This window comes from Streptomyces sp. NPDC005492 (assembly GCF_040605995.1).
GTDB lineage: Bacteria > Actinomycetota > Actinomycetes > Streptomycetales > Streptomycetaceae > Streptomyces.
Genome location: NZ_JBEXDX010000009.1, coordinates 1 through 56,828, shown reverse-complemented (window position 1 = coordinate 56,828; position 56,828 = coordinate 1). Strand labels below are relative to the sequence as shown.

At 70.6% G+C, this 56,828-nt stretch carries 49 protein-coding genes (1 of these 49 running past the window's edge); 13 read left to right on the top strand and 36 right to left on the bottom strand.

The genetic code is table 11. The annotated features are described in order from the left end of the window. From ABZT04_RS14970 to ABZT04_RS14955, 4 genes are all read right to left on the bottom strand, one after another. Positions 1 to 1,099, bottom strand: the 5' portion of a protein-coding gene (locus ABZT04_RS14970; RefSeq protein WP_356056619.1) for a lysine 2,3-aminomutase. Its footprint begins 203 nt before the window's first position; 1,099 of the gene's 1,302 nt are visible here — the first part of the coding sequence; it begins with the start codon at positions 1,097 to 1,099; its stop codon lies off the left edge, out of view. A gap of 15 nt (positions 1,100 to 1,114) precedes the next feature. After that, a complete protein-coding gene (locus ABZT04_RS14965) occupies positions 1,115 to 2,185 on the bottom strand; it encodes a hypothetical protein (protein WP_356056618.1) in 1,071 nt (356 codons plus the stop codon). A gap of 98 nt (positions 2,186 to 2,283) precedes the next feature. Next, on the bottom strand, positions 2,284 to 3,372 hold the full coding sequence (locus tag ABZT04_RS14960; protein ID WP_356056617.1) for a branched-chain amino acid aminotransferase: 1,089 nt from the start codon (positions 3,370 to 3,372) through the stop codon (positions 2,284 to 2,286). A gap of 274 nt (positions 3,373 to 3,646) precedes the next feature. After that, positions 3,647 to 4,690 (bottom strand): 3-isopropylmalate dehydrogenase, encoded by a 1,044-nt coding sequence (locus tag ABZT04_RS14955; protein ID WP_356056615.1) that lies wholly within the window; start codon positions 4,688 to 4,690, stop codon positions 3,647 to 3,649. Positions 4,691 to 4,833: 143 nt separating this feature from the next. Between ABZT04_RS14955 and ABZT04_RS14950 the strand changes: the two genes are divergently transcribed. Next, positions 4,834 to 6,387 (top strand): metallophosphoesterase family protein, encoded by a 1,554-nt coding sequence (locus ABZT04_RS14950; RefSeq protein WP_356056614.1) that lies wholly within the window; start codon positions 4,834 to 4,836, stop codon positions 6,385 to 6,387. Positions 6,388 to 6,458: 71 nt separating this feature from the next. On the opposite strand, the gene ABZT04_RS14945 is transcribed toward ABZT04_RS14950, so the two are convergent. The 4 genes from ABZT04_RS14945 to ABZT04_RS14930 all read right to left on the bottom strand — a co-directional run bounded on the left by ABZT04_RS14945 (position 6,459) and on the right by ABZT04_RS14930 (position 10,121). After that, positions 6,459 to 6,590, bottom strand: coding sequence for a hypothetical protein (locus ABZT04_RS14945; protein ID WP_089098576.1), 132 nt, complete (start codon positions 6,588 to 6,590; stop codon positions 6,459 to 6,461). A gap of 248 nt (positions 6,591 to 6,838) precedes the next feature. Continuing rightward, a complete protein-coding gene (locus tag ABZT04_RS14940) occupies positions 6,839 to 7,378 on the bottom strand; it encodes a GNAT family N-acetyltransferase (RefSeq protein ID WP_356056613.1) in 540 nt (179 codons plus the stop codon). A 124-nt stretch (positions 7,379 to 7,502) separates the two neighbouring features. Further along, positions 7,503 to 9,134 carry an L-glutamate gamma-semialdehyde dehydrogenase gene (pruA, locus tag ABZT04_RS14935; protein ID WP_356056612.1) on the bottom strand — a complete coding sequence of 544 codons (1,632 nt, stop codon included), beginning with the start codon at positions 9,132 to 9,134 and terminating at the stop codon, positions 7,503 to 7,505. Between the two features lie 60 nt (positions 9,135 to 9,194). Then, positions 9,195 to 10,121, bottom strand: a complete 927-nt coding sequence (locus ABZT04_RS14930) for a proline dehydrogenase family protein (RefSeq protein WP_356056611.1) — start codon at positions 10,119 to 10,121, stop codon at positions 9,195 to 9,197. 130 nt (positions 10,122 to 10,251) lie between these two features. On the opposite strand from ABZT04_RS14930, the gene ABZT04_RS14925 reads away from it, so the two are divergent. Together ABZT04_RS14925 and ABZT04_RS14920 are read left to right on the top strand one after the other, a co-directional pair. After that, positions 10,252 to 11,433: a helix-turn-helix domain-containing protein gene (locus ABZT04_RS14925; RefSeq protein ID WP_356056609.1), complete on the top strand. Its 1,182-nt coding sequence runs from the start codon at positions 10,252 to 10,254 to the stop codon at positions 11,431 to 11,433. Between the two features lie 34 nt (positions 11,434 to 11,467). Then, the gene (locus ABZT04_RS14920; protein WP_356056607.1) at positions 11,468 to 12,109 is read left to right on the top strand and encodes an HAD-IA family hydrolase; all 642 of its coding nucleotides are present in this window, start codon (positions 11,468 to 11,470) and stop codon (positions 12,107 to 12,109) included. Between the two features lie 140 nt (positions 12,110 to 12,249). On the opposite strand, the gene ABZT04_RS14915 is transcribed toward ABZT04_RS14920, so the two are convergent. Further along, a complete protein-coding gene (locus ABZT04_RS14915; protein WP_356056605.1) occupies positions 12,250 to 13,665 on the bottom strand; it encodes a PLP-dependent aminotransferase family protein in 1,416 nt (471 codons plus the stop codon). Between the two features lie 47 nt (positions 13,666 to 13,712). On the opposite strand from ABZT04_RS14915, the gene ABZT04_RS14910 reads away from it, so the two are divergent. Continuing rightward, positions 13,713 to 14,972: an MFS transporter gene (locus ABZT04_RS14910; protein ID WP_356056604.1), complete on the top strand. Its 1,260-nt coding sequence runs from the start codon at positions 13,713 to 13,715 to the stop codon at positions 14,970 to 14,972. Here ABZT04_RS14910 and ABZT04_RS14905 read toward each other — a convergent pair. Then, entirely contained in the window at positions 14,923 to 15,498 is a 576-nt protein-coding gene (locus ABZT04_RS14905; protein ID WP_356056603.1) for a TetR/AcrR family transcriptional regulator, read from the bottom strand. The genes ABZT04_RS14910 and ABZT04_RS14905 overlap by 50 nt on opposite strands. Positions 15,499 to 15,595: 97 nt before the next feature. Here ABZT04_RS14905 and ABZT04_RS14900 point away from each other — a divergent pair, with 97 nt between their 5' ends. Further along, complete coding sequence (locus ABZT04_RS14900) at positions 15,596 to 17,149, top strand: MFS transporter (RefSeq protein ID WP_356056602.1); 1,554 nt, start codon at positions 15,596 to 15,598, stop codon at positions 17,147 to 17,149. Between the two features lie 71 nt (positions 17,150 to 17,220). On the opposite strand, the gene serA is transcribed toward ABZT04_RS14900, so the two are convergent. The 6 genes from serA to ABZT04_RS14870 all read right to left on the bottom strand — a co-directional run bounded on the left by serA (position 17,221) and on the right by ABZT04_RS14870 (position 27,188). Beyond that, positions 17,221 to 18,810, bottom strand: coding sequence for a phosphoglycerate dehydrogenase (gene serA / locus ABZT04_RS14895; RefSeq protein ID WP_356056601.1), 1,590 nt, complete (start codon positions 18,808 to 18,810; stop codon positions 17,221 to 17,223). Between the two features lie 234 nt (positions 18,811 to 19,044). Continuing rightward, positions 19,045 to 20,043 carry a ketol-acid reductoisomerase gene (gene ilvC, locus ABZT04_RS14890; protein WP_356056600.1) on the bottom strand — a complete coding sequence of 333 codons (999 nt, stop codon included), beginning with the start codon at positions 20,041 to 20,043 and terminating at the stop codon, positions 19,045 to 19,047. Positions 20,044 to 20,185: 142 nt separating this feature from the next. Beyond that, positions 20,186 to 20,713, bottom strand: a complete 528-nt coding sequence (gene ilvN / locus ABZT04_RS14885; RefSeq protein WP_019058577.1) for an acetolactate synthase small subunit — start codon at positions 20,711 to 20,713, stop codon at positions 20,186 to 20,188. 20 nt (positions 20,714 to 20,733) lie between these two features. Beyond that, complete coding sequence (locus ABZT04_RS14880) at positions 20,734 to 22,581, bottom strand: acetolactate synthase large subunit (RefSeq protein WP_356056598.1); 1,848 nt, start codon at positions 22,579 to 22,581, stop codon at positions 20,734 to 20,736. 243 nt (positions 22,582 to 22,824) lie between these two features. After that, complete coding sequence (locus ABZT04_RS14875; protein ID WP_356056597.1) at positions 22,825 to 25,803, bottom strand: EAL domain-containing protein; 2,979 nt, start codon at positions 25,801 to 25,803, stop codon at positions 22,825 to 22,827. A gap of 437 nt (positions 25,804 to 26,240) precedes the next feature. Then, the gene (locus ABZT04_RS14870) at positions 26,241 to 27,188 is read right to left on the bottom strand and encodes a 2-hydroxyacid dehydrogenase (protein WP_356056596.1); all 948 of its coding nucleotides are present in this window, start codon (positions 27,186 to 27,188) and stop codon (positions 26,241 to 26,243) included. A gap of 76 nt (positions 27,189 to 27,264) precedes the next feature. On the opposite strand from ABZT04_RS14870, the gene ABZT04_RS14865 reads away from it, so the two are divergent. After that, complete coding sequence (locus ABZT04_RS14865) at positions 27,265 to 28,263, top strand: aldo/keto reductase (RefSeq protein ID WP_356056595.1); 999 nt, start codon at positions 27,265 to 27,267, stop codon at positions 28,261 to 28,263. A 139-nt stretch (positions 28,264 to 28,402) separates the two neighbouring features. Beyond that, positions 28,403 to 29,557, top strand: a complete 1,155-nt coding sequence (locus ABZT04_RS14860; protein WP_356056839.1) for a PQQ-dependent sugar dehydrogenase — start codon at positions 28,403 to 28,405, stop codon at positions 29,555 to 29,557. On the opposite strand, the gene ABZT04_RS14855 is transcribed toward ABZT04_RS14860, so the two are convergent. From ABZT04_RS14855 to ABZT04_RS14825, 7 genes are all read right to left on the bottom strand, one after another. Beyond that, complete coding sequence (locus ABZT04_RS14855) at positions 29,514 to 29,735, bottom strand: DUF6191 domain-containing protein (RefSeq protein ID WP_356056593.1); 222 nt, start codon at positions 29,733 to 29,735, stop codon at positions 29,514 to 29,516. The two genes, ABZT04_RS14860 and ABZT04_RS14855, sit on opposite strands and share 44 nt — an antisense overlap. 37 nt (positions 29,736 to 29,772) lie before the next feature. Next, a complete protein-coding gene (locus tag ABZT04_RS14850) occupies positions 29,773 to 32,835 on the bottom strand; it encodes an AAA family ATPase (RefSeq protein ID WP_356056592.1) in 3,063 nt (1,020 codons plus the stop codon). Positions 32,836 to 32,936: 101 nt separating this feature from the next. Further along, positions 32,937 to 33,122 carry a hypothetical protein gene (locus tag ABZT04_RS14845; protein ID WP_356056590.1) on the bottom strand — a complete coding sequence of 62 codons (186 nt, stop codon included), beginning with the start codon at positions 33,120 to 33,122 and terminating at the stop codon, positions 32,937 to 32,939. Positions 33,123 to 33,320: 198 nt separating this feature from the next. Next, on the bottom strand, positions 33,321 to 33,923 hold the full coding sequence (locus ABZT04_RS14840) for a hypothetical protein (RefSeq protein ID WP_356056588.1): 603 nt from the start codon (positions 33,921 to 33,923) through the stop codon (positions 33,321 to 33,323). A 35-nt stretch (positions 33,924 to 33,958) separates the two neighbouring features. Continuing rightward, complete coding sequence (locus ABZT04_RS14835) at positions 33,959 to 34,534, bottom strand: GNAT family protein (protein ID WP_355920881.1); 576 nt, start codon at positions 34,532 to 34,534, stop codon at positions 33,959 to 33,961. Further along, positions 34,512 to 36,755, bottom strand: a complete 2,244-nt coding sequence (locus ABZT04_RS14830; protein ID WP_356056587.1) for an MMPL family transporter — start codon at positions 36,753 to 36,755, stop codon at positions 34,512 to 34,514. The genes ABZT04_RS14835 and ABZT04_RS14830 overlap by 23 nt, the downstream gene beginning before the upstream one ends. A gap of 206 nt (positions 36,756 to 36,961) precedes the next feature. Next, positions 36,962 to 37,255: a hypothetical protein gene (locus ABZT04_RS14825; RefSeq protein ID WP_356056585.1), complete on the bottom strand. Its 294-nt coding sequence runs from the start codon at positions 37,253 to 37,255 to the stop codon at positions 36,962 to 36,964. Between the two features lie 117 nt (positions 37,256 to 37,372). On the opposite strand from ABZT04_RS14825, the gene ABZT04_RS14820 reads away from it, so the two are divergent. Continuing rightward, a complete protein-coding gene (locus tag ABZT04_RS14820; protein ID WP_356056584.1) occupies positions 37,373 to 38,155 on the top strand; it encodes a methyltransferase domain-containing protein in 783 nt (260 codons plus the stop codon). A gap of 80 nt (positions 38,156 to 38,235) precedes the next feature. Here the strand turns inward: ABZT04_RS14820 and gatB are convergent, their stop codons facing one another. The 9 genes from gatB to ABZT04_RS14775 form a co-directional block, all read right to left on the bottom strand. Continuing rightward, on the bottom strand, positions 38,236 to 39,750 hold the full coding sequence (gatB, locus tag ABZT04_RS14815) for an Asp-tRNA(Asn)/Glu-tRNA(Gln) amidotransferase subunit GatB (protein WP_356056582.1): 1,515 nt from the start codon (positions 39,748 to 39,750) through the stop codon (positions 38,236 to 38,238). Positions 39,751 to 39,765: 15 nt separating this feature from the next. Beyond that, complete coding sequence (locus tag ABZT04_RS14810; RefSeq protein ID WP_019068646.1) at positions 39,766 to 40,008, bottom strand: hypothetical protein; 243 nt, start codon at positions 40,006 to 40,008, stop codon at positions 39,766 to 39,768. Next, the gene (gatA, locus tag ABZT04_RS14805) at positions 40,005 to 41,507 is read right to left on the bottom strand and encodes an Asp-tRNA(Asn)/Glu-tRNA(Gln) amidotransferase subunit GatA (protein WP_356056581.1); all 1,503 of its coding nucleotides are present in this window, start codon (positions 41,505 to 41,507) and stop codon (positions 40,005 to 40,007) included. Before gatA ends, ABZT04_RS14810 begins: the two co-directional genes overlap by 4 nt. A 5-nt stretch (positions 41,508 to 41,512) precedes the next feature. Then, on the bottom strand, positions 41,513 to 41,809 hold the full coding sequence (gene gatC / locus ABZT04_RS14800; RefSeq protein WP_030231941.1) for an Asp-tRNA(Asn)/Glu-tRNA(Gln) amidotransferase subunit GatC: 297 nt from the start codon (positions 41,807 to 41,809) through the stop codon (positions 41,513 to 41,515). A gap of 99 nt (positions 41,810 to 41,908) precedes the next feature. Continuing rightward, positions 41,909 to 44,164 carry a bifunctional diguanylate cyclase/phosphodiesterase gene (locus ABZT04_RS14795; protein ID WP_356056580.1) on the bottom strand — a complete coding sequence of 752 codons (2,256 nt, stop codon included), beginning with the start codon at positions 44,162 to 44,164 and terminating at the stop codon, positions 41,909 to 41,911. A 270-nt stretch (positions 44,165 to 44,434) separates the two neighbouring features. Beyond that, positions 44,435 to 46,627 (bottom strand): NAD-dependent DNA ligase LigA, encoded by a 2,193-nt coding sequence (gene ligA, locus ABZT04_RS14790; protein WP_356056579.1) that lies wholly within the window; start codon positions 46,625 to 46,627, stop codon positions 44,435 to 44,437. 15 nt (positions 46,628 to 46,642) lie between these two features. Continuing rightward, positions 46,643 to 47,650: a methionine synthase gene (locus tag ABZT04_RS14785; RefSeq protein ID WP_356056578.1), complete on the bottom strand. Its 1,008-nt coding sequence runs from the start codon at positions 47,648 to 47,650 to the stop codon at positions 46,643 to 46,645. Positions 47,651 to 47,732: 82 nt separating this feature from the next. Next, positions 47,733 to 48,431 (bottom strand): SDR family oxidoreductase, encoded by a 699-nt coding sequence (locus tag ABZT04_RS14780; RefSeq protein WP_356056577.1) that lies wholly within the window; start codon positions 48,429 to 48,431, stop codon positions 47,733 to 47,735. A gap of 7 nt (positions 48,432 to 48,438) precedes the next feature. Continuing rightward, on the bottom strand, positions 48,439 to 48,978 hold the full coding sequence (locus ABZT04_RS14775) for a TIGR00730 family Rossman fold protein (RefSeq protein WP_356056576.1): 540 nt from the start codon (positions 48,976 to 48,978) through the stop codon (positions 48,439 to 48,441). Between the two features lie 50 nt (positions 48,979 to 49,028). Between ABZT04_RS14775 and ABZT04_RS14770 the strand changes: the two genes are divergently transcribed. Together ABZT04_RS14770 and ABZT04_RS14765 are read left to right on the top strand one after the other, a co-directional pair. Then, positions 49,029 to 49,352, top strand: coding sequence for a DUF427 domain-containing protein (locus ABZT04_RS14770; protein ID WP_356056574.1), 324 nt, complete (start codon positions 49,029 to 49,031; stop codon positions 49,350 to 49,352). A gap of 67 nt (positions 49,353 to 49,419) precedes the next feature. Next, complete coding sequence (locus tag ABZT04_RS14765) at positions 49,420 to 50,199, top strand: alpha/beta hydrolase (RefSeq protein ID WP_356056573.1); 780 nt, start codon at positions 49,420 to 49,422, stop codon at positions 50,197 to 50,199. Between the two features lie 36 nt (positions 50,200 to 50,235). Here the strand turns inward: ABZT04_RS14765 and mnmA are convergent, their stop codons facing one another. Then, positions 50,236 to 51,366, bottom strand: a complete 1,131-nt coding sequence (mnmA, locus tag ABZT04_RS14760; RefSeq protein WP_356056572.1) for a tRNA 2-thiouridine(34) synthase MnmA — start codon at positions 51,364 to 51,366, stop codon at positions 50,236 to 50,238. A 60-nt stretch (positions 51,367 to 51,426) separates the two neighbouring features. Between mnmA and ABZT04_RS14755 the strand changes: the two genes are divergently transcribed. Both ABZT04_RS14755 and ABZT04_RS14750 read left to right on the top strand, forming a co-directional pair. Continuing rightward, positions 51,427 to 52,134 carry an N-acetylmuramoyl-L-alanine amidase gene (locus ABZT04_RS14755; RefSeq protein WP_356056571.1) on the top strand — a complete coding sequence of 236 codons (708 nt, stop codon included), beginning with the start codon at positions 51,427 to 51,429 and terminating at the stop codon, positions 52,132 to 52,134. Between the two features lie 214 nt (positions 52,135 to 52,348). Then, a complete protein-coding gene (locus tag ABZT04_RS14750; RefSeq protein ID WP_356056570.1) occupies positions 52,349 to 54,064 on the top strand; it encodes a multicopper oxidase domain-containing protein in 1,716 nt (571 codons plus the stop codon). A 103-nt stretch (positions 54,065 to 54,167) separates the two neighbouring features. Here the strand turns inward: ABZT04_RS14750 and ABZT04_RS14745 are convergent, their stop codons facing one another. From ABZT04_RS14745 to ABZT04_RS14735, 3 genes are all read right to left on the bottom strand, one after another. Further along, positions 54,168 to 55,331, bottom strand: a complete 1,164-nt coding sequence (locus ABZT04_RS14745; RefSeq protein WP_356056568.1) for a cysteine desulfurase family protein — start codon at positions 55,329 to 55,331, stop codon at positions 54,168 to 54,170. Positions 55,332 to 55,417: 86 nt separating this feature from the next. After that, complete coding sequence (locus ABZT04_RS14740; protein WP_356056567.1) at positions 55,418 to 55,699, bottom strand: DUF4190 domain-containing protein; 282 nt, start codon at positions 55,697 to 55,699, stop codon at positions 55,418 to 55,420. Between the two features lie 44 nt (positions 55,700 to 55,743). Then, entirely contained in the window at positions 55,744 to 55,911 is a 168-nt protein-coding gene (locus ABZT04_RS14735) for a hypothetical protein (protein ID WP_356056566.1), read from the bottom strand. 151 nt (positions 55,912 to 56,062) lie between these two features. Here ABZT04_RS14735 and ABZT04_RS14730 point away from each other — a divergent pair, with 151 nt between their 5' ends. Continuing rightward, entirely contained in the window at positions 56,063 to 56,686 is a 624-nt protein-coding gene (locus tag ABZT04_RS14730) for a TetR family transcriptional regulator (RefSeq protein WP_356056565.1), read from the top strand. The last annotated feature ends 142 nt before the right edge of the window (positions 56,687 to 56,828 follow it).

Sequence of the window (56,828 nt, the reverse complement as noted above, 5' to 3'; positions counted from 1 at the left end):
CCGACATGACCGGGCCGCGGACCGTGCGGGCGAGGCCGGAGACGCGGGCGTAGGCGTCGCGGAAGATGCGGTGGCCTCGGGCCAGCGGGACGCCGAAGTAGCCCTGGGGGCCGGTGTCGCGCTCCACGAACTGGTAGTACGGGACCGCGCCGAGCGTGGTCGTCTCGTCCCACAACTCGGCCCAGGCCTCGGCGTTGTCGTTGATGCCGGCCACCAGGGGACCCTGGCAGCGGATGACGGCGCCCGTGTCCCGCACCCGGCGCATCGCCTCGCGGACGACGGGCGGGCGCAGTTCCTGCGGGTGGGTGAAGTGGGCCATCAGGGCGAGATGGCGCCCGCTCGCCACCACCTTCTCGAAGAGGCGCAGCAGGTCGTCGGCGTCCCGGTCGGTGGTGAAGCGGTAGGGCCAGAAGGCGAGCGACTTGGTGCCGAGGCGGATCGAGCGGACCGTGTCGATCTCCAGGAGCGGGTCGACGTAGCGGCTCAGTACGTCGGTGCTCATGACCAGCGGGTCGCCGCCCGTGATCAGGGCGCTGGTGACCTCGGGGTGGGCGCGGAGGTAGGCGGACGTGGTGGCGATGTCGTCGGTGGCGATGCGGAGTTCGGACTCGCCGACGAACTGGGGCCAGCGGAAGCAGTAGGTGCAGTAGGCGTGGCAGGTCTGGCCCTGGCGCGGGAAGATCAGCAGCGTCTCGGGGTACTTGTGCTGGAGTCCTTCGAGGCGTTCGCCCTCGTGCGTGGGCACGTTGGCGTCGAGCTGGCCCGAGGGGTGCGGGTTGAGCCGCATCCGGATGTCGTGGGCCGCGCGCAACACGTCGGACTTGGGCGCCTGTTGGGAAAGCAGGTCCGCCATCTGCTTGAGGTCGGGCTCGGGCAACATCCCCGCGTGCGGGAACGTGAGCCGGAAGATCGGGTCGTCCGGCACCGCCGACCAGTCGATCAACTCGTCGACCACGTAGGCGTTCGTACGGAAGGGCAGGACCGAGGAGACCGCCCTGAGGGCGAGCCGGGCGTCGGCCGACAGGGACACGCGCTGGAGCAGACCGTCCAGGTCACGGGGCGTGAAGGCGCGGAAACGGGGGTGGTGCGCTGAACTCATATGTGCCGGGGCCCTCTATTCCGTGACCAGGACCGTAGGCGGCCGTAGTTCCACGAAAGCCGCCGCCTGCGCATCGTACTTCTCCGTGAAGTGGTGGATGAGCCGCACGTGCAGCTCGCTGCGGTCGTCCACCACGATGACCTCGTGCGCCTCGCTACGGCTCAGGGCCCCGCTGTGAGCGGAGAGTTGGTCGAGGCGGCGGCGGGCCAGGTAGGTGACGAGGTCGGGGGCCTCGACGTAGAGGCGGTCGTCCACGTAGACGAAGCGGCAGGTGAACTCCCGTCTCCCGTCGGCCGCGTCGACCAGGGTCACCGGCAGATGGGTGAAGCGGTCCATCGGTTTGCCCTGCTGCCACAGCTCGTCGAAGCGCTGCTCGACGAAGGTGCCGAGCGGGGAGCGGACGGCGACCTCCAACTGGACGCCCTCGCCGGAGAGCCGGCCGACCGTGAGGAAGGACACCAGACAGCGCTCGTCCCAGCGATAGAGGGTGACACCGGGGGAGGTCGAGCACAGCCGTACCTCCAGCAGGCTCCGGGAGTGCTCGTTGAGCCGCTGTGCGAACCGGTCGAGGGTGCGCAGGTTGCGCATGATGTCGCGCCGGATGTCGGCGCTCTGCTCGCCGAGTTCACGGCCGCGCAGGATCACGGCGAGGGAGTCGGGGTCCAGGAGCAGGATCTGCACCCGGGCGCCGTGCGCGGTGGCCGAGCGGACCCCGCGGAAGAGGCGCTCGGAGAACTGCGGGCCGAAGAGGTTGGAGAAGGTGTCGAGCACCTTCACGTTGGACGTGGAGCCGTACACCTGCGCGGCGAACCACTCGTAGTCGAGCCGGGTGTGCTCGCGCACCCGCCCCTCCTGGGCCCGGGAGATCAGCGGGCCGATCACGAAGACGGTGATGACCACGCCCACCAGGTCGGTGCCCAGGTTGAGGGCGAGGTTCTCGCCGTAGCTGTCCATCGAGCCGGCCCGCCACAGCAGGAGTCCGGCGACGGCGGCCAGCAGCACGAGCACCGTGAGGCTCTGCGGGCGGCGCGGGGTGCGCAACGCCCGCACCAGCCACCGCAACCGCGCTATCGGCCCATCACTCACCGCGTCCCCTCCCCCGTGCCCCGCGGAATCAGTGGATACCCGCACGGGGAAGGCGATACGCGTCGAACGGACCATCGGCGCTCGGCCGCAGGTCCGGCTCAGCCCAGCGGGTGCATCCAGCCGTGCTTGTCCACGGCGTCGCCGCGCTGGATGTCGAGGAGGGCCGCGCGGAGCTTCAGGGTGACCTCGCCGGGCTCGCCGCCCGACTGGTGCCACTCGGCGCCGGTGCGCTTGACCGTGCCGACCGGGGTGATGACCGCGGCCGTACCGCAGGCGAAGACCTCGGTGAGGGTGCCGTTCTCGGCGTCGCGCTGCCACTGGTCGACGGAGACGCGGCCCTCTTCGGACTCGTAGCCGAGGTCGCCGGCCAGGGTGAGGAGGGAGTCGCGGGTGACGCCCTCCAGGATGGAGCCGGTGAGGGTGGGGGTGATGATCTTGTCGCCGTAGACGAAGTACAGGTTCATGCCGCCGAGTTCCTCGACCCACTTGCGCTCGACCGCGTCGAGGTAGCAGACCTGCGCGCAGCCCTGCTCGGCGGCCTCGGCCTGGGCGAGGAGGGAGGCGGCGTAGTTGCCGCCGGTCTTGGCGTCGCCCATGCCGCCGGGGACGGCGCGGACGTGGTCCTCGGAGACCCAGATGGAGACGGGCTTGACCCCGCCGGGGAAGTACGCGCCGGCCGGGGAGGCGATGACCAGGAAGAGGTACTCGTTGGCGGGCTTCACACCCAGGCCGACCTCGGTCGCGATCATGAACGGGCGCAGGTACAGGGACTCCTCGCCGCCGTGCGCCGGGACCCAGTCGCGGTCCTGGGCGACGAGCACGTCGCACGCCTCGATGAACGTCTCGACCGGCAGCTCCGGCATGCCGAGCCGGCGCGCGGAGGTCTGGAAGCGGCGGGCGTTCTTCTCGGGGCGGAAGGTGGCGACGGAGCCGTCGGCCTGGCGGTAGGCCTTGAGGCCCTCGAAGATCTCCTGCGCGTAGTGCAGGGTCATGTTCGCGGGGTCGAGCGAGAGCGGGCCGTACGGCACGAGCTGACCGTCGTGCCAGCCGCGGCCCTCGGTCCACTTGATCGTCACCATGTGATCGGTGAAGTGGCGGCCGAACCCGGGGTTCGCCAGAATCGCGTCGCGCTCGGCGGCGGAAAGTGGCGAGGCCGAGGGCTTGAGCTCGATCGTGGGCGTCGTCATGAGTGGTTGTCCTTCACCGGTTGTGTGTGACGGGCCGCGCTCACGCCCCTCGACTGCCAGTGGCCAGTGTTAGGACGTCCGAGCATTCCCTCATTCCGCGGCTCCGCGTTCGATTATCGCGCGCGGTGGACCGTGGACGAAAACGGCGTGAATGCGACCCAGGGATGATGGTGGCACCCGGCGGGGACGTAAGAAAAGCCGCCGGGTGCGGTTGCGACCCGGCGGCTTCGAATCACTGCGAGAGATTGCCAGAGATTTCGAGCGGTGCGGCGGGTCAGCCGGCTACTCGTACGGCGAGCGCGTCGCCGATCTCGGTGGTGCTGCGCGCGGGCTTGCCGGTGCGCTCCGCGAGGTCGGCGGAGACGGCCTCCTCGATGCGGACGGCCTCGGCGTCGTAGCCGAGGTGGCGCAGCAGGAGGGCGACGGACAGGACCGTGGCGGTGGGGTCGGCCTTGCCCTGGCCCGCGATGTCCGGCGCGGAGCCGTGCACCGGCTCGAACATCGAGGGGAACTCGCCGGACGGGTTGATGTTCCCGCTCGCGGCGACGCCGATGCCGCCGGAGACGGCCGCGGCGAGGTCGGTGATGATGTCGCCGAAGAGGTTGTCGGTGACGATCACGTCGAAGCGGGCCGGGTCGGTGACGAGGTAGATCGTCGCCGCGTCGACGTGGATGTAGTCGGTGGTGACCTCGGGGAACTCGGCCGCGACCTTGTTGAAGACGTTCGTCCACAGGTGGCCCGCGAAGGTCAGCACGTTGTTCTTGTGGACCAGCGTGAGCTTCTTGCGCGGGCGGGCCTGGGCCCGGGCGAACGCGTCACGGACGACCCGCTCGACACCGAACGCGGTGTTGACGGAGACCTCGGTGGCGACCTCGTGCTCGGTGCCCTTGCGGATGGTGCCGCCGTTACCCGTGTACGGGCCCTCGGTGCCCTCACGGACCACGACGAAGTCGATCTCCGGCTCACCGGCGAGGGGGGTGGCCACACCCGGGAGCAGCTTGCTCGGCCGCAGGTTCACGTGGTGGTCGAAGGCGAAGCGCAGCTTGAGCAGGAAGCCCCGCTCCAGGACACCGGACGGGACGCTCGGGTCACCGATCGCGCCCAGCAGGATCGCGTCGTGCGGCTTCAGCGCGGCCAGGTCGGCGTCGGTGAGGGTCTCACCGGTCGCGTGGTAGCGGCGGGCGCCGAAGTCGAACTCCTTGGTCTCCAGCTTCACGTCCTGCGGAAGGACGGCGGAGAGGACTTTGAGACCTTCGGCCACGACTTCCTGACCGATGCCGTCACCGGGGATCACTGCGAGATCGATGCTGCGAGACATGCCCGCCACCGTACTCCTCGTCCCATGGGATGACATGGGCTGTCCGAGATACGGACAGGCCGAGAGGGCGCGGCGTCGGCCGTTCGACGTACGTTCACCCTTACGCATGGCCCCCGTTGGGCTTAGCTGGGAAATTCATCGACATGGAGACACCCGACGTCGGCATCCCGGAACAGTTGGCGGTCCGGATGAGCATGGCCGAGCAGTACGAGTACCTGCGCACCAAGCTGTCCCGGCGCCGCACGCTGGTGACGGCGGGCGCGGTGGCGGGCGGGCTGCTGACCGGGTGCGCCACCGCCACGGGGACGAACGACACCAAGGGGACCACCTCCTCCCCCGTCCATGGCTCGGCCGTCACGCCCTTCGGCCGTCATCTCGCCTTCGGCGCCGACCCGAAGACCGGGATGCGGATCTCGTGGCAGGTGCCGTTCGCGGTCCGGAAGCCGTACGTCCGCGTCGGGACGAGGCCGGACGACCTGAGCCGCCGGATCACGGCCGAGGTGCGCGCCCTGCACACTCCGGGCCTGACCGGCGTACGCCCGGCCGTCGAGCAGTACTACGTCCACGCGGCCCTGGACGGCCTGCGCCCCGGCACGACGTACTACTACGGCGTCGGCCACGAGGGCTTCGACCCGGCCGCTCCGGCCCACCGCTCGACGATCGGCTCCTTCCGTACGGCGCCGGCGAGCCCGGGGAAGTTCGTGTTCACGGCCTTCGGCGACCAGGGCGTGAGCAACGCGGCCGTCGCCACCGACCGTGTCGTCCTGCGCCAGAACCCCGCCTTCCATCTGCACGCCGGTGACATCTGCTACGCGGACACCAACGGGCAGGGCAAGAAGACGGACGGCTACGACCCGACGTACTGGGACCTGTTCCTCAAGCAGAACGAGGGCGTCGCCCGGTCCGTCCCGTGGATGGTGACGACCGGCAACCACGACATGGAGGCCTGGTACTCCCCCGACGGCTACGGCGGCCAGCTCGCCCGCTGGTCCCTCCCGGACAACGGCTTCGACCCGACGCACGCGCCGGGCGTGTACTCCTTCGTCTACGGCAACGTCGGCGTCGTGGCGCTCGACGCGAACGACGTGTCGTACGAGATCACCGCCAACCTCGGCTACACGGGCGGGAAGCAGACGGCGTGGCTGGACGACAGGCTGCGTGAGCTGCGGGCGGACAAGGGGATCGAGTTCGTCGTGGTCTTCTTCCACCACTGCGCCTACTCGACCTCCACGCACGCCTCGGACGGCGGGGTGCGCGCGGAGTGGCTGCCGCTGTTCGCGAAGCACCAAGTGGACCTGGTGATCAACGGGCACAACCACGTGTACGAGCGGACCGACGCCATCCGGGACGGCTCGGTCGGCCGGGCGGTACCGATCGGCGCGTCCACCGATCCGACGAAGGACGGGATCGTCTACGTCACGGCGGGCGGCGGCGGCCGGGATCTGTACGGCTTCCCGGCGGGCGTCAAGGAGAGCTACGAGGGGCACGTCACGCGGCACGGGACGGTCGACACCGTGCAGTGGGCGAAGGGGCAGCACACCAAGGCGGAGACGGTGGAGTGGTCGCGGGTGCGCTACCGGGGCTTCTCCCTGCTCTCGGTGGAGGCGGAGAGCGGCGGCACGCCCAGGCTCACGGTGTCGGCGCTGGACGAGAACGGCAGGCGCATCGACCACTTCGAGGTGCGGCGCGGTCGGTGAGACCGCGCCGCACCCCGTGCGGGCGCGGCTCCCGGCTTCTCAGTGGTGGTGCTCAGCGGTGTTACCGCGGCTCAGTGGCCGGTCTCGCCGCCGTTGTCGCGGCGGTCGAGGGCGCGCTGGAGGGCGGCGGCGGCGTTCTTGCGCTCGGACTCGCTGGTGCGGGACACGTGGCGGACTCGGCGGCGGACGGTCGTCTCGGCCATGGAGAATCGACTCCTTCGATACATCCTGGAGTGCGGAAAGGGGTTACGAGACGCCGGAGTTGGGCGGGGAGCCACGGACCGCAGGGGTTGCCTGCACGGTGTCCGGCTCACGACCGCCATTCGCTGGGTCGAGCGAGACGTTCGGCTCCTACAAAGCTAGGACAGGACCGCGCATCTGTCTCCACAATTACTCGGACTTCCTACTATCTGAGACGGTGAAACGAGTCACGTACCTCTGACCTGCGGTTTCAGAGAACGTCCCCGTCACGCCAGTCGAAGAGGAGATCGCTGCCGAGGTCGAGGGGCCCGGCGAGCGCGGGGCGGACGTACGTGCTGTCCTCCTCCTCGGGCAGGTGGACGATCCCGTCCGGGCCGAGCGCGGAGATCTTGCCGCCCCACAGCCGCCAGCCGCGCGCGGTGTAGAGGCGGGCCCCGACGTCACTCGCGCCGAGCAGACCGACGTCGTAGGCATGATCGACGATCCGCTCCAGCTCGGCCATGACCCGCCCGCCGTGCCCCCGACGACGGACGTCGGGCCGTACGCCCACCCCCTCCACATACCCGACCCGCAGCCAGCGCCCCCGATACCGCACCCGGCGCATCACGACCGAGCCGTGCGCGAGAAGCCCGGTGTCGTCGCCGAGCAGGGCATGGACCCCACCGAGCCCGTGCTCCCAGTCCTGGTCGGTGAGGTCACCGGCGAAGGCGGCGTCCAGCAGCGCGCGGGCGGCGCGGAGGTCGGCCGGGGTGAGGTCGGCCGTGTGGGCGGTGCGCATACGGATGGTCACGGGGTCAGTATCGGAGACGGGGGCTCAGCGCGTGGCCGTCATCGCCGTGATCACCGCTCGGGACACGAAGAGGAACGTGAGGGGCCGGGCAACTGCCCGGCCCCTCATGCCACTTGACCGCTTGTCAGCCCATGTGCGGATACGTGTAGTCCGTCGGCGCCACCAGGGTCTCCTTGATGGCTCGGGTCAGGGTCCAGCGGGTCAGGTTCTGCGGGGCGCCGGCCTTGTCGTTGGTGCCGGAGGCTCGGCCGCCGCCGAAGGGCTGTTGGCCTACGACCGCGCCGGTGGACTTGTCGTTGATGTAGAAGTTGCCGGCCGCGTAGCGGAGCTTCTCCATCGTGTACGCCGCCGCCGCGCGGTCGCCCGCGATCACCGAGCCCGTCAGGGCGTAGTCGGAGACCGACTCCATCTGGGTCAGCATCTCGTCGTAGTTCTCGTCGTCGTAGACGTGCACGGCGAGGAAGGGGCCGAAGTACTCGGTGGTGAACACCTCGTTGGCCGGGTCGCTGCACTCGACGACGGTCGGGCGGACGAAGTAGCCGACCGAGTCGTCGTACGAACCGCCCGCGACGATCGTGCAGTTGGGGTCCGCCTTCGCGCGGTCGATGGCCGCCTTGTTCTTGGCGAACGCGCGCTCGTCGATGACCGCGCCGATGAAGTTGGCGAGATCGGTGACGTCACCCATCGTCAAGTAGTCGACCTCGGCCGCGAACTCCTCCTTGAAACCGGAGTTCCAGATGGAGGCCGGGATGTAGGCGCGGGAGGTGGCGCTGCACTTCTGGCCCTGGTACTCGAAGGCACCCCGGGTCAGCGCGGTCTTCAACACCGCCTTGTCGGCGCTCGGGTGGGCGACGACGAAGTCCTTGCCGCCGGTCTCGCCGACCAGGCGCGGGTAGGTGCGGTACTTCTCGATGTTGGCACCGACCGTCTTCCACAGGTGCTGGAAGGTCTTGGTGGAACCGGTGAAGTGGATGCCCGCCAGGTCGCGGTGTTCCAAGGCGACCTTCGACACCTCGATGCCGTCGCCGGTGACGAGGTTGATGACACCCTTGGGGAGACCGGCTTCCTCCAGCAACTGCATGAGGAGGACGGCCGCGTGGGTCTGGGTCGGGCTCGGCTTCCAGACGACCACGTTGCCCATGAGTGCCGGGGCCGTCGGCAGATTGCCCGCGATCGCCGTGAAGTTGAACGGCGTGATCGCGTAGACGAAGCCCTCCAGCGGGCGGTGGTCGAGCCGGTTCCAGACGCCCGGGGAGTTCGCCGGGGGCTGCTCGGCGAGCAGGTCGCGGGCGTACTTGACGTTGAAGCGCCAGAAGTCGACCAGTTCGCAGGGACAGTCGATCTCGGCCTGCTGGGCGGTCTTCGACTGGCCGAGCATGGTGGACGCGGCGAGGGTCTCGCGCCACGGGCCGGACAGCAGTTCGGCCGCGCGCAGGATGATCGCGGCGCGGTCGTCGAAAGACATCGCGCGCCAGGCGGGCGCGGCGGCGAGGGCCGCGTCGATCGCGTCCTGGGCGTCGTCCTGGGTGGCGTTGGCGTAGGTGCCGATGCGGGCCTTGTGGTTGTGCGGCTGGACGACGTCGACGCGCTCGCCGCCGCCCATCCGCTTCTCGCCACCGATGGTCATCGGCAGGTCGACCGGGTTCTCGGCCAGCTCCTTGAGCTTGGCCTCCAGACGGGCCCGCTCGGGAGAGCCGGGCGCGTAGCCGTGCACCGGCTCGTTGACGGGGGTGGGGACCTGGGTCACAGCGTCCATGGGATCCGTAACTCCTTGTACGTGAGCGGGTGTTCGGGCTTCAGGTATCCGGGTGCTCGGTCAGCCCTTGGTGAGGGTCGAGCGGGCGAAGAAGAGGAGGTTGGCCGGCTTCTCCGCGAGACGGCGCATGAAGTAGCCGTACCAGTCGGTGCCGTAGGCGGTGTAGACGCGCATGCGGTGGCCCTCGGCGGCGAGGCGCAGGTGCTCGTCGCCGCGGATGCCGTAGAGCATCTGGAACTCGTACTCGTCGGGCTTGCGGCCCGCGCGCCGGGCGAGTTCCTGGGCGATGGAGATCAGGCGCGGGTCGTGGGAGCCGATCATCGGGTAGCCCTCACCCTCCATCAGGATCCGCAGAATCCGGACGTACGCCTTGTCGATCTCGTGTTTCTGCTGGTACGCGACCTCGGCGGGCTCCTTGTAGGCGCCCTTCACCAGCCGGACGCGGCTGCCGGCCTCGGCGAGGCGGCGGGCGTCTGCCTCGGTGCGGAAGAGGTAGGCCTGGATGACACAGCCGGTCTGCGGGAAGTCCTTCCGCAGCTCCTCGTGGATCGCCAACATCGAGTCGAGGGTGGTGTGGTCCTCGGCGTCGAGTGTGACGGTCGTCCCGATGGCGGCGGCGGCCTCGACGACGGGCCGGACGTTGGCGAGGGCGAGTTCGTGACCACCGGCCAGCGCCTGGCCGAACATGGACAGCTTGATCGACATCTCGGCGCGCGTCCCCAGCTCCAGTTCCTTGAGCCGGTCGACGAGCTGGAGGTAGGCGTCGCGGGCGGCGGCGGCCTGTTCGGGGGTGGTGATGTCCTCGCCGACGACGTCCATCGTCAGTTCCAGGCCCTTGGCGGTGAGGTCCTGGACGATCGGCACGATCTCGTCGACGGTCTCGCCGGGGATGAAGCGGTCTACGACCTGCTTGGTCACCGGCGCCGCCGAGATCAGCCGACGCATCCGATCGCTGCGCGAGGCGGCGAGAATCACGGGACCCAGCACGGGGCACCTCCACAGAACCAAACAGACAGGACCACCGTGAAACCTAGGTACCCCTCCGATCGTCGACCATCGACACCTGTCACGCATCCGTGCCGCAGATCTCAGACAGATGTATGAAGACGCCGCGGGAATGCGGGAGAATGCCCGGGTGACATCCGATTCCAGAGGCGACTACCAGGAGCTCGTCGACGAGATCTCCGAGCTGCTCGGCGCCCCGGCGACGCTGGAGAGCCGTGACTTCGAGCTGATCGCCTTCGGGGCCTACGACGGTGAGGGCGACCTGGACGCGTCCGCGCTGGACCCGGTCCGCACCCGCTCGATCCTGACCCGGCGCTCGACGGCCGCCGTCCGGACCTGGTTCGAGGGGTTCGGCATCACGCGGGCGACCGGGCCGGTCCGGATCCCGCCCACCCCCGAGGCGGGCGTCTACCGGGGGCGGATCTGCCTGCCGGTCCGCCATCGGGGTGTCGTCCTCGGCTACGTCTGGCTCCTGGACGACGACCCGGGCCCCACCCCCGCGCAGTTGGACGCGGCCATGGCGGTGACGGCCCGCATCGGCGCGCTGCTCGCGGACGAGGCGCAGCACGGGGCGGATCTCAGCCGGGAGCTGCGGGCCGTGCTGACCGCCGAGCGCGGGTGGCAGGGGGACATGGCGGTGGCGGCCCTGCGGACGGCCCTCGGCACGCGCGGCGACGGGCCGTACGCGCTGGTGTGTGTCGCCCCGTGGCCCTCCGCCGATCCGGACGACGCCCCATCGGCCCGTACGGTGCCGCACGCGACCGCGCTCTGCACGGTCCCGTGGGGGACGGCGGAGCAGTGCCTGGCGGTACTGGTCCGGCTGCGCACGACGGACGTGGGGACTCCGGCGACTACGGCCGCCACCCGTCTCCTGGAGGAGCGCGCCCGGGCGGCCGGCATCGGCGCCCCGCGCACCGGCCTCACCGATCTGGCCACGGCCTGGCAGGAGGCCACGGCGGCGTGCCGCGCGGCCCTCGCGGAATCCCGCTTCGCGCCGGTGGCCGACTGGTCCCGCATCGGCCCGTACCGCCTGCTGACCTCCCTCTCCCCGGAGTCCACCCACGACCCGGCCGTGGCCCCCCTCCTCTCCCCCGCCCACCACGAACTCGCCCGCACCGCCGAGGCGTACCTCGACCGCGCGGGCCAAGCGGGGCGTACGGCGGCGGAGTTGGGCATCCACCGGCAGACGCTGTACTACCGGCTGTCCCGGGTGGAGCAGTTGACGGGGCTGGACCTGGACGACGGGGAGGACCGGTTGTTGCTGCACATGGTGTTGAAGGGGGCGCGGTTGTAGTCCGGGCGGCCGCCGGGGTGATCCACTGCCTGGCATGCCGCTGCTGATGCTCGATCTGGACAACACCCTCGTCGACCGTGACGCCGCGTTCCGGGAGGCGGCGTCGGAGTTCCTGGCAGCGCACGGCCTGCCGGAGGCGGACCTGGGTTGGCTGATGTCGGCCGACGCGAGCGGATACACACCGAGGCGGACCATCGCACGGGCGATGACCGACCGCTACGGCAGCACCGTCGCCCCCGCCATCCGGACCCTCCTCGACCATGGCGCCGCCGACCACGTCACCCTGCCCGACATCACCCGCGCGGCCCTCACCGAGGCCACCGCCGAGGGCTGGACCTCCGTGATCGTCACCAACGGCCGTGTCGCCCAACAGGAGTTGAAAATCCGGACCGTCGGCCTCGACTCCCTCGTCCACGGCTGGGTCATCTCCGAGGCGGCGGGCTACAAGAAGCCCGCACCGGAAATCTTCCACGCGGCGGCGACCGCGGTCGGGGCGTCTCTGCGGGGCGCGTGGATGATCGGGGACTCGGCACACGCCGATGTTCTCGGGGCGGCGGGGGTGGGGGCGTGCAGCGTGTGGGTGTCGGGCGGGCGGACGTGGACGGAGGGGGCGTATCGGCCTACGGGGGTCGCCTTGGACGCGGCAAGCGCTGTCCATCAGGTACTTGGCGGCTGAGGCAGGTCCGTCACGACCGCCGCGACCCAGCACGAGTTGGGAAGAATCGGCGGCTACCGAGGCGGGGCTGGCGCTTCGTCCCGGAGAGGCCGACCCGGCGGGCCCACACTCGTCGCCTCCGACGCGGCCACCGCCGTCCGTCAAGTGCCCGACGGCTTAAGCAAATCCGCCACCGCCGCTACCCCCTCCCCGATCCCACGCACCGTCACATTCCCGAAACCCAATACGAGTTGACCGGGATCGGCAGACCCCGACGCGCGGCACGTGCTCATGCCGTAGAGGCCGACCCCGCGAGCGCGCGCCTGTGTGACGACCGTCTCCTCGTCGAGGCCGGGCGCGAGGTGGGCCACCGCGTGGAAGCCTGCTGCCAGGCCCGAGAGGGTTGTGGTTGGGGCGTGTTCGGTCAGGGCGGTGATCAGGGCCGTGCGGCGGGACGCGTAGGTCGTGCGCATGCGGCGGAGGTGGCGGTCGTAGCGGCCGGACTCGATGAGGCGGGCCAGGGCCAGTTGGTCCAGGGTCGGGGAGCCACGGTCGCTCGCGTGCTTCGCCTCCGTGACGGGGGCCATGAGTGCCGGTGGGCAGAGCAGCCAGCCGATGCGGAGGGCGGGGGCCAGGGACTTGCTGACCGTGCCGATGGAGATCACGCGGTCGGCGGCGAGACCCTGGAGCGTGCCCACCGGCTCCCGGTCGTAGCGGAACTCCGCGTCGTAGTCGTCCTCGATGACATAGGCGTCCTCGCGCATCGCCCACTCGATCAGGGCCAAGCGGCGAGAGGGGGCCATCACCACTCCGGTCGGCCACTGGTGGGCCGGGGTGACGATCACCGCGTCCGCGCCGGTCGCCGCCAACCGCCGTACGTCCACGCCCTGTTCGTCGACCGGTACCGGTACCGCCGTCAGGCCGGCCGCGTCCGCCGCCGCCCGCGCGACGGCCGGGCCGCCCGGGTCCTCGTACGCCACCACCCGCGCCCCGGCACGGGACAGCGTGCCCAGCGCCAGCCCGAGACCCTGCGCGTAACCGGAGCAGATCACGGTCCGGGCGGGCTCCGCACAGGCGGCACGCACCCGGCGCAGATAACCCGCCACCACCTCACGGAGGGCCGAACTGCCGCGCGGATCACCGTAGTCGAGGTCCGCCGTCGGTATCGTCCGGGCCGCCTCGCGGGTCGCCCACAGCCAGTCGGTGAACGGGAAGGAGGCCAGGTCGGGCACGCCGTGCCGGAAGTCGGCGGTCAAGTGGGGGCGGGTGGGGGGTGGTTCGGCTTCCGGTGACTTCGGGATGTGGGCGCCGGTCGCGACCCGGGTGGCCGAGCCGACGCGGGTGACCAGATAGCCCTCGGACTGGAGTTGGGCGTAGCAGTCCTGGACCAGGCCGCGGGACAGGCCGAGTTCGCGGGCGAGTGCGCGGGAGGAGGGGAGGCGTTCGTCGGCGCGCAGCCGGCCCGTGCGGATCGCGTCCCGCAACTGCCCCTCCAACTGCGCGCACAGCCGCTCCTCGCTGTCCCGGTCGACGGACAGGAGCAGCTCGGGTGACAAACCGGCCCACTGCGGTGGCATGGAATTGGAGCTTACCGGCGGTCCGGTCGGAATCTAGTGTCGATGCCATGGCGACCCACACGGACTCCCCGAGCACCGAGCCGATGACCTCCAACTCCGGCCCCTCCGAAGCCACTTCAGGCCCTCGCCCTCCGCTCCTCTCCCGCCCCCTCCTCCTCCGCTTCGTGAGCATGGTCGGCGCGAGTCTGAGCTTCTTCCTTCTCCTCTCGGTCGTACCGGCGTACGCCGCCGAGCGGGGCGGCGGGGGCGCGGCGGGGCTCGCGACCGGTTCGCTGATGCTCGCGACGGTGCTGGGCGAGCTGGTCACGCCCCGGCTGGTGGCCCGCTTCGGGTACCGACTGACCCTGATGGCCGGGCTGTTCCTGCTCGGTGCACCGGCACTGGCGCTGACCGTCTCCGGGCAGGCCGCCTGGATCGCCGCGGTGTGCTTCGTGCGCGGGCTCGGTTTCGCGCTGTCGATCGTCGCGGGCGGCGCGCTGACCGCGTCGCTGATCCCGGACGAACGCCGGGGCGAGGGGCTGGCGTTGGTGGGTGTGGTGTCCGGCGTGCCGTCGTTGGTCGCGCTGCCGCTGGGGCTGTGGCTGGCCGGGCGCGTGGGGTACGGCCCGGTCGCGGTGGCCGGCGGCCTCGCGGCGCTGGCCGCGATCGTCTTCGTCCTCGGCCTACCGAATGGCGCGGACCGCGCGGACCGCTCCAAGCAGCCGCTGGGTGTCGTACGAGGTCTGCGAACTGGCGCCCTGCTGCGGCCTGTTGTGGTCTTCGCGGCCACCGCCACCGCCGCTGGGATCGTGGTCACCTTCCTGCCGCTGGCCGTCCCTTCGGCCTCCGCCGGAGTCGTCGCGGTGGCCCTGTTCGTACAGCCCGCCGCGTCGACCCTGACGCGCTGGCTGGCGGGCCGATACGGCGACCGGCACGGCAGCGACCGGCTCGTCCTGCCCGGCCTGCTCCTGTCGGCGCTCGGCGTCCTGGTCATCGCCCTCTCCGGCGACCCGGTCGCGGTGATCACCGGTACGGCCCTGTTCGGCGCGGGCTTCGGCATCACCCAGAACGCCACCCTGGCCCTGATGTACACCCGCGTCTCCGCCACCTCGTACGGCACGGTCAGCGCCCTCTGGAACCTGGCCTACGACGGCGGCATGGGCCTCGGCGCGGCCGGCTTCGGCCTCACGGCGGGCCTGACCGGCTACCCGTGGGCCTTCGCTCTGACCGCCCTGCTGATGCTGGGCGCGGTGGCCCCGGCCCTGCGGGACCGGCGGGTCACTGCGCCGTCCGCGCACTCTCCAGTACCTGACGGAGACCCTCGGTGAGCCGGTCCGCGTCGGGTGCGGTCTTCGGGTCGAAGGTCCACTGCATGATGAGACCCGACATCAGGATCATGTAGAACGAGCCGAGCGTGTCGGCGGTCTCGTCCGACACCTCCTCCTCCGGCACAGCCATCAGCAGCGAGACCAACCCTCGGCCGCCCTCGCGCTGCGCGAGCGACAACTGATCGCGAGCCTCCGGCAGTTGGTCTCCCATCGCCATGATCTCCCCGCTGAGCCGCCACATCGAGCCCGGCTCGCGGAGGGAGGCGACGACGTTCGACCACACCTCCCTGAACCGCTCCAGCGAGCCAGGCGCCCCGACGAGCCGGTCACCCCACTCGAAGGACATCTCGTCCACCAGGGAGACGTACGCCTGAGCCAGCAGCGCGTCCTTCGACCCGTAGTGATAGCCGATCGACGCGAGATTCGTCCCCGACTCCTTCACGATGTCGCGCGCCGTCGTACGCGCGAACCCCTTCTCCAGCAGGCAGCGCTTCGCGCCCTCCAGCAGATCCTCACGGTGTCCCATGCCCGCCACCCTACCGCCGATCCATACAGACGTCCCAGACACGTGACTTATACGTTCGTTCTAGACAAGCGTTTAAGACGTGCGTACATTCGCTCTCATGACGAACTCGACGAACCCCGCGAGCACCCCCAACTCCCGTGCCGGGCGACGGGAATGGACCGCGCTCGGCGTCCTGATGCTGCCGCTGCTGCTGGTCTCCATGGACGTCTCCGTCCTCTACTTCGCCATCCCGGCGATCAGCGCGGACCTGGAGCCCAGCGGCACCCAGCAGTTGTGGATCTTCGACATCTACGCCTTCGTCCTGGCCGGCCTGCTGATGACGATGGGCTCGATCGGTGACCGCATCGGCCGCCGCCGGCTCCTCCTGATCGGCGCCGCGGCCTTCGGCACCGCGTCCTTCATCGCCGCCTACGCGAACAGCGCCGAGACCCTGATCGCCGCTCGCGCGATCCTCGGCATCGGCGGCGCCACCCTGATGCCCTCGACCATGGCGCTGCTGCGCACGATGTTCACCGACCCAGGCCAGCGCGCGAAGGCGATCGGTCTGTGGTCCGGCGTGATGACCGCCGGTGTCGCGCTCGGCTCGGTGCTCAGCGGTGTGCTGGTCCAGTACTTCTGGTGGGGCTCGGTCTTCCTGATCAACCTGCCCGCGATGGCGCTGCTGCTGGTCCTCGGCCCGTTCCTGCTCCCCGAGTCCAAGAACCCCGCCCCCGGCCGCTTCGACTGGCAGAGCGTCCCGCTGTCCCTGGCCGCCGTACTGCCCGTGATCTACGGCCTCAAGGAGATCCCGTCCGAGGGCTGGCACGCCCAGTACGTCGTCTCGATCACCGTCGGCCTGCTCTTCGCGGCCCTCTTCGTCCACCGCCAGCGCACCGCGGCCTCCCCGATGATCGACCCCGCGCTGTTCCGCGGCCGGGGCTTCGCCCCCTCCGTCGTCCTCAACCTGGTCTCCGCCTTCGGGATGATGGGCTCGGCCTTCTTCACCACGCAGTACCTGCAGTCGGTGCTCGGCAAGAGCTCGATGGAGGCGGCCCTGTGGGCGCTGCTGCCCTCGGTGCCGATCGGCATGGCGGCCCCGCTGGCAACCACCCTCGTACAGAAGGGAGTCGACCGCGCCTACGTCGTCGCGTCCGGCTTCGCGATCGCCGCGACCGGCTACGGCATGCTCGCCCTCACCGGCACCGACTCCCTCTGGCTGGCCCTGGCCGCCGCCGGTGTCCTCGCCTCCGGGATCGTCATGGTGATGTCCCAGATCATGGACCTCGCGATGGGCAGCGCACCGGTGGAGAAGGCGGGCGTCGCCTCCTCGCTGATGGAGACCGGCGCGGAGTTCGGCGGCGCGCTCGGCATGGCGGTCCTCGGCTCCATCGGTACGGCCGTCTACCGCCACGGCATCCCGGCCTCGGCCCCCGCCCCGGCCCATGAGACCCTCGGCGGCGCCCTCGCCGTCGCCCGCCGACTGCCGGGGCACACGGGAGACGCCCTGACCGCGACCGCCCGGCAGGCCTTCACCGACGGCATGCACGGCGCGGCGATCGCGGGCGCGGTGCTGCTGCTGGGCGCGGCCTTCGCGGCGGCGCGGACCCTGCGGGGGCTACGGGTGCCGGCACCCGAGCCGGTGGCGGCACACCCGCAGGAAGCGCAGGCGTGACGTCCCAACACACAGGAACGCCGGGCGGGTTGAGGATCACCTCCTCAACCCGCCCGGCGTTCACATATGGCTCAGGCCAGGTTCACCGAACGAGCCGACGTGGCCCCGATCTCCTCGGCCACCTCGGACAGCACACCCGCGGCAACCGTGTCGTCGACGGTCAGGACAGCCAGCGCCTCGCCACCCGCGACCGAGCGGGACACCTGCATACCGGCGATGTTGATACCCGCCTCGCCGAAGACACGGCCGACCGTGCCGACCACACCGGGACGGTCCTCGTACCGCAGCACCACCATGTGGTCGGCGAGCGCGAGGTCGACGTCGTAGTCGCCGACCGCGACGATCTTCTGGAGGTTCTTGGGACCGGCCAGCGTGCCGGAGACCGCGACCTCCTCGCCGGTGCCGAGCGTGCCGCGCACGGTGACCACGTTGCGGTGGTCGGCGGACTCGGAGCTGGTCGTCAGCCGGACCTCGACACCGCGCTCCTGCGCGAACAGGGGGGCGTTGACGTACGACACGGTCTCGTCGACGACGTCCTCGAACACGCCCTTGAGCGCGGAGAGTTCGAGCACCTTGACGTCGTGCTGGGTGATCTCGCCGTAGACCTCGACGTCGAGGCGGACCGCGACCTCGCCCGCGAGGGCGGTGAAGATGCGGCCGAGCTTCTCGGCGAGCGGCAGGCCCGGCTTGACGTCCTCGGCGATGACACCGCCCTGTACGTTCACCGCGTCCGGGACCAGTTCACCGGCGAGCGCGAGGCGCACCGAGCGGGCGACCGAGACACCGGCCTTCTCCTGCGCCTCGTCGGTGGAGGCGCCGAGGTGCGGGGTGGAGACGACCTGGTCGAACTCGAAGAGCGGGGAGTCCGTGCAGGGCTCCTTCGCGTACACGTCGAGTCCGGCGCCGGCGACGCGGCCCTCCTTGAGCGCGGAGTACAGCGCCTCCTCGTCGACGATCCCGCCGCGCGCGGCGTTGACGATGCGGACGGTCGGCTTGACCTTGCGCAGCGCCTCGTCGCCGATCAGACCGACCGTCTCGGGGGTCTTGGGCAGGTGCACGGTGATGAAGTCGGAGACTTCGAGCAGCTCGTCCAGGGAGAGGACCTTGACGCCCATCTGCGCGGCTCGGGCAGGCTGGACGTAGGGGTCGTAGGCGACGACCTTCATGCCGAACGCGGACATGCGCTGGGCGACCAGCGCGCCGATGCGGCCGAGGCCGACGACGCCGAGGGTCTTCTCGGCCAGTTCGACGCCGGTGTACTTGCTGCGCTTCCACTCGCCGTTCTTCAGCGCGGCGTTGGCCTGCGGGATGTGGCGTGCGGTCGCCAGCAGCAGACCGCAGGCCAGCTCGGCGGCGGTGACGATGTTCGAGGTGGGAGCGTTGACGACCATCACGCCGGCCTTGGTGGCGGCGGAGACGTCCACGTTGTCCAGGCCGACGCCGGCTCGTGCGACGACCTTCAGCTTCCGTGCGGCGGCGACCGCCTCGGCGTCGACCTTGGTGGCCGAGCGGATCAGGATCGCGTCCACGTCGGCGATCGCGGGGAGCAGTTCGGCTCGGTCGGCGCCGTTGCAGTGCCGGATCTCGAAGTCCGGGCCGAGGGCGTCCACGGTCGCGGGCGACAGCTCTTCAGCGATGAGTACGACAGGTTTCGAGCTCACGTGAGTCCTCACAAGTCCATTGCGTGCGGACGGCCGTCCCGACGGCCGCAGGCGGTGGAGGGTACTGGCCGCGTTGGAGACGCACGACGCTGTGGGCCTGACGCGTATGTAGTACGGCAGTGTAGTGGCGCGCCGACAGTCGTCTTACGCCTCTGCGGAAGGATCACCCATCCGTGGCTGGACGGGTTGGACAAAGGGGCCGGAGCGCGCGCTCCGGCCCCTCGGCCTCAGGCCTTACGCCTCTTCGTCCACCCAGCTCATCAGCTTGCGGAGCTGCTTGCCGGTGGTCTCCAGCAGGGACTCGGCGTCCTTCTGCTTGTACTCGTTGTACTTCTTCAGGCCGCCGTGGTACTCGGCCATCCACTCACGGGCGAAGGTGCCGTCCTGGATCTCGGCGAGGACCTGCTTCATCGTGGCCTTGGTGTCGTCCGTGATGATCCGCGGGCCGGTGACGTAGTCGCCCCACTCGGCGGTCTCGGAGACCGACCAGCGCATCTTCTCCAGGCCGCCCTCGTACATGAGGTCGACGATCAGCTTCAGCTCGTGCAGGCACTCGAAGTACGCGATCTCGGGCTGGTAACCGGCCTCGGTCAGCGTCTCGAAACCGGCCTTGACCAGCGCGGCCGTACCACCGCACAGCACGGCCTGCTCACCGAACAGGTCGGTCTCGGTCTCCTCGGTGAAGGTCGTCTTGATGACGCCGGCGCGGGTGCCGCCGATGCCCTTGGCGTACGACAGCGCGAGCGCGAAGCCGTTGCCGGTCGCGTCCTGCTCGACGGCCGCGATACACGGAACGCCGCGGCCCTCCTCGTACTGGCGGCGCACCAGGTGGCCCGGGCCCTTGGGGGCGACCATGCAGACGTCGATGCCGGCCGGCGGCTTGATGAAGTCGAAGCGGATGTTCAGGCCGTGGCCGAAGAACAGCGCGTCGCCGTCGTTGAGGTTGTCCTTGATGGACTCCTCGTAGACCTGGGCCTGGATCGGGTCCGGCACCAGGATCATGATGACGTCGGCCTCGGCGGCGGCCTCGGACGGCGTCACCACGCGCAGGCCCTGCTCCTCGGCCTTCGCCTTGGACTTGGAGCCCTCGTGCAGACCGACACGGACGTCGACACCCGAGTCACGGAGCGACAGCGCGTGGGCGTGGCCCTGGCTGCCGTAGCCGATGACCGCGACCTTGCGGCCCTGGATGATGGACAGGTCGGCGTCGGCGTCGTAGAACAGCTCGGCCACTTTGGGTTCTCTCCTTGGTGTGCAGGTGTTGCGTCCCACCGTATGACGGCGGCGGGAGGGGAAGTTTCCGGGTCTCGGAATGCGGGCGGCCGACGGCTGCCGGCCGCCCGCATTCCGGTCGTAGACGAATCTTCTACGAGGCTTACGCGGACCGGTCAAGCGCGCGCAGCGAGCGGTCGGTGATGGAGCGGGCGCCGCGGCCGATCGCGATCGTGCCGGACTGGACCAGCTCCTTGATGCCGTACGGCTCCAGCATCTTGAGCATGGCGGACAGCTTGTCGCTGGAGCCGGTGGCCTCGACGGTGACGGCCTCCGGGGAGACGTCGACGGTCTTGGCGCGGAAGAGCTGGACGATCTCGACGATCTGGGAGCGTGTCTCGTTGTCGGCGCGCACCTTCACCAGAACGAGTTCGCGCTGAACGGCGGAACCCGCCTCCAGTTCGACGATCTTGAGCACGTTGACGAGCTTGTTGAGCTGCTTGGTGACCTGTTCGAGGGGGAGTGCCTCGATCACGTTCACCACGATCGTGATGCGGGAGATGTCGGGGTGCTCGGTGACGCCGACGGCGAGGGAGTCGATGTTGAAGCCGCGCCGGGAGAACAGGGCGGTGATCCGGGCGAGGACACCGGGCTTGTTCTCGACCAGGACCGAGAGCGTGTGCTTGGACATTTCTCTTTCGTCTCTCTCGCTCAGTCGTCTTCGTTGTCGCCGAAGTCGGGGCGGACGTCCCGGGCGAACATGACCTCGTCGTTCGAGGTGCCGGCGGCGACCATCGGCCACACCATGGCGTCCTCGTGGACGATGAAGTCGATCACGACGGGGCGGTCGTTGATCGAGTTGGCCTCTTCGATGACCTTGTCGAGGTCGTCGGGGGACTCGCAGCGGATCGCGTAACAGCCCATCGCCTCCGACAGCTTGACGAAGTCGGGGATGCGCGTGCCGGCGCTCGGCTGCTTGCCGTCCGCCTCCGGGCCGCTGTGCAGCACGGTGTTGGAGTAGCGCTGGTTGTAGAACAGGGTCTGCCACTGGCGGACCATGCCGAGGGCGCCGTTGTTGATGATGGCGACCTTGATCGGGATGTTGTTCAGGGCGCAGGTGGTGAGTTCCTGATTGGTCATCTGGAAGCAGCCGTCGCCGTCGATCGCCCAGACCGTGCGGTCCGGGGCGCCGGCCTTGGCGCCCATCGCGGCCGGGACCGCGTAGCCCATCGTCCCGGCGCCGCCGGAGTTGAGCCAGGTGGCCGGCTTCTCGTACTGGATGTAGTGCGCGGCCCACATCTGGTGCTGGCCGACGCCCGCCGCGAAGATCGTTCCCTCCGGGGCGAGTTGGCCGACGCGCTCGATGACCTGCTGCGGGGAGAGCGAGCCGTTGTCGGGCTGCTCGTAGCCGAGCGGGTAGGTCTCGCGCCAGCGGTTGAGGTCCTTCCACCAGGCGCGGTAGTCGCCGGTGTGGCCCTCGCTGTGCTCCTTCTGCACCGCCTGCACCAGGTCGGCGATGACCTCGCGGGCGTCCCCGACGATCGGCACGTCGGCGGCGCGGTTCTTGCCGATCTCCGCGGGGTCGATGTCGGCGTGGACGATCTTGGCGTACGGCGCGAAGCTGTCCAGCTTCCCGGTGACGCGGTCGTCGAAGCGGGCGCCGAGGGCGACGATCAGGTCGGCCTTCTGCAGCGCGGTGACGGCGGTGACCGCACCGTGCATGCCCGGCATCCCCACGTGCAGCTCGTGACTGTCGGGGAATGCGCCGAGCGCCATCAGGGTGGTGGTGACGGGCGCTCCGGTGAGTTCTGCGAGGACCTTCAGCTCGGCGGTGGCCTGTGCCTTGATGACACCGCCGCCGACGTAGAGGACGGGCCGCTTCGCGGCGGTGATCAGCTTGGCGGCCTCGCGGATCTGCTTGGCGTGCGGCTTGGTCACCGGGCGGTAGCCGGGCAGGTCCATGACCGGCGGCCAGGAGAAGGTGGTCTTCGCCTGGAGGGCGTCCTTCGCGATGTCCACGAGGACCGGGCCGGGGCGGCCGGTGGAGGCGATGTGGAACGCCTGCGCGATGGTCCGCGGGATGTCCTCGGCGTTGGTGACCAGGAAGTTGTGCTTGGTGACCGGCATCGTGATGCCGACGATGTCCGCCTCCTGGAAGGCGTCCGTGCCGATCGCCTTGGAGGCCACCTGCCCGGTGATCGCCACGAGCGGCACCGAGTCCATGTGGGCGTCCGCGATCGGGGTCACCAGGTTGGTGGCGCCGGGGCCGGAGGTCGCCATGCAGACGCCGACCCGGCCGGTGGCCTGCGCGTATCCGGTGGCCGCGTGGCCGGCGCCCTGCTCGTGCCGGACCAGGACGTGGCGGACCCGCGTGGAGTCCATCAGGGGGTCGTACGCGGGAAGGATCGCACCGCCGGGGATGCCGAATACGGTGTCGGCCCCGACCTCCTCGAGCGAGCGGATGAGGGACTGCGCACCCGTGACGTGCTCGGGGGCGGACTGCTGTCCTCCGGATCGGGGCCGCGGTTGCGGATGGGCCCCGGTGGCCTGCTCGGTCATCGTCAGTCTCTTCTCGATGCTGAGGGTTTTTGCGAGGTTTGTGCGGGGTTTAGCTGCTGCACGACTGGTGCCTGTGCAACAAAAAACCCCTCGTGCCGTGAGGCAAGCGAGGGGAGCGCGCCGGGTGCGGTCGCTGGGAGTTCCGGGTCCGTCCGGACGTCACCAGCTTCAGCCGACGCGCTTTCCAAGTACGAGAATTCGGGTGCGCATGGCATTGACCCTCCCCCCGGCACGCACCGACTGTCAAGTGGGTGGGACGGGAGTCTCATTATGTGAGCGGAGGGCCGTTCCCCCACCGAGAACCGCGGGCACACCACTGGTGTACACCCCGGAGCCACTACCCGCGAACGCGGGCTCGGCCGGCCCGTGCGGCACCGGATAGTGGCCGCGCGAGAGGGCCCGGCGCAGCCGGTACTCGTCCAGCGGTCCGGAGAAGGCCATGCCCTGCCCGTGCGTGCAGCCCATCGCGCGCAGGGCGACCACCTGTTCCGGCAGGTCCACCCCGTCGGCCACGGACTGCAGCCCCAGGTCTCCGGCGATCCGCAGCAGCCCACTGGTGATCTTGTGCAGTCGCGCGGACTCGACGACGCCCTCGACCAGACCGCGGTCCAGTTTCAGTACGTCCACGGGCAGCCGCCGCAGCGCCGTGATGGCCGCGTAACCGCTCCCGAATCCGTCGAGAGCGATCCGGACCCCGAGTCGCCGCAGCGCGGTCAGGCGCCGCTCCAACTCGTCCAGGGAGACCCGTGGGTCGGTGTCCGACAGCTCGATCACCAGCGAACCGGAGGGCAGCCCGTGCCGGGTCAGTAGGGCCTCGATCGAGCCGAGCGGCATCGAGCGGTCCAGCAGTCGCCGGGCGCTCATCCGGACGCCCACGGGCACGGCGAGCCCGGTGGCGGTCCGCTCGGCGGCCTGCTCCACGGCCTCCTCGAGCATCCAGCGCCCCAGCTCGGCGGTCTTGTCGCTGTCCTCGGCCACCCGCAGGAACTCGGCCGGCGTGAACAGCACCCCTTGTGAGGACCGCCAGCGCGCCTGCGTGGACACCGACGCGATCCGGCCGTCCGTCAGCGACACCACGGGCTGGTGCAGCAGCGCGAACTCGCCGTCGTGCAGCGCGGCCCGCAGCCGGGTGGCCAGCTCCGCCTTCCGTACGACGTCCTGCTGCATCTGGGGCGCGTACAGCTCGACCCGGCCCTTGCCTGCGCCCTTGGCGCGGTACATGGCGAGGTCGGCGTTGCGCAGCAACTCCCCCGCGCCGAGGCCCGGTTCGGCGAAGGCGACGCCGATGGAGGCGGCGACGCGGACATCGTTGCCGTCGATGAGGTACGGCTGGGACAGGGTGAGGCGCAGGCGGTCGGCGAGTTCCATGATGTGCCGCTCGCGGGCGGAGCGGTCCCGGGTGCCGTCGCCGACGATCAGGGCCGCGAACTCGTCGCCGCCGAGCCGGGACGCGGTGTCGCCGTGCCGGACCGAGTCCTGGAGCCTGCGGGCCGCCTGGACGAGGAGTTCGTCCCCGGCCTGGTGGCCGATCGTGTCGTTGACCGCCTTGAAGCCGTCGAGGTCGATGAAGAGCACGGCGGTGCCGCGGTCGGTGGAGCGGCGGCCGGACAGGGCCTGCTGGACGCGCTTGGTGAACAGCGCGCGGTTGGGCAGGTCGGTGAGCGGGTCGTGCTCGGCGTTGTGCTGCAACTGCGCCTGGAGGCGCACTCTTTCGGTCACGTCCCGGCTGTTGAAGATCAGGCCGCCGTGGTGGCGGTTGACCGTGGACTCGACGTTCAGCCAGCCGCCGTCGCCGGACCGGAAGCGGCACTCGATACGGGTGGTGGACTCCTCGAAGGGGCCGGCGGTGAGGAAGCGGCGCACCTCGTGCACCACGCAGCCCAGGTCCTCGGGGTGGATGAGCGAGGCCAGTTCGGTCCCGACCAGTTCCTCGGCGGCCTTGCCGTAGACACCGGCGGCGGCCGGGGAGACGTAGCGGAGGATGCCGTTCGGGGCGGCGATCATGATGACGTCGCTGGAGCCCTGCACCAGGGAGCGGAAGTGGTTCTCCTTCTGGGCCAGTTCCTGGGTGAGGGTGATGTTGTCGAGCAGCATGATGCCCTGGCGCACCACGAGCGCGAGCACCACGCAGCCCGCGGTGATGAGGACCACGCGGTCGGGGCTGCGGCCGTTGAGGACGTTGTAGAGGATCCCCAACGTGCAGACGGCCGCGGCGAGATACGGGGTGAGCGCGGCCAGCGAGCCCGCGATGGGCCGGGTGGCCGGATACCGATCGTGCTCGGCGCCCGGCGCGGGTGCCTGGCGTCGGGTACCGGCCGGCTGTCCGGGCCGGTGCTCGTGCACCACGCGCGTGTGCCCGTCGTCCTCGGGTCGGCTGTGCCGGGGCGCGGCCCAGGGGGCGTACGCGAGGAGCAGCGAACCGGCGAACCAGCCCGCGTCGAGCAACTGGCCCGAGTGGTAGTTGTTGTGCAGCAGCGGTGAGGTGAACAGGGCGTCGCACATCACGGTCAGGGCCAGCGCGCCGATCGCGGTGTTCACGGCGGTGCGGTTGACCGAGGAGCGCCGGAAGTGCAGCGCGAGCACCATGCTGACCAGGGCGATGTCGAGCAGCGGGTACGCCAGCGACAGCGCGGTGTGGGCCACGCTCGGCCCGTCGAACTTGGCGGCCTGGGCCAGCGCGAGGCTCCAGGACAGCGTGAGCAGCGAGCCGCCGATCAGCCAGGCGTCGAGCGCCAGACAGACCCAACCCGCTTTGGTGACCGGTCGTTTGGCGAGGACCAGGAGCCCGACGATGGCGGGCGGCGCGAAGCACAGGAAGAACAGATCGGCGTAACTGGGGCTGGGCACGGGGCGCTGCAGCACGACCTCGTACCACCCCCATACTCCATTGCCCAGCGCCGCCATCGCCGAGGAGAGCGAGAACAGCATCCAGGCGGGTCGAAAGCGGATACGGCGGCTGCGCGCGTAGAGGAGGCACGAGACGGCGGCCGTACCCGCCGCGGCGCTCAGCCCGAAGTCGCCCATGATCAGCGCGAGTTGGGACGACCCCCAGTCGACCGCGGCACCGATGGCGTATCCCGCGCAGACCAGGGCCAGGACGAGTTGCTGGACCAGGCTGCGTCCGCCGCCGGGACCCGGCGGTCGGGGCAGCCGCGCCTCGGGAGAAGTCCGGTCCCGGAGCGCCCCGTTGAGGGTGGTCGTCGGAGACGGTGGCGCGCTCACCGGGCCCTCCCGGTCCGCGTCGCTCCCGGGTCCCGCGGGCCCCGGTGCGCTGGATGGGTGTGCCTCCGGCGGCCGCCCGGCCTTCGGTGATGATGCCCGTGGTCGCCGGGATGTCCGCCGTGGCCGCTGTGACTGCCGTGATTGCCGTGGTGGCCGCGTCTGCGCGCGGCGGTGCGCCAGGGTCGCCGTCGGCGGTCCCGCCGCGTCGGATCGCTCGTCCATAGGCCGTGCATCGCCCGTCGCCCCCCTCACAGTCTGAAATGTCCATCCCCGGCGCCGAACGGTGCGCGGCGCAGCCCCTGCCGGGACGATACACCAGTCTCGTCACTCAGGGACATAGTTCCTCTACGCTCCGTGACGACCAGCGGAGATGCGTGCACGCCCCGCTTCCGGAAGATTGCGGAGGGTACCGGAAGCGGATTGCACGCTTGTTGCGACTACCCCGTGGGTCCTGTCGTAAGGATCACGTTGCGCAGCGGTTCCTGGTTCACGAACCGCCCCAACTGGTCGACAACCAGACGCTTCGCCCTCGGCAGGAACGCCGAGGTGGGCCCGCCGGCATGGGGACTGATCAGCACGCCGGGCGCCTGCCACAACGGGTGCCCCTGGGGCAGCGGTTCGGGGTCGGTGACGTCCAGCGCCGCGGTGATACGGCCGCTCTCCAGTTCCGCGAGCAGCGCCTTGGTGTCCACGACGGGGCCGCGGGCCACGTTGACCAGCAGCGCGCCGTCCTTCATCCGGGCCAGGAACTCGGCGTCGACCAGGTGCCGGGTGGTCTCGGTGAGGGGCGTGGAGAGGATGACGACGTCCGCCTCCGGGAGCAGTGCGGGCAGTTCGGAGAGCGGATGCACCGGTCCGCGCTCGGTGGTGCGCCCGGAGCGCGCCACGCGCGCCACCCGCGCGAGCTCGAAGGGAGTGAGCCGGTCCTCGATGGCGGAGCCGATGGAGCCGTAGCCGACGATGAGGACGGACCTGTCGGCGAGGGCGGGACGGAACCCCCCGAGCCACTCCCCCTTGTCCTGCGCCCGCACGAAGTCGGGGATGCCGCGCAGCGAGGCGAGGATCAGCGTCAGGGTGAGTTCGCCGGTGCTCGCCTCGTGCACTCCCCGCGCATTGCACAGCCGCACACCGGGGCGCAGGTACGTGAGCCCCGGCTGCACATGGTCGATGCCGGCCGAGAGGGTCTGCACGACCTCCACGGAAGCCATCTCCGGCAGCGGCCGCACACCGATCTCGGTGCCCTTCATGTAGGGCACGACGTAGAACACGCAGTCGGCCGGGTCCGCCGGGAACTCCTCACCCCCGTCCCAGAACAGATAGTTCGGCCCCTCCGGAAGCCCCTCGATCTCCTCCGGAGGAATGGGCAGCCACACGTCAGCAGTCATGGTCAGGAGGCTATGTCAGGGCCACACGCGCGCAGAGGTTAGGTTGGGGTGCCGGAAGAGGGAGGGTCACGAGCAGGTGGAGCGCAGGACGATCGGCGCGGGGGCGCTCGCGATGGGGGCCGTCGGACTCGGTTGCATGCCCATGAGTTGGGCGTACAGCGGGTCGCGGCAGCGGGGCGACGAGTCGGTCAGGGCGGTGCACCGGGCGCTCGATCTGGGGATGACGCTGCTGGACACCGCCGACATGTACGGCCCGTTCACCAACGAGCTTTTGTTGGGGCGGGTGTTGAAGGAGCGGCGCGAGGACGCGTTCGTGTCGACCAAGGTCGGTCTGCTGGTCGGCGAGCAGCACATCGTGGCCAACGGCCGCCCCGGCTATGTGAAACGGGCCTGCGACGCCTCGCTGCGCCGCCTCCAGACCGATGTGATCGACCTCTACCAACTGCACCGCGCCGACCCCGAGGTCCCGGTCGAGGAGACCTGGGGCGCGATGGCGGATCTCGTACGGGCGGGAAAGGTACGGGCGTTGGGGATGTGCGCGGTAGGTGCCCGTTCCGCGCGCCGGCCGGGGGCGCGGCTGCATGACGGAACGATCCGCCAACTCCAGCGCGTGCAGCAGGTGTTCCCGGTGACCGCGGTGCAGGCCGAGTTGTCGGTGTGGTCGTCGGAGGCGCTGGACGCGCTGCTGCCGTGGTGCGCGGCGCGCGGGGTCGGTCTGCTGGCCGCGATGCCGCTCGGCAACGGCTTCCTGACCGGCACGCTGACCCCGGGCGAGGGTTTCGAGCCGGACGACCTGCGCGCCAGGCATCCCCGTTTCACCGCGGAGATGACGGCCGCGAACCAGCCGATCGTGGCCGGGCTGCGACGGGTGGCCCGGCGCCACGGCCCGGAGGTCACCCCGGCGCAGGTGGCCCTGGCGTGGGTGCTGGCGCAGGGGCCGCACGTGGTGCCGGTACCGGGCACCAAGCGGGAGCGCTGGGTGACGGAGAACGCGAAGGCCGCGGAACTGCGGCTGACACCGGAGGACCTCACGGAGGTCGCGGAACTGCCGGCGGCGCTGGGTTCCTGGGACTGACCGTCGTACACGGGGCGGGGCCGGATCGTGCGTCGGCGCTCGCCGATCGGGAACCCGCGCGGCGCGAGCGGTGTATGAAAAGAGAACCAGCCGCGGGCACCCGCCCCGTCGAAGGGACCTGATCGTGCAACGACGAGTCGTGTCGGCCACCCTGGCCGTGACCGCACTCCTGCTGACGGCCGGCTGCTCCTCCGACGGCGGAGGATCCCCGGCCGACGCCACCAGTGCGTCATCCGGCGGCGGCGGTACGACGACGGGGGCGTCCCCCTCCGCACAGGCCGCCGAGCGGACCCCGCCCGCCAAGGGCACGGTGAAGGTGCTGCGCACGGTCACCGAGGGGCTGAAGACCCCTTGGGGCCTGGCCCCGCTGCCCGACGGGAACCTGCTGGTCTCCTCGCGCGACGACGGCACCATCTCCCGGATCGCCGAGGCCACCGGCAAGAAGACCGAGCTGGGCACGGTGTCCGGGGTGTCCCCGGCCGGCGAGGGCGGCCTCCTCGGCATCGCGCTCTCCCCGGACTACGCCTCGGACCACATGATCTACGCCTACTTCACCTCGGACTCGGACAACCGCATCGTCCGCATGCTGTACGACGCGAAGAAGCCGGCCGGTGAGCAGTTGGGCGCGCCCGACACCATCTTCAAGGGCATCCCCAAGGGCTATATCCACAACGGCGGCCGGATCGCCTTCGGCCCGGACGGCATGCTGTACGCGGGCACGGGCGAGAGCGGTCAGCGGGGCCTGGCGCAGGACAAGAAGTCCCTGGGCGGCAAGATCCTGCGGCTGACCCCGGAGGGCGACCCCGCTCCGGGCAACCCGTTCCCGAACTCGCCGGTGTACACCTACGGCCACCGCAATGTGCAGGGCCTGGCCTGGGACACCAAGCAGCGGCTGTTCGCCTCGGAGTTCGGCCAGGACACCTGGGACGAGCTGAACGCGATCAAGCCGGGCGACGACTACGGCTGGCCGAACGCCGAGGGCAAGGCCGGCAACCCGAAGTACCACAACCCGATCACCCAGTGGCACACGGACGACGCCTCCCCCAGCGGCATCGCCTATGCCGAGGGCTCCATATGGATGGCGGGGCTGAAGGGCCAGCGCCTGTGGCGCATCCCGCTGGACGGCACCAAGGCGTCGGCCGCCCCGCAGGCCTTCCTCACCGGCGAGTACGGCCGGCTGCGCACGGTGGTGTCGGCCGGTGGCGACAAGCTGTGGCTGGTGACCAGCAACACGGACGGGCGGGGCACGCCTAAGTCGGGGGACGATCGGATTCTTGAGCTTCAGGGGACGTAGCGGACGGATCGGCGGAGGGGTCCGGCAGGCGTACGACGACCTTGCCGGACTCCAGGTCTATCGGCCCGCGCCCGGGGTCGCCGTCGCCGACGTCCTCCCTGGTCATCTCCAGCCGATTGCGCTCGTCCTCGGTGTGCTTGCGGCCCGGTGAGAACAACTCCTCGAACATGTTGAACACGGCGCCTCCCCTGTGCCGGTCCCCTACAGCGTACGGCTCATCCCGCGGATCGCACGGTGAGCGCATCGGGCGGGAACAGGCCCAGCCGGTGGGCCACCGCCGCGGCCTCTCCCCGGCCCGAGACGCCGAGCTTGCCGAGGATGTTCGAGACGTGGACGCTCGCGGTCTTCGGCGAGATGAAGAGTTCCTCGGCGATCTGCCGGTTGGTGCGGCCGGCGGAGACCAGGCGCAGGACGTCGCGCTCCCGGCTGGTGAGGCCGAGTGCCTCGACGGGATCGGCGGCGACGGCTCTCGGCTCGGGGACCCGGGTGAGCGTCAGCCGGGCCCGCTGGGCGAGCAGGGCGACGGCGTCGGCGAGCGGGCGGGCGCCGAGGTGGTCGGCGACGGCGGCGGAGAGCCGGAGCAGTTCGGTGGCGCGGTCGCGCTCGTCCTCACCGCCGGTCGAGTCGGAGAGGAGGGCTTCGGCGAGGCGGTGGCGGACGCGGGCGAGGTCGTAGGGGCGGTCGAGGTGTTCGAAGGCGGCGACGGCCTCGGACCAGTCGTCGGGGGTGCAGCGGCCCTCGGCGTGCAGCAGTTCGGCGCGCAGCCAGCGTTCGTGGGCCTGCCAGACCGGGACGTTGGCGGGGACCGGTTTGGCCGCCTCCCGGATGCGTTCGAGGATCTTGGGGCGGCCGGGGTCGGCGGCGGGCAGGCCGATGGCCTGGGTCTCGGCGATGGCCGCGGCGACCAGCAGGGGCCAGGTCTCGAAATGGGTGCCGGGCCGGAATCCGGAGTCCAGGACCTGTTCGAGGGTGGCGCGGGCGTCGAGGAGGCGGCCTTCGGCGGCGGCGACCTGGATCTCGATCCGCTCCAGGGGCTGGTGGTGCTGGGGTGCGATGTCATGGGTGCCGAAGTGCTCGCGGGCCGCGGCGAGTTGGCGGCGGGCCTCGGCCACGTCGCCCCGGGCGAGGGCGAGTTCGGCGCGGAGGCGGGCGTGGAAGCCGCGGGGTTTGGCGCTCTGGCCCACCCGCTCCGCCTTGGTCGCGGCCTCGGCGGCCTCGTCCCAGCGGCCCAGGGTGAAGAGGGATTCGGCGAGGTTTCCCCAGATCCAGGCCTCTTTGTCGAACTGGCCGAACTTCTTGGCGAAGGCGAGCCCGGTCTCCAGGATCGGGACGGCCTCGCGGGAGCGGCCGACCGTCTCCAGGGAGGACGGGAGGTTCACATAACTGCGGCCCGCGACGGTGGAGATGCCCTCGGCGACCGTCAGTTCGTTCACCTCGACCAGCTCGGCGAGGCCCGCCTCGACATCGCCGGAGGCGACCATGAGGCCGGCCAGGGTGAGGCGGGCGTCCATCTCTATCTCGCGGGCGCCCACCATCCGCGCGTACTCGACCGCCCGCTCGGCGGCCACATAGGCGTCGGGTCCCGGCACATGGAGCATGGACCAGCCGGCGACCTTGGCCAGTACCTCCGCGTGCACCTCGGAGGGCGGCAGTCCGCGGACGAGTTCCTGGGCGGCGGCCAGTTCGGGCCAGCCGTCACCGCGGCTCTGGTTCCGGATCAGGACCGAGCGCTGCACCCAGAACCAGGCGGCCCGCAGCGGGTCCCCCTCGTCCTCCAGGAGGCGCAGTGCCCGCTTGGTGATCTTCAGGGCGCGCTCGCGCTCCCCGCTCAACCGGCCGGCGACGGCGGCTTCGGCCATCAGGTCGAGGTAGCGCAGGGGTGTGGTCTCGGGGTCGCAGCCGCAGGGGGGATAGACCTCGGCGTAGTCGAGGGGGCGCAGGGCGGCGCGTACGGCGTCGGGGACGGTGTCCCACAGCTCCATCGCCCGCTCCAGGAGCCGTAGTTGCTCGGAGTGGGCGTGTCGGCCGCGCGCCGCGACGGAGGCGTCGAGGACGGCGGGGAGGGCCTTGGCGGCGTCGTGGGCGTGGTACCAGTAGCTCGCCAGCCGCATGACGCGCTGGTCGGCGGGGACGAGCGTGGGGTCGGCCTCCAGGGCCTCGGCGTAGCGGCGGTTGATGCGGGAGCGCTCGCCGGGCAGCAGGTCGTCGCCGACCGCCTCGCGGACCAGGGAGTGGCGGAAGCGATAGCCGTCGCCGCTGGGCGCGGCCTGGAGGATGTTGGCGCCGACGGCGGCCCGCAGCGCCTCGATGAGGTCGTCCTCGGCGAGCCGGGCGACGGCGGCGAGCAGTCGGTACTCGACGGTGGAGCCGCCCTCGGCGACGATCCGGGCGACCCGCTGGGCGCTCTCGGGCAGTGACTCGACGCGGACGAGGAGCAGGTCGCGCAGGGAGTCGGTGAGGCAGGTGCGGCAGCCGTCGGGGGCGGCGACGGCGAGTTCCTCGACGAAGAAGGCGTTGCCGTCGGAGCGTTCGAAGATCTCGTCGACCTGGGCGGGGTCCGGTTCGGCGGCGCGGATGCCGGCGATCTGGCGGGCCACCTCCTGCCGGTTGAAGCGGGCGAGTTCGATCCGGCGGACCGTGCGGAGCCGGTCGAGTTCGGCGAGCAGCGGGCGCAGCGGGTGGCGGCGGTGGATGTCGTCGGCGCGGTAGGTGGCGAGGACGACGAGGCGGCCGGTGCGCAGGGTGCGGAAGAGGTAGGCGAGGAGGTGGCGGGTGGAGGCGTCGGCCCAGTGCAGGTCCTCCAGGGCGACGACGACCGTGCGGTCGGCGGCGACGCGCTCCAGAAGGCGCGCGGTGAGTTCGAAGAGGCGGGCCATGCCTTCCTCGTCGCGCCCGCGGGCCCGCCCCGCGGGGGGTGTCTCCGCCAACTCGGGGAGCAGCCGGGCGAGTTCCTCCTCCTGTCCGGCGGCGGCCGCGGACAGCTCGGCGGGCAGTTCGCGGCGCAGGGCGCGCAGCGCGGTGGAGAACGGGGCGAAGGGCAGTCCGTCCGCGCCGATCTCAACACAGCCGCCGAGGGCGACGACGGCGCCCTGCCGGCAGGCGGCGGTGGCGAACTCCTCGACGAGCCGGGTCTTGCCCACACCGGCCTCGCCGCCCAGCAGCAACGCCTGCGGCTCGCCCGCGGCGGCGCGGGCGAGCGCATCGTTCAGCGTGTCCAGTTCGTCGGCGCGGCCGACGAAGACCGGACTGACGGACCTGGTCTCCACGGGTTGGAGCATGTCACGTGGGTCTGACAACGCGGCACCGGTTTTCGGGAGGGCGGCCGAGGGGAGGAGCGCCCCGGCGGGCGCCGTGGGGCCGCCCTCCCGTGCCCGAGCGTTCACCACGCACGGGCGAACAGGTGCCGGCGGGGGCGTTCGGTATGCACCTCGCTCTCGGCGGCCTGCCGGGCCTGCTCGCGGCGGGCGGCGCGGCGGCTGCGGACGGCCTCGCGGGCGAGGCGCTCGCCGGCGGCCTGGCGGCGCAGTTCGGCGGCACGGATCTGGTGGAGTTCGTACTCGTGCATCTCAAGTCCCTTGGTGGAGGCGGTTTTTCGGCTTCGCTCGGTGCGATGCCTCAACCTTTGTCTCCAAGGGGGGTCCGCCACATCGGGAGAGTTCCGCATCTTGCGGGGGCGGGGCGGGCCTTAGACATGAGTAAGGGGCCTCAGGGCCTCCGTAAGGTGCTTACGGAGGCCCTAAGACCCCTGATGAACTGCGGTGACTCAGCTGCTCGCGGAGGGCAGGCTGAGCAGGACGTCGGTGTACTTCAGGACGGCCAGGAGCAGGCCCACGACACCGAGCGTGACGCCCGCCCAGGCGACCGACTTGATCCAGACGGCCTGCGGCTTGCCGGGGGTGCCGAACGCGGGGCGCACGAGGACCGCGACGCCGACCAGCGCGGCGACCAGCGCGAAGATGCCGGCCCACAGCGCGGTGGTGTGCCAGGCGTCGCCGTAGACCTCCTTGATCTGCGTCGCGACGCTCGCGGTGGAGGAGGTCGAGAGCTGGCCCTTGAGGGTCTCGCGGGCGGCGGCGACGGTGCCGATCCAGCCGCCGGAGAGCGAGATGAAGCCGAGCGCGGCGGAGACCACGGCGGCGGCGCCCTGGCCGACGCCGGTCGGGCCCTCGCCCTCCTCCTCACGGAGCTTCGCCAGCTCGGCGGCGTACTCCTCCTCGGTGAGGTCGTCCTCGTGCTCGGCCTCGTCGGTGGCTTCGGTCTCGGGCGCGGTCACTTCCTCGTCGGTCTTGGTGACATCGACGGTCTCCGCGTCGCTCTTCACCTCGGTGGCCTCGTTCGCGGCCTCGTCAACAGTCTTGGTACCCATGGTGCGCACGGTAGGGGTGAAGTCTGAGAAGTTCCTTAAAGATCGCTGTGCGGGTCACGCGCGCGTGCCTCGCGCCACTCGGGTGCGAGCACCGACCACACCTCGATGTCGTGCCGTACCCCCCGATAGGGGTGCGACTCGCGGAGGACCGCGTCCCTGGTCATGCCCATGCGGCGGGCAACATTCAGGCTCTTCTCATTGCCCGACGCGGCATGCCATTCGACCCGGTGGATGCCGCGCTGTTCGATCGCGAAATCGATGAGGATCCGGATCGCGCGGGTGATCAGCCCGCGCCCGGCGGCGGCGGGTTCCAGCCAGCAGCCGACCTCGCAGTTGCCCTGGTCGGCGTGGAAGTTCAGGAAGAGGACCCCGCCGACGAGCTTCCCGTCCAGCCAGATGCCGTGCAGGGACGCGCTGTCGGCGGCGCGCAGGTCGGCGTAGCGCTGGAGCATCGCCCGCGCGGACTCGACGTCCGTCTCCTTTGAGCCGAAGGAGATGTACTGGCCGATGAACTCCCGGCCGCGCTCCAGGTGGGCGAAGAACTCCTCGGCGTGCCACGGCTCCAGGGGACGCAGTTCGGCGCCGTCGTCACCCAGGGATATCGCGTACATCCTGCTCCCGCTCCTTCGCCAGGACGTCCGCCACCTCGGCGTCCGTCGCGGCGGCCAGCCTCTCATGGGCGGCGCGGCACTCGGGCGGTTCGATGCTGATGCGGGGCAGGACGCGGTCCAGGCCGCGGGGTAGCCACCAGTTGGCGCCGCCGAGCAGGTGCATGAGGGCCGGGACCAGGAGGGTGCGCAGGACGAAGGCGTCCAGGGCGACGGCGGAGGCGAGCGCGATGCCGAACATGGCGATCACGCGGTCGCCGCTGAGCACGAAGGCGAGGAAGACCGAGATCATGATGACGGCGGCCGAGTTGATGACGCGACTGGTCTCGGCGAGGCCGACGCGGACGGCCCGGCGGTTGTCGCCGGTTTCCAGCCATTCCTCGTACATGCGGCCGACCAGGAAGACCTGGTAGTCCATGGAGAGCCCGAAGAGGACCGACACCATGATCACGGGGAGGAAGGGTTCGATCGGTCCGGCCCGGCCGAGACCGAGGAATTCGCTGCCCCAGCCCCACTGGAAGATCGCGACGACGACACCGAAGGCGGCGGCCACGGCGGCGACGTTCATCGCGGCGGCCTTGAGCGGGATGCCGATCGACCGGAAGGCGAGCAGGAGCAGCAGACAGCCGAGCGCGATGACGACCCCGACGAACAGCGGGAGCTTGCCGACGATCACGGCGGCGAAGTCGTCGTAGCTCGCGGTCACTCCGCCGACGTGGATGTCGAGCGAGGTACCGGTCTCGGCCCGGGGCAGCACCTCGGTGCGCAGCCGGTCGACGAGGTCGCTGGTCTTCTGGGACTGCGGTGCCGAGTCCGGGACGACCGAGAAGTAGCCGGTGGAGCCGCCGGCGTCGTAGGTCACCGGGGTCACCGAGGCGACGCCCTCGGTGGTGCGGAGGGTGGCGTCGAGGTTGTCCAGGGCGAGCTTGTCCTCGGCTCCGTCGATCTTGGTGACGAGGGTGAGCGGCCCGTTGACACCGGGACCGAAGCCGTCCGCCAGGAGGTCGTAGGCCTGGCGGGTGGTCGACGACTTGGGGTCGTTGCCCTGGTCGGAGGTGCCCAGGTGGAGGGCGAGGGTGGGCAGGGCGAGGACGGTCATGACGACCAGAGCGAGGATGCCGAGCAGTTTCGGGTGGCGCTCGACGAACACCGACCAGCGGGCGGCGAGGCCGGTGGGCAGCTCCGGCTGGGGCCCGTGCTCGGCCAGTCGGCGGCGTTCGCGGCGGCTCAGGGCGCGCGGGCCGATGAAGGACAGCAGGGCCGGGAGAAGGGTCACGGAGGCCGCGACGGTGAGCACCACGGTCAACGAGGCGGCGATGGCGACCCCGTTGAGGAAGCCGAGCCGCAGGATCAGCATCCCGAGGAGAGCTATGCACACCGTGGCACCCGCGAAGACGACCGCGCGTCCGGTGGTGACGACCGCGCCGGTGACCGCCTCGGTGACGGACAGCCCGCGTTTCAGACCGCGCCGGTGTCTGGTGACGATGAACAGGGCGTAGTCGATGCCGACGCCGAGCCCGATCAGCATGCCGAGCATGGGCGCGAAGTCGGCGACGGCCATCGCGTGCCCGAGCAGCACGATCGCCGCGTAGGCGGTGCCGACGCTCACCAGGGCGGTTCCGATGGGCAGCAGTGAGGCGGCGAGGGAGCCGAAGGCGAGGAACAGCACGAGGGCGGCGACGGCCACCCCGACGATCTCGGCGGTGTGCCCGCTCGACGACTCGGTGAGCGCGATGGCGCTGCCGCCCAGTTCCACCTGGAGCCCGTCGGTCTCGGCGGCCTTGGCGGTGTGGACGACCGCCCGCGCCTGGGACGTGTCGATGTCCTCGGCCTGGTGCGCGAAGGTGACGGTGGCGTAGGCGGTACGTCCGTCGGCGCTGATCCGGCCGGTGCCCTGACCGTCGTACGGGCCGACCACGGAGGCGACTCCGGGCAGGCTCGCGATCTTGTCCAGGGCGTCCGTCATGGTCTGTTCGACGTCGGCGGCGCGCACGGAGCCGGGCGAGGTGTGCCAGACCACGGTGTCGCTGTCGCCGCCGAGCCCCGGGAACCCCTCCTTGAGGAGCTGGGTCGCACGGCCCGATTCGGTGCCGGGAGCCTCGTAGTCGTTGGAGTACGCCGACCCGGTGACGGCGGCGGCCGCGGTGATCCCGCCGAACGCGAGGAGCCACAACAGGACGGCGGCGAGGCGGTGCCGAACACACCAGTGTGCAAGGGCTGCCACGAACGTGCTCCCGGGGGTGGTGAATTGTGGATCTTTGGCCGGGAAAACTCGTTCAAGGGATGAACAGCCCGCAAAGAACGCATGAGCAGTACGAGGCACACTCTTGCAGCAGAATGTGATCGTTCAGGGCGTTCGTGCACCGGATCACGGGAGTGGGAGGCAGATCACAGGACAGTAACGGGAACTCTGTCACCTCGGCTGTCGCCTCAGTCGAACTGGTCCCCCAGCGCCATCACCATCGCCCCGACGACCAACAGCCACAGGGCTCGTCTGGTACGACCCCGGGAGCCGAGGACCGACGCGAGCGCGCACACCGCCGCGCCCAGGGCATAGGCGGCCGGTACGAGCGCGGGCGCGGACCCACTGGCCCGGAGCGCCGCCGCCGCCACACCCGCGAGGGCCAGCACGGCACCGGTCAGGGCCGATGTCCAACGGGCCCGTCGCGCGTCCAGTGCCGGATCCCCGAAGTCCGGTATCTCGGAATCTCCGCGTGCGTCCATGGCGGGCGAGCGTAGCGCGTCCTCCTGAGAAACCTGATGCGCGGCCAACCGACGTCCTCCACAATCTCGTTGCTCTCCCCCAGGAAGCTACGCAGAACCGGAGGAGCCCGTTCACCGATGTCCGACACCGACCTGACCGACCGCCTGACCCATCCCCGCTACCCGCGCAGCAACGGCTACGACGCCCGCTGGACCATCGAGAACCAGATGGGCCCGCACGCGCTGTGGCTGCTGGAGTGGCTCGCCCCCGCCCTCGGCCTCGACACCCTGCGCCCGGGCGCGCGGGTGCTCGACCTCGGCTGCGGACGCGCCATGACCTCCGTCTTCCTCGCCAGGGAGTACGACCTCCAGGTCACCGCCGCCGACCTGTGGGTGAAGCCCGACGACAACGCCGTACGGATCGCCGAGGCGGGCGTCGCCGACCGCGTGCTGCCCATGCACGTGGAGGCGCACGACCTGCCCTTCGCTGAGGGCACCTTCGACGCGATCGTGTCGATCGACGCGTATCAGTACTTCGGCACCGCCGACCTCTATCTGCCCACGCTGACCCGGCTGTTGAAGCCCGGCGGGCGGATCGGCGTGGTGATGCCCGCGCTCCGGGAGGAACTGCCCGGCGACGAACCGCCCGAGCATCTGAAACCCTTCTGGGACCCCGGCTTCTGGGCCTTCCACTCCCCCGACTGGTGGCGCCGCCACTGGACCCGCGGCGGGACCGTGGAGGTCGAGGCCGCCGACTGGCAGCCCGACGGCTGGAAGGACTGGCTGCTGTGGAGCGAGGTGTGCGCCGAGGAGAGTCCCTACGACTGGATGGCGCGCATGGCCCGTGAGTCGGTGGAGCTGGTGCGGGCCGACGAAGGGCGCACGCTTGGCTTCGTGCGGGTGGTCGGGCGCCGCACCTGATCGCACGCCTGATGACACACCTGGGGGGATGCATCGCAACCGATGCATCCCCCCAGGGCAGTTGATTCCCTACGACCGTGTCAGCCCTCGCTGACGCCCAACTGCTCAAGGATGAGTTCCTTGACGCGGGCCGCGTCGGCCTGGCCTCGGGTGGCCTTCATGACCGCGCCGACCAGGGCGCCGGCCGCCGCCACCTTGCCGCCGCGGATCTTGTCGGCGATGCCCGGGTTGCCTGCGATGGCCTCCTGGACGGCGGTGGTGAGGGCGCCGTCGTCGGAGACGACCTTCAGGCCGCGCTTCTCGACGACCTCGTCCGGGGTGCCCTCGCCGGCGAGGACGCCTTCGATGACCTGGCGGGCCAGCTTGTCGTTCAGGTCACCGGAGTTGACCAGCGCGGTGACCCGGGCGACCTGCTCGGGCGTGATGGGCAGCTCGTCGAGCGCCTTGCCCGACTCGTTGGCGCTGCGCGCGAGTTCACCCATCCACCACTTGCGGGCGGAGGCCGCGTCGGCACCGGCGTCGATCGTGGCGACGATGGAGTCGATGGCACCGGCGTTGAGGATCGACTGCATGTCGAAGGCGGTGATCCCCCACTCCTCGCTCAGCCGGTTGCGGCGGGCCAGCGGCTGCTCGGGCAGCCCGGCACGGATCTCCTCGACCCACGCGCGCGAGGGAGCCACCGGCACCAGGTCCGGCTCCGGGAAGTACCGGTAGTCCTCCGCCTCCTCCTTCACGCGGCCCGAGGTCGTGGACCCGGTGTCCTCGTGGAAGTGGCGGGTCTCCTGGATGATCGTGCCGCCGGAGTTCAGCACCGCGGCGTGGCGCTGGATCTCGTAGCGGGCGGCACGCTCCACGGAGCGCAGCGAGTTGACGTTCTTCGTCTCGCTGCGGGTGCCGAACTTCTCGCGGCCGTGCGGACGCAGCGACAGGTTCACGTCGCAGCGCATCTGGCCCTGCTCCATCCGTGCCTCGGAGACCCCGAGCGCCCGGATCAGCTCGCGCAGCTCGGCGACGTAGGCCTTGGCGACCTCGGGAGCGCGCTCGCCCGCACCTTCGATCGGCTTGGTGACGATCTCGATGAGCGGGATGCCGGCGCGGTTGTAGTCCAGCAGCGAGTGCGAGGCGCCGTGGATACGGCCCGTCGCGCCGCCGACGTGCAGCGACTTGCCGGTGTCCTCCTCCATGTGGGCGCGCTCGATCTGCACCCGGAAGGTCTCGCCGTCCTCCAGTTGGACGTCGAGGTAGCCGTTGAAGGCGATCGGCTCGTCGTACTGGGAGGTCTGGAAGTTCTTCGGCATGTCCGGATAGAAGTAGTTCTTCCGGGCGAAGCGGCACCACTCGGCGATCTCGCAGTTCAGCGCGAGGCCGATCTTGATCGCGGACTCGACGCCGATCGCGTTGACGACCGGGAGCGCGCCGGGCATGCCGAGGCAGGTCGGGCAGGTCTGCGAGTTGGGCTCGGCGCCCAGTTCGGTCGAACAGCCGCAGAACATCTTGGTCTTGGTGCCGAGTTCGACATGGACCTCAAGGCCCATGACGGGGTCGTACGACGCGAGAGCGTCCTCGTACGACTCCAGGTCGGTCATGGTGGTCACGGTGAACTTTCCCTCTCAGCCCAGCAGGACGTCGTCGTCGCCCAGCCGCTTCAGCTCGCGGTACAGGATGGCGAGGCCGGTGACGATCGCGACGGCGGAGACCGTGGCGTCGATCAGACGGAGCGTGTCGTGCTCGGTGCGCGCCTTCTTGATCTGCTTGGCGACACCCAGCGCGCCGAACGCGGTGGTGGCGATGGACACATAGGTGCCGGACTTGGACTTCTTGAAGCCCTTGGCCTTCGACAGTGCGTTGCTCACAGCGACGGTGCCTCCTCAAGCAGCGGGTGCCCCCACTTTTCCACGAAGGCGGCCTCGACGGCGGCGCCGACCTTGTAAAGCCGGTCGTCCTTCAGGGCCGGGGCGATGATCTGCAGCCCGACCGGGAGGCCGTCCTCCGGTGCGAGACCGCAGGGCAGCGACATGGCCGAGTTGCCCGCCAGGTTGGTCGGGATGGTGCACAGGTCCGCGAGGTACATCGCCATCGGGTCGTCGGCACGCTCACCGATCGGGAAGGCGGTGGTCGGTGTCGTGGGCGACACGATCACATCCACCTTCTCGAACGACTTCTCGAAGTCGCGGGTGATGAGCGTACGGACCTTCTGCGCGGAGCCGTAGTACGCGTCGTAGTAACCGCTCGACAGCGCGTAGGTGCCGAGCATGATGCGGCGCTTGACCTCGGGGCCGAAGCCCGCCTCACGAGTGAGGGAGGTGACCTCCTCGGCCGAGTGGGTGCCGTCGTCGCCGACCCGGAGGCCGTAGCGCAGGCCGTCGAAACGGGCCAGGTTCGACGAGCACTCGGAGGGCGCGATCAGGTAGTACGCCGACAGGGCGAGGTCGAAGGACGGGCAGTCCAACTCGACGATCTCCGCGCCCAGTTCCTTCAGTACGGCGACGGACTCGTCGAAGCGCTGGATGACACCGGCCTGGTAGCCCTCGCCGCGGAACTGCTTGACGACGCCGACGCGCATGCCCGCGACACTGCCGTTGCGGGCCGCCTCGACGACCGGGGGGACCGGGGCGTCGATGGAGGTCGAGTCGAGCGGGTCGTGTCCGGCGATGACCTCGTGCAGCAGGGCCGCGTCCAGGACCGTACGGGCGCAGGGGCCGCCCTGGTCGAGGGAGGAGGAGAACGCCACCATGCCGTAGCGGGAGACCGCGCCGTACGTCGGCTTGACGCCGACCGTGCCGGTGACGGCGGCCGGCTGGCGGATGGAGCCGCCGGTGTCGGTGCCGATCGCGAGGGGCGCCTGGAAGGAGGCGAGCGCGGCGGAGGAACCGCCGCCGGAGCCACCGGGGATCTTGGTGAGGTCCCAGGGGTTGCCGGTCGGGCCGTACGCGCTGTTCTCGGTGGAGGACCCCATGGCGAACTCGTCCATGTTGGTCTTGCCGAGGATGACCACGTCGGCGGCCTTCAGCCGCTTGGTGACCGTCGCGTCGTAGGGCGGGATCCAGCCCTCGAGGATCTTGGAGCCGACCGTGGTCGGGATGCCCTCCGTGGTGAAGATGTCCTTGAGCGCGAGCGGGACGCCTGCGAGGGGGCCGAGCTGCTCGCCCCTGGCCCGCTTCGCGTCGACGGCACGGGCCTGCGCGAGGGCGCCCTCGCGGTCGACGTGCAGGAAGGCGTGCACCTTCGCGTCGACCTCCTCGATACGGGCGAGGTGGGCCTCGGTGACCTCGACGGCCGTGAGCACACCGGACGCGATGTTCGCGGCGGTCTCGGCGGCGGTGAGCCGGATGATGCTGCTGTGGTCCGTCATGGTGATTAGTCCTCCCCCAGGATCTGCGGCACCTTGAAACGCTGCTGCTCCTGGGCCGGGGCGCCGGAGAGCGCCTGCTCGGGGGTGAGCGAGGGACGGACCTCGTCCGGGCGCATGACGTTCGTCAGCGGCAGCGGGTGGGAGGTCGGCGGTACGTCTTGGTCGGCGACCTCGCTGACGCGGGCGACCGCGCCGATGATGTCGTCGAGCTGTCCCGCGAAGTGTTCGAGCTCTTCGGGCTTCAGCTCCAGACGCGCCAGCCGGGCGAGGTGGGCGACCTCCTCGCGCGTGATGCCAGGCATGCAGCGTTCCTCTGGGGTGAGTGTGTGTGGTTTGGGGCCAATCCCGGCCAATCCTATGGGGCGGGGCCCCTCAGCCGTTAAACGGTTTTGCCGGGGCGGTCAGTCGAGCCGCCCCGGATCGTCCGCGGCGGCGGCCGGCAGCGCCGCCCGGGGCCGCTGCCATCCCCGCGACCCCCGCGCCAGCAGCCACGCCGTCATGTCCTCCGGCGGCATCGCCGCGGCGACCAGCCACCCCTGTACGGCGTCACAGCCGAGGTCCCGCAGCCGCTCCCACGTCTCGTCGTCCTCGACGCCCTCCGCCACGACGAGCAGCCCGAGCGAGTGGGCGAGATCCACCGTGCAGCGCACGATCTCCGCGTCCTCGGTGTCCACCGCGAGCCGGGCCACGAAGGACCGGTCGATCTTCAGCTCGCTGACCGGCAGCCGACGCAGATGCACGAGGGACGAGTAGCCGGTGCCGAAGTCGTCCAGGGACATCTTCACGCCGTGTCCGGTGAGGCCGTTGAGAGTGTCGGCGGCGCGCTGGGGGTCCTCCAGGAGGACGTGTTCCGTTATCTCCAGTTGGAGCGAGCCCGCCGGGACGCCGTGCCGGGCGAGGCGCGCGGCGACCGATCCGGCGAAACCGGGGGTGTGCACATCGCGCGGGGAGACGTTCACCGCGACCGGCACGAACAGGCCCTGGGCGCGCCATCTGGCGACCTGGGCGAGCGCGGTGTCGAGCACGTACTCCGTCAGATGGGGCATCAGCCCGGACGACTCGGCGATCGCTATGAACTCGTCCGGCGGCACCTTCCCGCGCTCCGGATGCACCCACCGCACCAGCGCCTCCAGGCCGGCGACCTGGCCGTCGAAGCGGACCTTGGGCTGGTAGTGCAGCTGCACCTCGTGCGCGTCGAGGGCGCGACGCAGATCGCCGAGGAGTCCGAGCCGGTCCGGGGTGTTGGAGTCCCGCTTGGACTCGTAGACCTCCACGCCCGTACGGTCCCGCTTCGCCTGGTACATCGCGACGTCGGCCCGGCGCAGCAGCCCCTCGGCGTCGAGGGCGTGGTCGGGGAAGACGGCGACGCCCGCGCTGGCCTCCAGGACGAGGGTGAGCCCGTCGAGGTCGAGCGGGGAGCTGAGCGCGGCGACGAGGTTGCGGGCGACCCGGGTCGCGGACGTCGTGGAGTCGGCGACGGGCAGTAAAACGGCGAACTCGTCGCCGCCGAGCCGCGCGGCCTCCGCCCCGCGCGGCAGCGCCACCCGCAGCCGGTCGGCTATCTGCAACAGCAGCCGGTCACCGGCGAGATGGCCCAGGGTGTCGTTGACCGAACGGAAGCGGTCGAGGTCGATCAGCATGAGGGCGGCCTTGGCGCCGATGCGCTCGGCGTCGTCCAGGGCGGTCCAGATGCGCTCAAGGAGCCACTGCCGGTTGGGCAGTCCGGTCAGCGGATCGCGCAGTTGCTCCTCGGCCCTCGCGCGGGCCATCCACAGGGTGGAGTCGAGGGCGATCAGCGGGATGGAGAAGAGGGGCAGCAGCACCGGCTGGGCCACGGCGACCACACAGATCAGCGGTGCGATGCCGAGCAGAGCGACGGCGACCAGCCCTTGTCTCAGCAGGGCGGTGCGGGCGGCCGTGGGCAGTCCGTGGCCCGGGGCGTGCAGATACCAGAGCAGGGTGCGGGTCACGGCGAGGTAGGCGACGGCGACGAGGACCACTTCGGGTGCGGTGTAGACGGTCCAGGTGTCGGGGTTCCACGGCTTCTCGACGGACGGCACCCGGCCGAAGGCGCCCAGCACGAGCGCTCCGGCGGCGATGCCGAGGATGTCCACCGCGCCGTGCAGCACGCCCTGGCGCCAGCGGTGGCGCCGGGCTATGCCGACCAGGACGACGACGGTGAGGCTGACCATGCCGGCGGCGACCCAGCCGTAGAGCAGCAGGACGCCGAGGGTGAGTGCGGCGCCCGAGCCGGTGCCGCCCCACCAGCGGGCGCGGCCGAGGGCGACCAGGTGACCGACGATGACACCGGTCAGGACGGCCAGCGACCAGCCGACGGCGCCGGACGGGAAGAGCGCGTGGTCGCCGGTGAACGCCCGGAAGAAGCCGGCGCCCAGGACGAATCCGGCGGTGGCCACGACCGCCGTGGGCAGGGCGGGCCAGGTGAGGTGCCGCCCGGTTTCGCCGTCCGGCAGGCCGGAGGTGTGGTCGGGGGTGAGCGGTGCGTCGTGGCGCGCGTCCGGTGTGGAGTACTGTCCGGTGGCACGCGGCTGTGCGCCCGGACGCTCCACGGGTCGCGCACCCGGGCGACTCCCCCGCCAGGCGCCGGTGAGCCGGCGCAGGAGTGAGTCCGGGGCGGCGCTCTCGGTCGGTTCCATTCCCGTCCCTCTCACAGCCGGCGGTGCCCACGCCACGCGGTCCGCTGCCCGACTTCCGTCAACGGCACCGCGTTTGGAAAACCCTTCCCCCGGCTCACCAGGAGCAGGGGACTGCCCCAACCGCAGCCGGGCACGGCAGGTGCACACCTCAACAGTAGGCCGCAGAAGGCTTCCACGGGCAGCGGTCGTGGACGGTTGCCCGAATGCGCCCCGGCCACCCGTATGCATCTGGTATGCGCCGATCGGGTGGCCTTCAACCGCTGCTCCTCGCTACTCCTCGACCGGAAGCGCGACTTCGGCGGCCGCCTCGGGGCCCTGCTCCAACAGGACGGTGAAACCGTCCTCGTTCAGCACAGGCACCTTGACCTGCATGGCCTTGTCGTACTTCGAACCAGGATTGTCACCTACGACCACGAAGGACGTCTTCTTCGAAACAGAACCGGTCACTTTCGCTCCCCGGCTCTGCAGGGCGTCCTTGGCGCCGTCTCTCGTGAAGTGTTCGAGAGTGCCGGTGACGACCACGGTCAGCCCTTCGAGCGGACGCGGGCCCTCGTCCTCGCCGGACCCCTCGTCCTCCATCCGGACCCCGGCGGCCCGCCACTTGCGCAGGATCTCCTGGTGCCAGTCCTCGGCGAACCACTCCTTGAGGGAGGCGGCGATGATCGCGCCGACGCCGCCGGTGTTCGCCAGCTCCTCCTCGGTGGCCTGCTCGATACGCTCGATCGAGCGGAACTCACGGGCCAGCGCCTCGGCCGCGACCGGGCCGACATGACGGATCGACAGACCGGTGATGACGCGGGCGAGCGGACGCTCCTTGGCGGCGGCGATGGTCTCCAGCATGGCGAGCGCGTTCTTCTTCGGTTCGCCCTGCTGGTTGGCGAAGACCGTCGCGATCTTCTCCTCGCCGGTCTTCGGGTCCCGCTTGGGCAGCCCGCTGTCCTGGTCGAGGACGTACGCCTTGATGGGCAGCAGTTGCTCGATGGTGAGGCCGAACAGGTCACCCTCGTCACGCAGCGGCGGGTCGGCCGGCTCCAGCGGCTTGGTGAGGGCCGCCGCCGACACATAACCGAAGTGGTCGATGTCCAGCGCCTTGCGGCCCGCGAGGTAGAAGAGGCGCTCCCTCAACTGGGCGGGGCAGGTGCGGGCGTTCGGGCAGCGGAGGTCGATGTCGCCCTCCTTCATCGGCCGCAGCGGTGTCCCGCACTCGGGGCACTCGGCGGGCATCACGAACTCCCGCTCGCTGCCGTCACGCAGGTCGGCGACCGGGCCGAGGATCTCCGGGATGACGTCACCGGCCTTGCGCAGCACCACCGTGTCGCCGATGAGGACGCCCTTGGCCTTGACGACCTCCTGGTTGTGCAGGGTCGCGAACTCGACCTCCGAACCGGCCACCGTGACCGGCTCGACCTGGGCGTACGGCGTGACCCGGCCCGTACGGCCCACGCCCACCCGGATGTTGACGAGCTTGGTGTTGACCTCCTCGGGCGCGTACTTCCACGCGATCGCCCAGCGCGGGGCACGCGAGGTGGAGCCGAGCCGTCCCTGGAGGGGGATCTCGTCGAGCTTGACGACCACGCCGTCGATCTCGTGCTCCACGGAGTGGCGGTGCTCGCCGAAGTACCGGATGAACTCCCGTACGCCGTCGAGGTCGTCGACCACCTTGTTGTTCGGCGAGGTCGGCAGGCCCCAGGTGCTCAGCAGGTCGTAGGCCTCGGAGAGGCGGGTGAGGGGGTCGAAGCCCGCCAGGGTGCCGATGCCGTGGACGACCATGTGCAGGGGGCGGGTGGCCGTGACGCGCGGGTCCTTCTGGCGCAGTGAACCGGCCGCCGCGTTACGGGGGTTGGCGAAGGGCTTGTCGCCGGCCTCGACCAGCCGGGCGTTCAGCTCCTCGAACTTCTCCATCGGGAAGTAGACCTCGCCGCGAATCTCCACGAGGTCGGGCACGCGGTCGCCGGTCAGCCGGTCCGGGATCTCCGCGATGGTGCGGACGTTGGGCGTGATGTCCTCGCCCGTGCGGCCGTCGCCGCGGGTCGCCGCGCGCGTGAGGCGGCCGTGCTCGTACGTCAGGTTGACGGCGAGGCCGTCGACCTTCAGCTCGCACAGGAAGTGGTACTCGGAGCTGCCGACGTCCTTGTGGACGCGCTCGGCCCAGGCCGCGAGCTCCAGGTCGTCGAAGGCGTTGTCCAGGGAGAGCATGCGCGAGGGGTGGACGACGGAGGTGAACTCCGTCTCGTACGCCCCCGCGACCTTCTGGGTCGGGGAGTCGGGCGTACGCAGCTCGGGATACTCCTCCTCCAGCGCCTCCAGGGCGCGCAGGAGCTTGTCGAACTCCGCGTCGCTGACGACCGGGGCGTCGTTCACGTAGTACCGGAAGCGGTGCTCCTCGATCTGCTCAGCGAGCTGCGCGTGCTTCTCCCGTGCCTCTGCGGGCACCGTCGTCTCCGCTTGCTTGTCGCCGGCCACCGTGTTGTCCTCCCGTTACTCAGGGTTGTCCGCGAGGGATCTCGCCGCCTGGACGCAGTGGGTGAGAGCACGGCGCGCGTACTCCGGGGAGGCCCCCGCGAGTCCGCACGCCGGGGTGAGGGTGACCGCCTCCGCGAGAAGTCCCGGTCGCAGCCCCAGCCTGCGCCACAGCGTCCTGACACCCATGACGCTACCGGCAGGGTCTGACAATGCGGTGTCCGTGCCCGGCACGACACCGGCGAAGAGCCGGGTGCCGGCCTCCACCGCCTCACCGATCACGTCGTCGTCACGCTCGGTGAGGAGAGAGAAGTCGAAGGAGACCGCATCCGCGCCCGCCCGGCGCAGCAGGGCGAACGGCACGTCCGGTGCGCAGGAGTGGACGACGACGGGCCCTTCCGCGTGTACGCCGACGACATCGCGGAGCGTGTCCTCGACGAGTTGGCGGTCCGGGGCGCGGTGGGTGCGGTAGCCGCTGGCGGACCTGACCTGTCCGCGCAGTACGGCGATGAGGGACGGCTCGTCGAGCTGGAGCACGATCTGGGCTCCGGGGACGCGGCGTTGCACGTCGTCGAGGTGGTTGCGCAGGCCCTCGGCGAGCGAACCGGCGAGGTCCCGGCAGGCGCCGGGGTCGGAGAGGGCGGCCTCGCCGTTCCTCAACTCCAGGGTGGCGGCGAGCGTCCAGGGCCCCACGGCCTGCACCTTGAGCGGGCCCTCGTACCCCTGCGTGAACTCCTCGAACGCGTCGAGGTCCTCCCCCAGCCACGCCCAGGCCCGCTTGGTGTCCCGCCCCGGCCGGTCCCCGATCCGCCACCCGCTGGGCTCCACGCGCGCGTACACCTCGACGAGCAGCCCGGCGGTCCGCCCGATCATGTCCGCGCCGGGCCCCCGAGCGGGCAGCTCGGGCAGGAACGGAAAGTCCTCGAAGGCCCCGGTAGCGGTCTTCGCGGCCTCCCGGGCGTCCTCACCGGGCAGGGAACCGACACCGGTGGCGGGACCGAAGCTGAACTGGCTGTTGTTGCTCACCCGGGCAGCCTACGTAACCCGCAGGGGGCGGGCTCACCGCCGGAACACACCCAGCCCTTCGAGGCCCCCGCCCGTCACGGCCTCACCGCCCCGGCCGCACCGTCAGATCGTTGACCTCCGCGTCCGCCGGCAGGTCGAGGGCCATCAGGATCGTCGTGGCGACCGACTCGGGGTCGATCCAGCGCGCGTGGTCGTACTCCTGGCCCTCCTGCTGGTGGACCTTGGCCTGCATGGGGCTCGCGGTGCGGCCGGGGTAGACCGAGGTGACGCGGACGCCGTTCCCGTGTTCCTCGTGGCGCAGGGAGTCCGCCAGGGCCTTCAGGCCGTGCTTGGAGGCGGCGTACGCGGACCAGTCGGCGCTCGCCCGCAGGCCCGCGCCGGAGTTCACGAAGAGCACATGGCCGCCGGACACCCGGAGTTGGGGCAGGAAGTGGCGGGTCAGCTCGGCGGGGGCGATCAGGTTGACGTTGAGCTGGTGGCGCCAGGACTTGGGGGTCAACTCGCCCACCGGGCCCAGGTCGACGACCCCGGCGATGTGCAGGAGCGTGTCCACCCGGTCGGGCAGGCTCTGGTGCGAGAAGGCCCAACTGAGCCGGTCCGGGTCGGCGAGGTCGCCGACCAGGGTGCTCGCCCCGGGATACTCCGCCGCCAGTTCCTTCGCGCGGCCCGCGTCGCGCGCGTGGAGCACGAGTTCGTCCCCGCGCGCGTGCAGCCTGCGGGCGACGGCCGCGCCGATGCCCGAACCGGCCCCGGTGATCACATGTGTAGCCATGCCCGCCATGCTCGCATCACTCGATGCCCTGACTCTCCTCCAGGTAGGCCAGCGCCCCCACCGGCTCCTCCGCGAAGAACACCAGGTCGGTGAGCGGGACGGGCAGGAAGCCCTCGTCCTCCATGCGCCGGAACTGGGTCTTCAGGCCGTCGTAGAAGCCCGCCGTGTTGAGCAGCACGACCGGCTTGTCGGTGTGGCCGTGCTTCTTCAGCTCCAGGATCTCCGTCGCCTCGTCGAGCGTCCCGGTGCCGCCCACCATGATGACCACGGCGTCGGCCTTCTCCAGGAGGAGCCTCTTGCGCTCCGCGAGGTCGCCCGCGATCACCATCTCGTCGGCGCCCGGCCTCGCCTTCGCCGCCAGGAAGCCCACCGACACGCCCACCAGCCGTCCACCGGCCGCCTGCACACCGTCGGCGACCACCTTCATCAGGCCGACATCGGATCCGCCCCACACGAGCGTGTGCCCGCCCTTGCCGAGCAGTTCGGCGAACTCCCGCGCGGGGCCCGTGTAACGCTCGTCGAGATCGGCGGCGGAGAGAAACACACAGATCTTCATGTCGTCACCGTACGCGGGAAGAACCACGGGCCCGCGAGTGCTTTTCCGGTATGGCTGACGGACACACGATCACGATCGAGCAGGGCGACCGCCGCGTACGCGTCGTCCACGGCGACCAGGTGCTGGCGGAGAGCGACCGCCCCCTCGTCCTGAGGGAGACCGGCTGTCCGGTCCGGTACTACATACCTCCGGAGGATGTACGCCTGGACCTCCTGACCCCCTCCGCGACCCACACCCACTGCCCCTTCAAGGGCGACGCGTCCTACTGGTCGCTGCCCGACGCGGCCGACCTGGTGTGGGCGTACCCCGACCCCAAGCCCGACGTCGCGCAGATCAAGGACCACCTCTGCTTCTACGAAGTAGAAGTGTTGTGAGTAGAAGTGCGGGGAGTGGCAGTGTCGTGACCGATTAGTCTCCGCTCCTTCGGCAGTCTTCACAGTCATGGACAAGAAGACTGTTTCGCGCGACGGCACCGCCATCGCGTACGAGTGCATCGGCGCGGGTCCGCCCGTCGTCCTGGTGGGCGGCGCGATGACGACGGGCGAGGGGCTGCTGCCGCTCGCCGCTCAGCTCGCGCACCGGTTCCGCGCCGTCCCGTACGACCGCCGGGGTCGTGGCGCCAGCGGCGACACGGCCCCGTTCGCGGTGGCCCGCGAGGTGGAGGACCTCGCGGCGCTGATCGACGCCGTGGGCGGCAGTGCGGCCCTGTACGGCCACTCCTCCGGTGCCGCCCTGGTCCTGCACGCGGCGGCGAGTGGCCTACCGGTCACCCAAGTCGCCCTCTACGAGCCGCCGTTCGCCCTCGACGCGAGCGGCGCGAAGGAGCGCGCCGAGTACACCGAGCGGCTCACGGCACTGCTCGCCGAGGGCCGCCGCGGTGATGCCGTCGAGCTGTTCATGGCGCTCACCGGCGCACCCCCGCAGATGATCGAGGGCGCCCGCAACTCCCCCATGTGGCCCGGCATGGAGGCCGTCGCCCCCACCCTCGCCTACGACGACGCGGCCATGGGCGACGGTCTGGTGCCGGCGCAGCGGCTGGCTTCCCTGTCCGTCCCGGTGCTCACGATCGCGGGCGGCGCGAGCGCGGAGTGGATGCGGGAGGCCGCGCGGGCCGTGGCGGACGCGGCGCCGGAGGGGACGTATCGCACGCTGGACGGTCAGACCCACATGGTGGACCCGGCCGTCCTGGCGCCGCTGCTCACGGAGTTCTTCACGCGCTGACCGCGCGGTGCCCCGAAAACGGCGTGCCCCTGAGGGTCACGCCAGGGCGGTCGCCGCGCGCGTGGTCGTCGCGATGGTCGCCGAGCCGACCACGCGCGTGTCGTCGTACAGCACGATCGCCTGTCCGGGGGCCACGCCCCGTACCGGCTCGGTGAAGGACACCTCCAGGGTGCCGTCGACGAGTTCGGCGGTGACCTCGGTCTCGCCGCCGTGGGCGCGGAGCTGGGCGGTGTAGGTGCCGGGGCCGGTCGGGGCCGTGCCGCACCAGCGGGGGCGGACGGCGGTCAGGCCGCTGACGTCCAGCGAGGCGGCCGGACCGACCGTCACGGTGTTGTCGACCGGGGAGATGTCCAGGACGTAGCGCGGCTTGCCGTCGGCGGCCGGGGTGCCGATGCGCAGGCCCTTGCGCTGGCCGATGGTGAAGCCGTACGCGCCCTCGTGCGAGCCGATGACGGAGCCGGACTCGTCGACGATGTCACCCTCGGCCTTGCCGAGGCGGTTCGCGAGGAAGCCCTGGGTGTCGCCATCGGCGATGAAGCAGATGTCGTGCGAGTCGGGCTTCTTGGCGACCGCGAGGCCGCGCCGCTCGGCCTCCGCGCGGATCTCGTCCTTCGTCGTCACCGTGTCGCCGAGCGGGAACAGGGCGTGCGCAAGCTGCCTCTCGTCCAGGACGCCGAGGACGTACGACTGGTCCTTGGCCATGTCGGAGGCGCGGTGCAGCTCGCGGGTGCCGTCCTCGTTCACGATCACCTGGGCGTAGTGGCCGGTGCAGACCGCGTCGAAGCCGAGGGCGAGCGCCTTGTCGAGGAGCGCGGCGAACTTGATCTTCTCGTTGCAGCGCAGGCAGGGGTTCGGGGTGCGGCCGGCCTCGTACTCGGCGACGAAGTCCTCCACGACGTCCTCGCGGAAGCGGTCGGCGAGGTCCCAGACGTAGAACGGGATGCCGATGACGTCGGCGGCCCGGCGGGCGTCCCTTGAATCCTCGATGGTGCAACAGCCACGCGCGCCCGTGCGGAACGATTGCGGGTTCGCGGAGAGCGCGAGGTGGACGCCGGTCACGTCGTGGCCGGCTTCGGCGGCCCGGGCGGCGGCGACGGCGGAGTCGACTCCGCCCGACATGGCGGCGAGTACGCGAAGGGGGCGGGGGCGCTGCGAGGTCTCAGTCATAACCCTTCCAGGGTACGGGTCGCCGGGAACCGGGACCCGCGAGTATCCGTTGAAGATCACATGGGGGAGACGAAGAGCAAGGACGCGAAAAGCGGGGACGCCAAAAGCGAGGGGACGGCTGAGGGCGCCCCGGGTCGGCGGCCCGGGCGGCGCGCGCTGCTGATCGGCGGGGCCGTGGCCGCCGCGGGGACGGCCGTGCTGGCGCGGGAGGAGTTGTCACGGCTGTGGTGGCGGCTGCCCGGAGTGGAGAAGCCGCGGACACCGGGCGCGGTGGACTTTCCGAGTGCCTCGTGGGTGGCCGCGTCCTCGGCGAACTACCGGCGGGCGGACCGGCCTGACGACTACCCGATAGACCGGGTGGTCATCCATGTCACGCAGGGCGGTTTCGACAGTGCGGTGAAGGCCTTCCAGGACCCCGACCACCAGGCGGCGGCGCACTACATCGTGCGCAAGGACGGGCACGTCACGCAGATGGTCCGCGAGCTGGACGTGGCCTTCCACGCGGGCAATCGGGAGTACAACGAACACAGTGTCGGCGTCGAGCACGAGGGCTTCGTGGAGCGGGCGTCCTCGTTCACCGACGCGATGTACGCGGGCTCCGCGCGGCTGACGGCGGCGATATGCCGGCGCTACGGCTTCCCCGTCGACCGGGAGCACGTCATCGGCCATGTGGAGGTGCCGGGAACCGATCACACGGACCCGGGGCGGTACTGGGACTGGGACCGGTACATGGCGCTGGTAAAGCGGGCACACCGGACGCAAGTGTGACGCTGGTCACACCTCGCTTTGGCTATGAGTCGTTTCAGTTACGGCGGTGTCCGATGCGTCCCTCGCTCCGGATGTGACCTGGGGTACGCCAACTCGCCTTGAGATGCAAGGGAGTTGTGGAGGGATCGTGCACGCTTACCTTTCACAGCTTGCCCTGCTGACTACTAACTGTCGCCCAGTCTTTACACAGCCCTTAGGTCAAATCTCTGGCCGCATGACACACACCAGCGAGCCCGCGTCCGAAGCGACCAGAGACAGCAAGGGCAACCACCGCAAAACCACGGCCGAGAAGCGCGATCACAGCAAGGACACCGCGGCCCGGGGCAAGGGTCTGCACCGGCGCAAGTTCCTCGGCGGGATGGCCGGAGCCGGTATCGCGGCGGTCGCCGCGGCCGGAGGCGCCTTCTCGCTGCTGAACGACGCGGCGAAGAACAAGGCCTCCGCGGCGGACAGCACCCTCACCATCCCGGACCTCCTGGAGGGCACCACCACCAGCGGCGTCACCACCTTCACCCTGGAGGCCAAGACCGGCACCCACGAGGTGATCTCGGGCGTCACCAGCACCACGATGGGCTACAACCAGGACTTCCTGGGCCCCACCATGAAGTGGACCAACGGCGACGAGGTCCTGCTCAACATCACCAACAGCATCGGCGCGGACACCACGGTCCACTTCCACGGCGCCCACGTCCCGGCGAAGATGGACGGCGGCCCCCAGGTCGCCTTCTCCGACGGCACCACCTGGTCGCCCACGTTCACGGTCAAGGACCCGGCCACCACGCTCTGGTACCACCCGCACGCCCTGGGCACCACCGCCCAGCAGGCCGTGCACGGTCTGGCCGGCATGATCATCGTCGAGGACTCCACGGACACCTCCGCCGCGCTGCCCAGCGACTACGGCGTCGACGACATCCCGCTCATCTTCCAGTGCCTCGCCGTCGACGACACCGGTGACATCAAGTACGACGCGGCCGGCTACCGGCTGAGCACCACCACGTTCCCCCTCCTGCTCAACGGAACCAACGTGGACTCCACCACGCTCGGTTTCACCGCGACCAAGACCCGGACCCGATTCCGCGCGCTGAACGCCTCGCCGTCCGACATCATCACCATCCAGCGCAGCGACGGCGGCACCCTCACCCAGATCACCTCCGACCAGGGCTACCTGGCCGAGGCCGCCGAAGTGACCACGATCCGTCTGGTGGCGGGCGCCCGTGCCGAGTTCGTCATGGACCTCACCGCGGACGCCACCCTCCAGGCCGTGATCACCACCGGCTGGATCCGCGGCGGCAGCGGCACCTACGACGTCCTCGCGATCACGGCAAGCGGCAGCGACACCCCGGCCGACCTGCCGAGCACCCTCAACACCATCGAGCGCTACGACACCAGCGACTTCACCGCGCGGACGATCACCCTGGGCCAGAACGGCGCCACCATGCTGATCGACGGCTCGGCCGGCACCACCATGGCCGCGATGGCGATGATCAGTACGACGCTCGGCTCGAAGGAGATCTGGACGATCCAGAACTCCACCCAGTTGGAACACTCGTTCCACCTGCACGACGTGCCGTATCAGTTGATCTCCATCAACGGCGAGGATCCCACCGGGGTCCAACTGGGCTGGTACGACACCTACGAGGTGGTCGGCGGCGGCTCGATCAAGATCGCCATGGAGTTCACCGACTTCGCCGACGACACCTATATGTACATGCTCCACTGCCATCTGCTCCAGCACGAGGACGAGGGCATGATGGCCTCCCTCATGATCACGGACGACGGCACGAGCACCACCAGTACCGACACGTCCGACGACTCCACGGCCACGGCCAGTGCGAGCGCGAGCGCGTCCGCGAGCGCGAGCGCCTCGGCGACCGCGACGGACGACTCGACCGCCACGGCGACCGCGAGCGCCAGCGCGACGGACGACTAGTTCAGGCGATGCAGGTTGTCCGGCGTCGGCCTCCCCCGTGGACGCCGGACACCTCGGACCGGGGAGAGTCGGCGGCCTCTTCCCGGTCCGACGTATGTCCGGGTCAGGTCAGCCCGGCGGCACGCGCGCGTTCCACCGCGGGGCCGATCGCCTTCGCCACGGCGTCCACGTCGGCCTCCGTGGAGGTGTGGCCGAGGGAGAGGCGCAGGGTGCCGCGGGCCAGGTCCGGTTCGGTGCCAGTGGCGAGCAGGACATGGCTGGGCTGGGCGACGCCCGCCGTGCAGGCCGAGCCGGTGGAGCACTCGATGCCCTGGGCGTCCAGGAGGAGCAGGAGCGAGTCGCCCTCACAACCCGGGAACGTGAAATGGGCGTTGGCCGGGAGCCGGTCCACCGGGTCCCCGCCGAGAATCGCGTCCGGGACCGCCGTACGGACGGCCGAGACCAGGTCGTCGCGGAGGGCGCCGATCTCGCGGGCGAACCACTCGCGCTGTTCGGCGGCGAGGCGGCCGGCCACCGCGAAGGAGGCGACCGCGGGGACGTCGAGGGTGCCGGAGCGGACATGGCGTTCCTGGCCGCCGCCGTGCAGGACGGGCACGGGGGTGTACTCGCGCCCCAGCAGCAGGGCGCCGATGCCGTACGGCCCGCCGATCTTGTGGCCGGAGACCGTCATCGCGGCGAGGCCGGAGGCGGCGAAGTCGACCGGGACCTGACCGAAGGCCTGGACCGCGTCGGAGTGCAGCGGGACGCCGAACTCCTGGGCCACATCGGCCAGTTCACGGACCGGCAGAACGGTCCCGATCTCGTTGTTGGCCCACATCACGGTGGCCAGGGCCACGTCGTCGGGGTTGCGGGCGATGGCCTCGCGCAGGACCTCGGGGTGGACGCGGCCGTGGGAGTCGACCGGGAGGTACTCGACGGTGGCGCCCTCGTGCTCGCCCAGCCAGTGGACGGCGTCCAGGACGGCGTGGTGTTCGACGGGGCTGGCCAGGACGCGGGTGCGGGCCGGGTCGGCGTCGCGCCGGGACCAGTACAGGCCCTTCACCGCGAGGTTGTCGGCCTCGGTGCCGCCGGAGGTGAACACGACCTCGCTGGGTCGGGCGCCGAGCGCTTCGGCGAGGGTCTCCCGGGCCTCTTCGACCGTACGGCGGGCCTTGCGGCCGGACGCGTGGAGGGAGGAGGCGTTGCCCGTGATGCTCAGGTGGGCCGTCATCGCCTCGACTGCCTCGGGAAGCATCGGGGTGGTCGCGGCGTGGTCGAGGTATGCCATGGTGACGCCGATTCTACGGGCCCCGGTGGGCGCCCCGACGGGGCGGGCCGCTTGTCACCACGTCGTGGCCGTCACTCCCCCGGGCTCTAGAAGCTCCAGGAGACGGTGCTGTCCAGTTGCATGAAGGCGACGAGGACCAGCAGATCGGCGATGCCGAGTCCGAGGCCGAGGAAGGCACGGCCGCGACGGGCGGTGCCGCGCCACAGCGCCACGCCGGCCAGGGCAATGGCGATCGGGCCGAGGAACACGTTGAGCACGAGCAGGCCGACGAGGCCGAGGATGAAGGACGCGACGGCCATGCCGTCGGCGTCACGACGGCCGGTGGGCTTGACGGCGGCGGTCCTGGTTGCCGGTGCGGTGAGTTGCATGGTGGGTCAGCTCCCGGTGATCGGGCGGGCGGATGGACGGGCGGTCAGTTGGCGGACGTACGGCTACGGCGGCCGTGGCGCTCGCGGAGCGCGAAGATGCCCAGCCATACGGCGATGACGGTGGCGGCGACGGCGGTGAAGGCGAGCGGTGCGTGGGCCACGGTGCCCATCACGACGCCGAGCAGGAGCAGTGCTACGACGAGGAACAGCATGGGATGGATCCCCCTCCGAGATGACTCTCGTGAGCCTCGTGGACTCTGGTTAAGTTTCGGTGAACGGTTGTAGTAACAGTTGTTCACTGACTTCGAGTCTAGCGCGTCGGACGACTTTTCAATTCCGGAGAACAGTTGTTAACTGGATGACATGAGTCACACCCTCGGCATCCGGCAGGTACAGAAGCAGAAGACCCGACAGGCGTTGCTGGACGCCGCGTTGGGGCTGCTGGAGGAGCAGAGCCTGAGCAGTCTGGGCCTGCGCGAGGTCACCCGGGCCGTCGGCGTAGCCCCGACCGCCTTCTACCGGCACTTCCGGTCCACGGCCGATCTCGGAGTGGCGCTCGTCGAGGAGGCGCTGGGCAGTCTGCATCCGATGATCCGGCAGACGGTGGCCCCGGCGGACAGCGACCAACGCATCACGCGCGCCGTCCGGTTGATCGCCGACCATGTGGACACCTACCCGGCCCACGTCCGCTTCATCGCGCGCGAGCGGCACGGCGGGGTCCAGCCGGTACGGGAGGCCATCCGGGACCAGCTCGCCCGGTTCGCCGAGGAGGTGAAGGCCGAACTCGCCAAGGACCCCGAATCCAGCGGCTGGCACGACTCCGACCTGCTGATGCTCGCCCATCTCTACGTCGACCAGATGCTCATCACGGCCTCGCTCTTCCTGGAGGCGCTGGAGACCTCGGACGAGGAGCGCGAGCAGGTGGCTCAACTCGCCACCCGCCAGATGCGGTTGATCAGCGTGGGCCGCCGGCACTGGCTCGGCTGAGGGGACGGGGCACACGAAAGAGGCGACAGGGGCGGCGCACCCGGTGTTCCCTTCAGGGTGTACGGGCTCGACGAGGCGTTGGTGACCGTGAGGTTCCAGTCCGCGTTGAGCGAGGACGGCATGACGTTCGGGAAGAGCGACA

Excerpts from the sequence above, each read along its gene's own strand:
- ABZT04_RS14960 (WP_356056617.1), bottom strand. The coding sequence starts at position 3,372 with ATGACGACGCCCACGATCGAGCTCAAGCCCTCGGCCTCGCCACTTTCC.
- ABZT04_RS14955 (WP_356056615.1), bottom strand. The coding sequence starts at position 4,690 with ATGTCTCGCAGCATCGATCTCGCAGTGATCCCCGGTGACGGCATCGGT.
- ABZT04_RS14950 (WP_356056614.1), top strand. The coding sequence starts at position 4,834 with ATGGAGACACCCGACGTCGGCATCCCGGAACAGTTGGCGGTCCGGATG.
- ABZT04_RS14945 (WP_089098576.1), bottom strand. The coding sequence starts at position 6,590 with ATGGCCGAGACGACCGTCCGCCGCCGAGTCCGCCACGTGTCCCGCACC.
- pruA (WP_356056612.1), bottom strand. The coding sequence starts at position 9,134 with ATGGACGCTGTGACCCAGGTCCCCACCCCCGTCAACGAGCCGGTGCAC.
- ABZT04_RS14925 (WP_356056609.1), top strand. The coding sequence starts at position 10,252 with ATGCGGGAGAATGCCCGGGTGACATCCGATTCCAGAGGCGACTACCAG.
- ABZT04_RS14920 (WP_356056607.1), top strand. The coding sequence starts at position 11,468 with ATGCCGCTGCTGATGCTCGATCTGGACAACACCCTCGTCGACCGTGAC.
- ABZT04_RS14915 (WP_356056605.1), bottom strand. The coding sequence starts at position 13,665 with ATGCCACCGCAGTGGGCCGGTTTGTCACCCGAGCTGCTCCTGTCCGTC.
- ABZT04_RS14910 (WP_356056604.1), top strand. The coding sequence starts at position 13,713 with ATGGCGACCCACACGGACTCCCCGAGCACCGAGCCGATGACCTCCAAC.
- ABZT04_RS14905 (WP_356056603.1), bottom strand. The coding sequence starts at position 15,498 with ATGGGACACCGTGAGGATCTGCTGGAGGGCGCGAAGCGCTGCCTGCTG.
- ABZT04_RS14900 (WP_356056602.1), top strand. The coding sequence starts at position 15,596 with ATGACGAACTCGACGAACCCCGCGAGCACCCCCAACTCCCGTGCCGGG.
- ilvN (WP_019058577.1), bottom strand. The coding sequence starts at position 20,713 with ATGTCCAAGCACACGCTCTCGGTCCTGGTCGAGAACAAGCCCGGTGTC.
- ABZT04_RS14880 (WP_356056598.1), bottom strand. The coding sequence starts at position 22,581 with ATGACCGAGCAGGCCACCGGGGCCCATCCGCAACCGCGGCCCCGATCC.
- ABZT04_RS14870 (WP_356056596.1), bottom strand. The coding sequence starts at position 27,188 with ATGACTGCTGACGTGTGGCTGCCCATTCCTCCGGAGGAGATCGAGGGG.
- ABZT04_RS14850 (WP_356056592.1), bottom strand. The coding sequence starts at position 32,835 with ATGCTCCAACCCGTGGAGACCAGGTCCGTCAGTCCGGTCTTCGTCGGC.
- ABZT04_RS14845 (WP_356056590.1), bottom strand. The coding sequence starts at position 33,122 with ATGCACGAGTACGAACTCCACCAGATCCGTGCCGCCGAACTGCGCCGC.
- ABZT04_RS14840 (WP_356056588.1), bottom strand. The coding sequence starts at position 33,923 with ATGGGTACCAAGACTGTTGACGAGGCCGCGAACGAGGCCACCGAGGTG.
- ABZT04_RS14835 (WP_355920881.1), bottom strand. The coding sequence starts at position 34,534 with ATGTACGCGATATCCCTGGGTGACGACGGCGCCGAACTGCGTCCCCTG.
- ABZT04_RS14825 (WP_356056585.1), bottom strand. The coding sequence starts at position 37,255 with ATGGACGCACGCGGAGATTCCGAGATACCGGACTTCGGGGATCCGGCA.
- ABZT04_RS14820 (WP_356056584.1), top strand. The coding sequence starts at position 37,373 with ATGTCCGACACCGACCTGACCGACCGCCTGACCCATCCCCGCTACCCG.
- gatA (WP_356056581.1), bottom strand. The coding sequence starts at position 41,507 with ATGACGGACCACAGCAGCATCATCCGGCTCACCGCCGCCGAGACCGCC.
- gatC (WP_030231941.1), bottom strand. The coding sequence starts at position 41,809 with ATGCCTGGCATCACGCGCGAGGAGGTCGCCCACCTCGCCCGGCTGGCG.
- ABZT04_RS14795 (WP_356056580.1), bottom strand. The coding sequence starts at position 44,164 with ATGGAACCGACCGAGAGCGCCGCCCCGGACTCACTCCTGCGCCGGCTC.
- ABZT04_RS14780 (WP_356056577.1), bottom strand. The coding sequence starts at position 48,431 with ATGGCGGGCATGGCTACACATGTGATCACCGGGGCCGGTTCGGGCATC.
- ABZT04_RS14775 (WP_356056576.1), bottom strand. The coding sequence starts at position 48,978 with ATGAAGATCTGTGTGTTTCTCTCCGCCGCCGATCTCGACGAGCGTTAC.
- ABZT04_RS14770 (WP_356056574.1), top strand. The coding sequence starts at position 49,029 with ATGGCTGACGGACACACGATCACGATCGAGCAGGGCGACCGCCGCGTA.
- ABZT04_RS14765 (WP_356056573.1), top strand. The coding sequence starts at position 49,420 with ATGGACAAGAAGACTGTTTCGCGCGACGGCACCGCCATCGCGTACGAG.
- mnmA (WP_356056572.1), bottom strand. The coding sequence starts at position 51,366 with ATGACTGAGACCTCGCAGCGCCCCCGCCCCCTTCGCGTACTCGCCGCC.
- ABZT04_RS14755 (WP_356056571.1), top strand. The coding sequence starts at position 51,427 with ATGGGGGAGACGAAGAGCAAGGACGCGAAAAGCGGGGACGCCAAAAGC.
- ABZT04_RS14750 (WP_356056570.1), top strand. The coding sequence starts at position 52,349 with ATGACACACACCAGCGAGCCCGCGTCCGAAGCGACCAGAGACAGCAAG.
- ABZT04_RS14745 (WP_356056568.1), bottom strand. The coding sequence starts at position 55,331 with ATGGCATACCTCGACCACGCCGCGACCACCCCGATGCTTCCCGAGGCA.
- ABZT04_RS14740 (WP_356056567.1), bottom strand. The coding sequence starts at position 55,699 with ATGCAACTCACCGCACCGGCAACCAGGACCGCCGCCGTCAAGCCCACC.
- ABZT04_RS14735 (WP_356056566.1), bottom strand. The coding sequence starts at position 55,911 with ATGCTGTTCCTCGTCGTAGCACTGCTCCTGCTCGGCGTCGTGATGGGC.
- ABZT04_RS14730 (WP_356056565.1), top strand. The coding sequence starts at position 56,063 with ATGAGTCACACCCTCGGCATCCGGCAGGTACAGAAGCAGAAGACCCGA.